General features: G+C 58.8%; 57 protein-coding genes (2 of these 57 running past the window's edge). 36 read left to right on the top strand and 21 right to left on the bottom strand.

The features are described 5' to 3' along the window. From ACJ8PL_RS07420 to rsxC, 4 genes are all read left to right on the top strand, one after another. On the top strand, positions 1-402 hold the 3' portion of the coding sequence (locus ACJ8PL_RS07420; RefSeq protein WP_016927891.1) for a DUF2569 domain-containing protein. It extends 39 nt beyond the left edge of the window; only the last 402 of its 441 coding nucleotides appear in the window; the start codon falls outside the window, past its left edge; the stop codon is at positions 400-402. A gap of 135 nt (positions 403-537) precedes the next feature. Further along, on the top strand, positions 538-1119 hold the full coding sequence (rsxA, locus tag ACJ8PL_RS07415; RefSeq protein WP_004938443.1) for an electron transport complex subunit RsxA: 582 nt from the start codon (positions 538-540) through the stop codon (positions 1117-1119). Next, positions 1119-1691 (top strand): electron transport complex subunit RsxB, encoded by a 573-nt coding sequence (gene rsxB / locus ACJ8PL_RS07410; protein ID WP_028128182.1) that lies wholly within the window; start codon positions 1119-1121, stop codon positions 1689-1691. The genes rsxA and rsxB overlap by 1 nt, the downstream gene beginning before the upstream one ends. Beyond that, complete coding sequence (gene rsxC, locus ACJ8PL_RS07405; protein ID WP_442531004.1) at positions 1684-3999, top strand: electron transport complex subunit RsxC; 2316 nt, start codon at positions 1684-1686, stop codon at positions 3997-3999. The genes rsxB and rsxC overlap by 8 nt, the downstream gene beginning before the upstream one ends. A gap of 33 nt (positions 4000-4032) precedes the next feature. Here rsxC and ACJ8PL_RS07400 read toward each other — a convergent pair whose 3' ends face one another. After that, positions 4033-4926 carry a helix-turn-helix domain-containing protein gene (locus ACJ8PL_RS07400; protein WP_016927894.1) on the bottom strand — a complete coding sequence of 298 codons (894 nt, stop codon included), beginning with the start codon at positions 4924-4926 and terminating at the stop codon, positions 4033-4035. A 365-nt stretch (positions 4927-5291) separates the two neighbouring features. Between ACJ8PL_RS07400 and rsxD the strand changes: the two genes are divergently transcribed. From rsxD to dtpA, 5 genes are all read left to right on the top strand, one after another. Continuing rightward, on the top strand, positions 5292-6377 hold the full coding sequence (rsxD, locus tag ACJ8PL_RS07395; RefSeq protein ID WP_442531002.1) for an electron transport complex subunit RsxD: 1086 nt from the start codon (positions 5292-5294) through the stop codon (positions 6375-6377). A gap of 9 nt (positions 6378-6386) precedes the next feature. Further along, positions 6387-7016 (top strand): electron transport complex subunit RsxG, encoded by a 630-nt coding sequence (gene rsxG / locus ACJ8PL_RS07390; RefSeq protein ID WP_004938412.1) that lies wholly within the window; start codon positions 6387-6389, stop codon positions 7014-7016. Beyond that, positions 7013-7711, top strand: coding sequence for an electron transport complex subunit E (locus tag ACJ8PL_RS07385; protein WP_004938409.1), 699 nt, complete (start codon positions 7013-7015; stop codon positions 7709-7711). The genes rsxG and ACJ8PL_RS07385 overlap by 4 nt, the downstream gene beginning before the upstream one ends. Beyond that, a complete protein-coding gene (gene nth / locus ACJ8PL_RS07380; protein WP_004938407.1) occupies positions 7711-8352 on the top strand; it encodes an endonuclease III in 642 nt (213 codons plus the stop codon). The genes ACJ8PL_RS07385 and nth overlap by 1 nt, the downstream gene beginning before the upstream one ends. Before the next feature lie 604 nt (positions 8353-8956). After that, positions 8957-10471, top strand: coding sequence for a dipeptide/tripeptide permease DtpA (gene dtpA / locus ACJ8PL_RS07375; protein ID WP_016927896.1), 1515 nt, complete (start codon positions 8957-8959; stop codon positions 10469-10471). Between the two features lie 75 nt (positions 10472-10546). Here dtpA and ACJ8PL_RS07370 read toward each other — a convergent pair whose 3' ends face one another. Next, positions 10547-12640: a prolyl oligopeptidase family serine peptidase gene (locus tag ACJ8PL_RS07370; RefSeq protein ID WP_442531000.1), complete on the bottom strand. Its 2094-nt coding sequence runs from the start codon at positions 12638-12640 to the stop codon at positions 10547-10549. Between the two features lie 194 nt (positions 12641-12834). Next, complete coding sequence (locus ACJ8PL_RS07365; protein WP_117286836.1) at positions 12835-13398, bottom strand: helix-turn-helix domain-containing protein; 564 nt, start codon at positions 13396-13398, stop codon at positions 12835-12837. A 115-nt stretch (positions 13399-13513) separates the two neighbouring features. On the opposite strand from ACJ8PL_RS07365, the gene ACJ8PL_RS07360 reads away from it, so the two are divergent. Both ACJ8PL_RS07360 and ACJ8PL_RS07355 read left to right on the top strand, forming a co-directional pair. After that, a complete protein-coding gene (locus ACJ8PL_RS07360) occupies positions 13514-14701 on the top strand; it encodes a benzoate/H(+) symporter BenE family transporter (protein WP_016927899.1) in 1188 nt (395 codons plus the stop codon). Positions 14702-14801: 100 nt separating this feature from the next. After that, entirely contained in the window at positions 14802-15305 is a 504-nt protein-coding gene (locus ACJ8PL_RS07355; RefSeq protein WP_004938395.1) for a cupin domain-containing protein, read from the top strand. Here the strand turns inward: ACJ8PL_RS07355 and ACJ8PL_RS07350 are convergent. Continuing rightward, entirely contained in the window at positions 15270-16115 is an 846-nt protein-coding gene (locus tag ACJ8PL_RS07350) for an aminoglycoside phosphotransferase family protein (protein WP_370446670.1), read from the bottom strand. The two genes, ACJ8PL_RS07355 and ACJ8PL_RS07350, sit on opposite strands and share 36 nt — an antisense overlap. A gap of 188 nt (positions 16116-16303) precedes the next feature. On the opposite strand from ACJ8PL_RS07350, the gene ACJ8PL_RS07345 reads away from it, so the two are divergent. Then, the gene (locus ACJ8PL_RS07345; RefSeq protein ID WP_028128181.1) at positions 16304-16684 is read left to right on the top strand and encodes a RidA family protein; all 381 of its coding nucleotides are present in this window, start codon (positions 16304-16306) and stop codon (positions 16682-16684) included. A gap of 7 nt (positions 16685-16691) precedes the next feature. Here the strand turns inward: ACJ8PL_RS07345 and ACJ8PL_RS07340 are convergent, their stop codons facing one another. Continuing rightward, a complete protein-coding gene (locus ACJ8PL_RS07340; protein ID WP_015377744.1) occupies positions 16692-17072 on the bottom strand; it encodes a nuclear transport factor 2 family protein in 381 nt (126 codons plus the stop codon). 276 nt (positions 17073-17348) lie between these two features. Between ACJ8PL_RS07340 and ACJ8PL_RS07335 the strand changes: the two genes are divergently transcribed. Then, positions 17349-17618, top strand: coding sequence for a hypothetical protein (locus ACJ8PL_RS07335; protein WP_004938382.1), 270 nt, complete (start codon positions 17349-17351; stop codon positions 17616-17618). On the opposite strand, the gene ACJ8PL_RS07330 is transcribed toward ACJ8PL_RS07335, so the two are convergent. Continuing rightward, positions 17615-18007, bottom strand: a complete 393-nt coding sequence (locus ACJ8PL_RS07330; RefSeq protein ID WP_004938379.1) for a nuclear transport factor 2 family protein — start codon at positions 18005-18007, stop codon at positions 17615-17617. The genes ACJ8PL_RS07335 and ACJ8PL_RS07330 overlap by 4 nt on opposite strands. Before the next feature lie 202 nt (positions 18008-18209). Between ACJ8PL_RS07330 and ACJ8PL_RS07325 the strand changes: the two genes are divergently transcribed. The 4 genes from ACJ8PL_RS07325 (at position 18210) to gstA (ending at position 21208) form a co-directional block, all read left to right on the top strand. After that, a complete protein-coding gene (locus ACJ8PL_RS07325; RefSeq protein WP_016927902.1) occupies positions 18210-18905 on the top strand; it encodes an HD domain-containing protein in 696 nt (231 codons plus the stop codon). Positions 18906-19000: 95 nt separating this feature from the next. Continuing rightward, positions 19001-19264 carry a DUF3811 domain-containing protein gene (locus ACJ8PL_RS07320; protein ID WP_004938373.1) on the top strand — a complete coding sequence of 88 codons (264 nt, stop codon included), beginning with the start codon at positions 19001-19003 and terminating at the stop codon, positions 19262-19264. A gap of 361 nt (positions 19265-19625) precedes the next feature. Beyond that, the gene (gene dapA / locus ACJ8PL_RS07315; RefSeq protein WP_049300527.1) at positions 19626-20510 is read left to right on the top strand and encodes a 4-hydroxy-tetrahydrodipicolinate synthase; all 885 of its coding nucleotides are present in this window, start codon (positions 19626-19628) and stop codon (positions 20508-20510) included. Positions 20511-20602: 92 nt separating this feature from the next. Beyond that, positions 20603-21208, top strand: coding sequence for a glutathione transferase GstA (gene gstA, locus ACJ8PL_RS07310; protein WP_016927904.1), 606 nt, complete (start codon positions 20603-20605; stop codon positions 21206-21208). Between the two features lie 39 nt (positions 21209-21247). Here the strand turns inward: gstA and pdxY are convergent, their stop codons facing one another. After that, on the bottom strand, positions 21248-22108 hold the full coding sequence (pdxY, locus tag ACJ8PL_RS07305) for a pyridoxal kinase PdxY (protein WP_442530998.1): 861 nt from the start codon (positions 22106-22108) through the stop codon (positions 21248-21250). A gap of 305 nt (positions 22109-22413) precedes the next feature. Here pdxY and ACJ8PL_RS07300 point away from each other — a divergent pair, with 305 nt between their 5' ends. Together ACJ8PL_RS07300 and ACJ8PL_RS07295 are read left to right on the top strand one after the other, a co-directional pair. Further along, positions 22414-24768 (top strand): hypothetical protein, encoded by a 2355-nt coding sequence (locus ACJ8PL_RS07300; protein ID WP_442530997.1) that lies wholly within the window; start codon positions 22414-22416, stop codon positions 24766-24768. A gap of 139 nt (positions 24769-24907) precedes the next feature. Beyond that, positions 24908-28012: a DUF4214 domain-containing protein gene (locus ACJ8PL_RS07295; protein ID WP_442530996.1), complete on the top strand. Its 3105-nt coding sequence runs from the start codon at positions 24908-24910 to the stop codon at positions 28010-28012. Between the two features lie 76 nt (positions 28013-28088). Here ACJ8PL_RS07295 and tyrS read toward each other — a convergent pair whose 3' ends face one another. From tyrS to anmK, 4 genes are all read right to left on the bottom strand, one after another. Continuing rightward, positions 28089-29363: a tyrosine--tRNA ligase gene (gene tyrS, locus ACJ8PL_RS07290; protein ID WP_049300531.1), complete on the bottom strand. Its 1275-nt coding sequence runs from the start codon at positions 29361-29363 to the stop codon at positions 28089-28091. A 138-nt stretch (positions 29364-29501) separates the two neighbouring features. After that, complete coding sequence (pdxH, locus tag ACJ8PL_RS07285; protein ID WP_028128179.1) at positions 29502-30155, bottom strand: pyridoxamine 5'-phosphate oxidase; 654 nt, start codon at positions 30153-30155, stop codon at positions 29502-29504. A gap of 89 nt (positions 30156-30244) precedes the next feature. Beyond that, positions 30245-30547: an MliC family protein gene (locus tag ACJ8PL_RS07280; RefSeq protein WP_016927910.1), complete on the bottom strand. Its 303-nt coding sequence runs from the start codon at positions 30545-30547 to the stop codon at positions 30245-30247. A gap of 44 nt (positions 30548-30591) precedes the next feature. Further along, positions 30592-31713: an anhydro-N-acetylmuramic acid kinase gene (gene anmK, locus ACJ8PL_RS07275; RefSeq protein ID WP_016927911.1), complete on the bottom strand. Its 1122-nt coding sequence runs from the start codon at positions 31711-31713 to the stop codon at positions 30592-30594. Positions 31714-32072: 359 nt separating this feature from the next. Here anmK and ACJ8PL_RS07270 point away from each other — a divergent pair, with 359 nt between their 5' ends. Continuing rightward, positions 32073-32537 carry a glycine zipper 2TM domain-containing protein gene (locus tag ACJ8PL_RS07270; protein WP_028128178.1) on the top strand — a complete coding sequence of 155 codons (465 nt, stop codon included), beginning with the start codon at positions 32073-32075 and terminating at the stop codon, positions 32535-32537. Between the two features lie 92 nt (positions 32538-32629). On the opposite strand, the gene slyA is transcribed toward ACJ8PL_RS07270, so the two are convergent. Continuing rightward, entirely contained in the window at positions 32630-33061 is a 432-nt protein-coding gene (gene slyA, locus ACJ8PL_RS07265; RefSeq protein WP_004931301.1) for a transcriptional regulator SlyA, read from the bottom strand. 180 nt (positions 33062-33241) lie between these two features. Here slyA and ACJ8PL_RS07260 point away from each other — a divergent pair, with 180 nt between their 5' ends. Genes ACJ8PL_RS07260 through ACJ8PL_RS07250 form a run of 3 tightly spaced genes read left to right on the top strand, consistent with a single transcriptional unit; the run spans position 33242 to position 36379 of the window. Then, a complete protein-coding gene (locus tag ACJ8PL_RS07260) occupies positions 33242-33478 on the top strand; it encodes a DUF1656 domain-containing protein (protein ID WP_004931303.1) in 237 nt (78 codons plus the stop codon). A gap of 3 nt (positions 33479-33481) precedes the next feature. Continuing rightward, positions 33482-34345 carry an efflux RND transporter periplasmic adaptor subunit gene (locus ACJ8PL_RS07255; protein WP_004931305.1) on the top strand — a complete coding sequence of 288 codons (864 nt, stop codon included), beginning with the start codon at positions 33482-33484 and terminating at the stop codon, positions 34343-34345. A 3-nt stretch (positions 34346-34348) separates the two neighbouring features. Continuing rightward, positions 34349-36379 (top strand): FUSC family protein, encoded by a 2031-nt coding sequence (locus ACJ8PL_RS07250; RefSeq protein ID WP_442530995.1) that lies wholly within the window; start codon positions 34349-34351, stop codon positions 36377-36379. Here the strand turns inward: ACJ8PL_RS07250 and sodC are convergent, their stop codons facing one another. Beyond that, positions 36380-36901: a superoxide dismutase family protein gene (sodC, locus tag ACJ8PL_RS07245; RefSeq protein WP_115435973.1), complete on the bottom strand. Its 522-nt coding sequence runs from the start codon at positions 36899-36901 to the stop codon at positions 36380-36382. A 241-nt stretch (positions 36902-37142) separates the two neighbouring features. On the opposite strand from sodC, the gene ACJ8PL_RS07240 reads away from it, so the two are divergent. After that, positions 37143-38987: a polyurethane esterase gene (locus ACJ8PL_RS07240; RefSeq protein WP_442530993.1), complete on the top strand. Its 1845-nt coding sequence runs from the start codon at positions 37143-37145 to the stop codon at positions 38985-38987. Positions 38988-39046: 59 nt separating this feature from the next. On the opposite strand, the gene ACJ8PL_RS07235 is transcribed toward ACJ8PL_RS07240, so the two are convergent. The 3 genes from ACJ8PL_RS07235 to ACJ8PL_RS07225 form a co-directional block, all read right to left on the bottom strand. Beyond that, positions 39047-39943 (bottom strand): aldo/keto reductase, encoded by an 897-nt coding sequence (locus tag ACJ8PL_RS07235; RefSeq protein WP_004931312.1) that lies wholly within the window; start codon positions 39941-39943, stop codon positions 39047-39049. A gap of 99 nt (positions 39944-40042) precedes the next feature. Then, the gene (locus ACJ8PL_RS07230; RefSeq protein ID WP_015377731.1) at positions 40043-40282 is read right to left on the bottom strand and encodes a DUF1289 domain-containing protein; all 240 of its coding nucleotides are present in this window, start codon (positions 40280-40282) and stop codon (positions 40043-40045) included. A gap of 23 nt (positions 40283-40305) precedes the next feature. Beyond that, positions 40306-41235 carry a LysR substrate-binding domain-containing protein gene (locus ACJ8PL_RS07225; RefSeq protein ID WP_187178368.1) on the bottom strand — a complete coding sequence of 310 codons (930 nt, stop codon included), beginning with the start codon at positions 41233-41235 and terminating at the stop codon, positions 40306-40308. 139 nt (positions 41236-41374) lie between these two features. On the opposite strand from ACJ8PL_RS07225, the gene ACJ8PL_RS07220 reads away from it, so the two are divergent. The 6 genes from ACJ8PL_RS07220 to rnt all read left to right on the top strand — a co-directional run bounded on the left by ACJ8PL_RS07220 (position 41375) and on the right by rnt (position 47223). Continuing rightward, positions 41375-42016, top strand: coding sequence for an NAD(P)-dependent oxidoreductase (locus tag ACJ8PL_RS07220; RefSeq protein ID WP_442530992.1), 642 nt, complete (start codon positions 41375-41377; stop codon positions 42014-42016). Between the two features lie 139 nt (positions 42017-42155). Beyond that, positions 42156-43793 carry a phosphoethanolamine transferase EptA gene (eptA, locus tag ACJ8PL_RS07215; protein ID WP_079451304.1) on the top strand — a complete coding sequence of 546 codons (1638 nt, stop codon included), beginning with the start codon at positions 42156-42158 and terminating at the stop codon, positions 43791-43793. A 103-nt stretch (positions 43794-43896) separates the two neighbouring features. Further along, on the top strand, positions 43897-44517 hold the full coding sequence (locus tag ACJ8PL_RS07210; protein WP_079449299.1) for a TetR/AcrR family transcriptional regulator: 621 nt from the start codon (positions 43897-43899) through the stop codon (positions 44515-44517). Between the two features lie 89 nt (positions 44518-44606). Continuing rightward, the gene (locus ACJ8PL_RS07205) at positions 44607-45710 is read left to right on the top strand and encodes an alkene reductase (protein WP_016927923.1); all 1104 of its coding nucleotides are present in this window, start codon (positions 44607-44609) and stop codon (positions 45708-45710) included. Between the two features lie 342 nt (positions 45711-46052). Further along, a complete protein-coding gene (gene gloA, locus ACJ8PL_RS07200; protein ID WP_004931325.1) occupies positions 46053-46460 on the top strand; it encodes a lactoylglutathione lyase in 408 nt (135 codons plus the stop codon). Positions 46461-46539: 79 nt separating this feature from the next. Then, the gene (gene rnt / locus ACJ8PL_RS07195; protein ID WP_016927925.1) at positions 46540-47223 is read left to right on the top strand and encodes a ribonuclease T; all 684 of its coding nucleotides are present in this window, start codon (positions 46540-46542) and stop codon (positions 47221-47223) included. Between the two features lie 68 nt (positions 47224-47291). Here rnt and ACJ8PL_RS07190 read toward each other — a convergent pair whose 3' ends face one another. Next, positions 47292-47639 carry a Grx4 family monothiol glutaredoxin gene (locus ACJ8PL_RS07190; protein WP_004931329.1) on the bottom strand — a complete coding sequence of 116 codons (348 nt, stop codon included), beginning with the start codon at positions 47637-47639 and terminating at the stop codon, positions 47292-47294. 416 nt (positions 47640-48055) lie between these two features. Here ACJ8PL_RS07190 and ACJ8PL_RS07185 point away from each other — a divergent pair, with 416 nt between their 5' ends. Continuing rightward, on the top strand, positions 48056-48874 hold the full coding sequence (locus ACJ8PL_RS07185) for a C40 family peptidase (protein ID WP_049300308.1): 819 nt from the start codon (positions 48056-48058) through the stop codon (positions 48872-48874). A gap of 199 nt (positions 48875-49073) precedes the next feature. Next, the gene (gene sodB / locus ACJ8PL_RS07180; protein WP_004931333.1) at positions 49074-49652 is read left to right on the top strand and encodes a superoxide dismutase [Fe]; all 579 of its coding nucleotides are present in this window, start codon (positions 49074-49076) and stop codon (positions 49650-49652) included. A gap of 64 nt (positions 49653-49716) precedes the next feature. On the opposite strand, the gene cydH is transcribed toward sodB, so the two are convergent. Further along, a complete protein-coding gene (cydH, locus tag ACJ8PL_RS07175) occupies positions 49717-49806 on the bottom strand; it encodes a cytochrome bd-I oxidase subunit CydH (RefSeq protein WP_004931335.1) in 90 nt (29 codons plus the stop codon). Positions 49807-50130: 324 nt separating this feature from the next. Between cydH and purR the strand changes: the two genes are divergently transcribed. Then, entirely contained in the window at positions 50131-51156 is a 1026-nt protein-coding gene (gene purR / locus ACJ8PL_RS07170) for an HTH-type transcriptional repressor PurR (RefSeq protein WP_004931336.1), read from the top strand. On the opposite strand, the gene punR is transcribed toward purR, so the two are convergent. Continuing rightward, entirely contained in the window at positions 51144-52100 is a 957-nt protein-coding gene (gene punR, locus ACJ8PL_RS07165; protein WP_089184537.1) for a DNA-binding transcriptional activator PunR, read from the bottom strand. The two genes, purR and punR, sit on opposite strands and share 13 nt — an antisense overlap. Before the next feature lie 123 nt (positions 52101-52223). Here punR and punC point away from each other — a divergent pair, with 123 nt between their 5' ends. Continuing rightward, positions 52224-53435: a purine nucleoside transporter PunC gene (punC, locus tag ACJ8PL_RS07160; RefSeq protein ID WP_274985405.1), complete on the top strand. Its 1212-nt coding sequence runs from the start codon at positions 52224-52226 to the stop codon at positions 53433-53435. A gap of 344 nt (positions 53436-53779) precedes the next feature. Beyond that, a complete protein-coding gene (gene cfa / locus ACJ8PL_RS07155; RefSeq protein WP_004931341.1) occupies positions 53780-54931 on the top strand; it encodes a cyclopropane fatty acyl phospholipid synthase in 1152 nt (383 codons plus the stop codon). 72 nt (positions 54932-55003) lie between these two features. Here cfa and ACJ8PL_RS07150 read toward each other — a convergent pair whose 3' ends face one another. Together ACJ8PL_RS07150 and ACJ8PL_RS07145 are read right to left on the bottom strand one after the other, a co-directional pair. Beyond that, entirely contained in the window at positions 55004-55297 is a 294-nt protein-coding gene (locus tag ACJ8PL_RS07150) for an I78 family peptidase inhibitor (RefSeq protein WP_016927929.1), read from the bottom strand. Between the two features lie 54 nt (positions 55298-55351). Next, complete coding sequence (locus tag ACJ8PL_RS07145; protein WP_016927930.1) at positions 55352-56002, bottom strand: riboflavin synthase; 651 nt, start codon at positions 56000-56002, stop codon at positions 55352-55354. A 239-nt stretch (positions 56003-56241) separates the two neighbouring features. Here ACJ8PL_RS07145 and ACJ8PL_RS07140 point away from each other — a divergent pair, with 239 nt between their 5' ends. Then, positions 56242-56284, top strand: partial view of an MATE family efflux transporter gene (locus ACJ8PL_RS07140; protein ID WP_028128174.1) — the start only. 1334 nt of this gene lie beyond the right edge of the window; 43 of the gene's 1377 nt are visible here — the first part of the coding sequence; it begins with the start codon at positions 56242-56244; its stop codon lies off the right edge, out of view.

The raw sequence follows: 56284 nt of genomic DNA, 5'->3' as shown, positions 1-56284 counted from the left end.
CTGGCCCCGCTGGCCTATCTGATCGTCACCCTGCTCAGCGCCAGCCTGATGCTGCTCCTGTACGCCATGGCGATCTTCATGCCCGAGTCGCGCGATTATCTGTTGACCAACGCCCAGGCGTTTACCCTGCAATGGTACTTTTCGGTGCTGACCACGCTTTTGATGTGGGGCTTCACCCTGTGGCTGGTGTTTCTGTTTTGCCAGCGCTCGCAGCGCTTCCCCAAACTGTTCTTGTTATGGCTGCTGATCACGGTGATCCTGGCGGTGAAAGCCTTCGCCTTTGCGCCGGTACCGGATGAAGTGGCGGTGCGCAGCCTCGGCTGGCCGCTGCTGATGGCGGCGCTGCTGGTGCCTTATATCAAGCGCTCGCAGCGGGTCAAAGGCACCTTTACCGAACGTTAATGGCGATTGCAGCACATTTTATCGGTTTTTTTGTGTAAATTTTCGCCAAAAAAGGCAATACCCCTGCGATTCATATGTTGTCGTCCGGCCGCCGATTCCCGATAATAGGCGGCTTTTATTTTTTTAGGCATCGCAATGACCGAATACCTGCTCCTGTTTGTCGGCACCGTACTGGTGAACAACTTCGTTCTGGTGAAGTTTCTTGGCCTGTGCCCGTTCCTCGGCGTTTCCAAGAAGCTGGAAAGCGCCATCGGCATGGGAATGGCCACCACCTTCGTCATGACGCTGGCCTCCGTCAGCGCCTGGGTGATCAACACCTTTATTCTGGTTCCGCTGGATCTGGTGTATCTGCGCACGCTCTCCTTCATTCTGGTGATCGCCGTCGTCGTTCAGTTCACCGAGATGGTGGTGCGCAAGACCAGCCCGGCGCTCTACCGCCTGCTGGGCATCTTCCTGCCGCTGATCACCACCAACTGTGCGGTGCTGGGCGTAGCGTTGCTTAACGTCAACCTCGGCTATAACTTCCTGCAGTCCGCCGTTTACGGCTTCAGCGCCGCCGCCGGTTTCTCGCTGGTGATGGTGCTGTTCGCCGCCATTCGCGAACGTCTGGCGGTCGCCGACGTGCCGGCGCCGTTCCGCGGCTCCTCGATCGCGTTGATCACCGCCGGGCTGATGTCGCTGGCCTTTATGGGCTTTACCGGGCTGGTGAAATTCTAATGACTGCGTTGTGGATAGCTATCGCGGCTTTGAGCGCGCTCGGGCTGCTGTTCGGACTGGTGCTGGGCTACGCCGCGCGCCGTTTTGAGGTGGAAGAGGATCCGGTCGCCGAGCAGGTCGACGCGATCCTGCCGCAGAGCCAGTGCGGGCAGTGCGGCTACCCCGGCTGCCGCCCCTATGCCGAGGCGGTGGCCAACGGCGAGATGATCAACAAATGCGCGCCGGGCGGCGAACAGGTGATGCTGAAACTGGCGGAGCTGCTCAACGTAGAGCCGCAGCCGCTGGGCAGCGAAGCCGCCGCCGAGCCGGAGCGTAAAGTGGCCTATATCGACGAGGCCAACTGCATCGGCTGCACCAAGTGCATTCAGGCCTGCCCGGTGGACGCCATCGTCGGCGCCACCCGCGCCATGCACACCGTCATCACCGACCTCTGTACCGGCTGCGATCTGTGCGTCGCCCCTTGCCCTACCGACTGTATTGAAATGAAACCGGTCGCTACCACCACCGCCAACTGGAAGTGGGACATGAAGACGATCCCGGTGCAAGTGATCCACGTGGAGCAACATGCTTAATCTGTTCGCCGCCTTTAAAAAAGACCGGATCTGGGATTTCGACGGCGGGATCCATCCACCGGAAATGAAAACGCAGTCCAGCGGTGCGCCGCTGCGTGTCGCGCCCCTGCCCAAGACCTTTATCATTCCGCTGCAGCAGCATTTGGGGCCGGAAGGCGAGCTGTGCGTCAGCGCCGGCGATCGGGTGTTGAAAGGCCAACCGCTGACCGTCGGCCGCGGCCGCACCGTGCCAGTGCATGCCCCGACCTCGGGCACCGTCAGCGCCATTACCCCGCACATCACCGCTCACCCGTCCGGGCTGACGGAGCTGTGCGTGATTATCGAGGCAGACGGGGAAGACCGCTGGTGCGAGCGCGATCCGGTGGCGGACTATCGCCAATCGCCCGCCACGGAACTGATTCAACGTATTCATCAGGCCGGCATCGCCGGCCTGGGCGGCGCCGGTTTCCCGACCGCCAGCAAGCTGCAAGGCGGCATGAGCGGCGTGGAAACGCTGATCCTCAACGCCGCCGAGTGCGAGCCTTACATCACCGCCGACGACCGCCTGATGCAGGAACATGCCGATCAGATCATTGAAGGCACGCAGATCCTGCAACACATTCTGCAGCCCAAGGTCACGCTGATCGGCATCGAAGACAACAAGCCGGAGGCAATCGCGGCGCTGAAACTGGCGTTGCGCGGCCAGTCCGGCATTGCGCTGCGCGTCATCCCGACCAAATACCCGTCCGGCGGCGCCAAGCAGCTGACCAAAATTTTGACCGGCAAGGAAGTGCCGCACGGCAAGCACTCCTCCGCTATCGGCGTATTGATGCAAAACGTCGGCACCGCCTTCGCCATCAAGCGAGCGATCGTCGACGGCGAACCGCTGATTGAGCGCGTAGTGACCCTGACCGGCGAGGCGATTGAGCGCCCCGGCAATCTGTGGGCTCGCATCGGCACGCCGGTGCAGCACCTGCTCGACGTCGTCGGTTTCCGCCCGCAGGCGCAGCAGATGGTGGTCATGGGCGGCCCGCTGATGGGCTTCACCCTGCCCGCGCTGAACGTGCCGATCGTCAAGATCAGCAACTGCATTCTGGCGCCGACGGTGGATGAAATGACGCCGCAGGAACCGGAGCAGTCCTGCATCCGCTGCGGCCTGTGCGTAGACGCTTGCCCTGCCGGGCTGCTGCCACAACAGCTGTACTGGTTCAGCCGTGGACAGGAGCACGACAAGGCGCGCAACCATAACCTGTTCGACTGCATCGAATGCGGCGCCTGCGCGTTCGTCTGCCCCAGCAATATCCCGCTGGTACAGTACTACCGGCAGGAAAAGGCCGAAATCAAGGCTATCGATCTGGAAGCGGCGCGCACCGCCGAGGCCAAGGCGCGTTATGAGGCCAAGCTGGCGCGTCTGGAGCGTGAAAAACTGGCGCGTGAAGAGCGACATAAAAAGGCCGCCGTCAAACTGACCGACGACGATCAGGGCGCAGTGCAGGCCGCGCTGGCGCGCGTGCGCAGCAAGAATGCCGAAGCGGCGGTTACGCCGGTCAACGGCCAGCAGCCGGACAACAGCGAGATGATCGCCGCCCGCGAAGCGCGTAAAGCGCAGGCGCGCGAACGTCGTGCCCAGCTGGCTGCCGAGGTGGAAACGGAAGCGCCACCGGCGACCGCCGGCGACGACGCGCGTAAAGCCGCCGTGGCCGCGGCGCTGGCCCGCGTGAAAGCGCGCAAAGAGGCGCCGGCCGCAGACAGCTCCGCCCCGGCGGCAACAGAGGACGATCCGCGCAAAGCGGCCGTTGCGGCCGCCCTGGCGCGCGTGAAGGCCAAAAAGGCAGAGCAGCAGGCGGATGCCCCTGCTCCAGCGGAACCGGCGCCGGCGGCAGCCGAAGAAGACCCGCGCAAGGCGGCGGTCGCGGCGGCACTGGCGCGCGTAAAAGCCAAGAAAGCCGCGCAACAGACGGATGCCCCTGCACCGGCGGAACCGGCGCCGGCTGCAACCGAAGAAGACCCACGCAAGGCGGCGGTTGCGGCGGCTATCGCCCGCGCCAAAGCCAAGAAAGCCGCGCAACAGGCGGATGCCTCTGCACCGGCGGAACCGGCGCCGGCTGCAGCCGAAGAAGACCCACGCAAGGCGGCGGTCGCGGCGGCTATCGCCCGCGCCAAAGCCAAGAAAGCCGCGCAACAGGCGGATGCCTCTGCACCGGCGGAACCGGCGCCGGCTGCAGCCGAAGAAGACCCACGCAAGGCGGCGGTCGCGGCGGCTATCGCCCGCGCCAAAGCCAAAAAAGCCGCCAAGGAATCGCTGGCGGCGGAAACGGAAGACAAATGATGACAGCGGCGCCTGGCTGACGCCGGGCGCCGTTTAATCGATAGAGATCAGGTAGGTGTAATCCACTTCAATCTGGCGCAGTTTGGATTCCGGATTCCACTCTTTGGTTTGAATGATCTCCATTTCCATACTGCCGCGCACTTCATCCTTCAACCCCGGCATCACATGCGACATCAGGTAGCCGAAAAACTGCAAACACTCTTTCGCCGACCCCTTATGGTTGATAGAGATAAACTCGCGGCTCGGCAAATGGAAGGTGTCTATCTGATGGTTGGAAAGAATATCCTTTCTGTGTTCAGGATCGACCGCCATCACCAGCGTGGATGATAGCTCGTCGCCCTCCCCGGCATGAGGGGAGTAGATGCTGTAAATCCGCCGACAGTCAACGTGCAGCCCCTTGAAGAAGTCGTTGAAAATCTCGTCCTTCATCGCCATGCAGGACGAGTACTCCAGCTCCTGTTCGGAGGCGAAATCCAGCCGGCGCGTGAAGCCGACCAACTGCATGTCGGGCAGCGTCAGCCGCTTCACTTCCGGGTAATAACCGGCGCCGTAGCTGGCTTCGAAGTTAAAGCGCGGCATCAGGTTTTTCACGTCCCAGTGCTCCATCGAGCGGTAGCGATTGGGGGTAGTGCCGAAGCGCTGCTTGAACATGCGGGTAAAAGTCTGCTGAGAGTCGAAGCCCAGCTCATCGGAGATGTCGATGATGGAGCGACGGGTGATACGCAGCGCCACCGCGGCGCGTGTCAGGATGCGCGAACGGATATAGGTGGCGAGTTGAATGCCGGTAATACGCTTGAATTTACGCTGCAGATGCCACTTGGAATAGCCCGAAATACGCGCGACTTCATCCAGGTTTGGCCGTTTCTCCAGATGTATCTCCACCCACTCAATTAGCTCTTCAATAAAAAAAATGTCTTCATTTGTCATTATTATGGATTCACTGACTCAATAATGTTCGCGATAGTAACCTACACGGATTATGTGAAAGTTGTTATTTTGTGCGGAAGTCTGGAGAAAAATGATATCTCATTCATACGCTTACCCCATTTCCCGCGGTCGATGGCGGCACAAGTTCCACTGACAATTCCTCACGTTAGCCCATTTCCCGGCCAAAAAAAAATCAAATCGCGCCGCCCCGATCGCCAGATGCGCGGAAAGCCGAATACCCCTATCATTAAGGCGTATTACCCTCGCATCGAATCAGGTAGAATGCTCGGCTATCATTTTTGCCGCGCCCGCAGTATGGCGCATCGAAACTGCCGCAGGCGCGGCGCAGAAGGTATCGTTACTCTATGAAGTTCAGGCCGGTATCACCCACAGCCGCCAAAGGCTTACACATCGCCAGCTCGCCTTTCACCCACAACCAGCAAAGCACCAGCCGCATTATGCTATGGGTCATGTTGGCGTGCATTCCCGGCATCGCGGCGCAGATTTGGTTTTTCGGCTACGGCGTGCTGATTCAGGTGGCGCTGGCGGCGATCGTCGCGCTGGCCGCGGAAGGCGCGATCCTCAAGCTGCGCAAGCTGCCGGTGCGCAGCCGGCTGGCGGATAACTCCGCCCTGCTGACCGCGCTGCTGCTCGGCATCAGCCTGCCGCCGCTGGCGCCGTGGTGGATGATCGTCATCGGCACCTTCTTCGCCATCGTTATCGCCAAACAGCTGTATGGCGGCCTCGGGCAGAACCCGTTCAACCCGGCGATGGTCGGTTACGTAGTGCTGTTGATCTCCTTCCCGGTGCAGATGACCAGTTGGCTGCCGCCGGATGAGCTGCGCGCCACCGCGCTTTCGCTCCACGACACGCTGCTGGCCATTTTCAGCGGCCATACCGCACAGGGCACGACGCTGCACGAACTGCAGATGGGCGTGGACGGCATCAGCCAGGCCACGCCGCTCGACGGCTTCAAAACCGGCCTGCGCAGCGGCCACAGCGTGGAACAGGTGTTGCAGCAGCCGCTGTTCGGCGGCGCGCTGGCCGGCATCGGCTGGCAGTGGGTCAACCTCGGCTTCCTGGCCGGCGGCCTGTTTATGCTGGCGCGTCGCCTGATCCATTGGCAAATCCCTTGCAGCATGTTGGCCGCCATCGCCTTCTGTTCCGGTCTGGCCTGGTGGATCGATCCGGCGCATCAGGCTTCGCCGCTGATCCACCTGTTCTCCGGCGCCAGCATGCTGGGCGCGTTCTTTATCGCCACCGATCCGGTCAGCGCCTCCACCACGCCGAAGGGCCGCTTAATCTACGGCGCGCTGATCGGCGTGCTGGTCTGGCTGATCCGCGTCTATGGCGGCTACCCTGACGGCGTGGCCTTCGCCGTGCTGCTCGCCAACATCACCGTCCCGTTAATCGACCACTACACGCAGCCGCGCGTGTACGGCCATCGCTAAGGAGCCGCCATGCTGAATTCCATGAGAAAGCACGGCACCACGCTGGCGGTGTTTGCGGCGGTCACCACCGGCCTGACCGCCGTGGTCTACGCCCTGACGAAAACCACCATCGCCCATCAGGCGGCGCTGCAGCAAAAAGCGCTGCTCGATCAGGTGGTGCCGCCGGAAAACTACGACAACATCATGCAGAACGAATGCCTGCTGGTCAGCGATCCGGCCTTGGGCGACGGCGCGCCGCACCGCTTGTACCTGGCGCGCAAAAACGGGCAGCCGACTGCCGCCGCGCTGGAAACCACCGCGCCGGACGGTTACTCCGGCGCCATCAAGCTGCTGGTCGGCGCCGATTTCAACGGCACGGTGCTCGGCACCCGGGTGATTGAACACCACGAAACGCCTGGGCTGGGTGACAAAATTGAACTGCGCATTTCCGACTGGATTTCTTTCTTCAGCGGCAAGAAAATCGAAGGCCCGGACGATAAGCGCTGGGCGGTGAAGAAAGACGGCGGCATGTTCGACCAATTCACCGGCGCGACCATCACCCCGCGGGCGGTGGTCAATGCGGTGCGCCGCACGGCGTTGTATATGGAAACGCTGCCGCCTAAACTTGAAAGCTTACCTGCGTGTGGAGCCGCCGAATGAGTGAAGCCAAAGAATTGATCGTCCAGGGGTTGTGGAAAAACAACTCCGCCCTGGTGCAGCTGCTGGGCATGTGTCCGTTGCTGGCGGTGACCTCCACCGTCACCAACGCACTCGGCCTGGGGCTGGCCACCACGCTGGTGCTGACGCTGACCAACGCCTCCATCTCCGCGGTGCGCCGCTGGGTGCCGAGCGAAGTGCGTATTCCAATCTACGTGATGATCATCGCCGCGGTGGTGAGCATCGTGCAGATGCTGATCAACGCCTATGCCTTCGGCCTGTATCAGTCGCTCGGCATCTTTATTCCATTGATCGTAACCAACTGCATCGTGGTCGGCCGCGCCGAAGCGGTGGCCGCCAAGAAGCCGGTCGGCCTCTCGGCGCTGGACGGCATGGCGATCGGCCTCGGCGCCACCGGCGTGATGGTGACGCTGGGCTCGATGCGCGAACTGTTGGGCAACGGCACGCTGTTCGACGGCGCCGACCAACTGCTGGGCGGCTGGGCCAAATCGCTGCGCATCGAAGTGGTGCATTTCGACAGCCCATTCCTGCTGGCCATGCTGCCGCCGGGCGCCTTTATCGGCCTGGGGCTGCTGCTGGCGGTCAAATATCTGATCGACGAAAAAATGAAGGCGCGCAAAGCTCGCGCCGTGGCGGCGGAACCGCTGCTGGAACAAGGACGTGCTGAGAAGGCCTGATGAACAAGCAGAAGCGACTGGAAATTTTGACCCGGCTGCGCGACAACAACCCGCACCCGACCACTGAGCTGGTGTACACCACGCCGTTTGAACTGCTGATTGCAGTGCTGCTGTCTGCACAGGCCACCGACGTGAGCGTCAACAAGGCGACCGCCAGGCTTTACCCGGTCGCCAACACCCCCGCCGCCATGCTGGCGCTGGGGGTTGATGGCGTCAAGGAGTACATCAAGACCATCGGCCTGTTCAACAGCAAGGCCGAAAACGTGATCAAAACCTGCCGTATGCTGCTGGAGCTGCACGGCGGCGAAGTGCCGGAAGATCGCGCCGCGCTGGAAGCGCTGCCGGGCGTCGGCCGCAAGACCGCCAACGTCGTGCTCAATACCGCCTTCGGCTGGGCGACCATCGCCGTGGACACCCACATCTTCCGGGTGTGCAACCGCACCCACTTCGCGCCGGGCAAGAACGTCGATCAGGTGGAAGAGAAGCTGCTGAAGGTGGTGCCCGCCGAATTCAAGGTCGATTGCCATCACTGGCTGATCCTGCACGGGCGCTACACCTGCATCGCGCGCAAACCGCGCTGTGGCTCCTGCATCATCGAAGACCTGTGCGAGTATAAAGAGAAGGTTTATCCAGAATCCTGAGTCTGACGGGGCGGCAAACCGCCCCCGTCGCCGCCACTCCCCCCCGCCAGCGCCTCTTTTTTATCGGAAATGTGATATCGCGCAGCAGTAACCCCGGCGTTATCACGGTTTTCAGTGAAAAACTCAGTGTCGCGTTATTTTCAAGCGAAAAATTAGTCAAAAATTGCGGTGAACGTCACGCTTTCAGGATCACAAGGCGTTCACAAATGCCAGTCCCGTTTTCCTAAATTTCTATAATTTTACAAAACGCTGCATATGCACAACATTCCAATGGATTAACAACCACACATACACTGATGCGCTAAAAAATAGCAATTCAGCAGAATATATCCCTGTTTAAAATGCGTATAGCTTTTAATCAAAACAAAAAATCGGCAAACCATTAAAACCCGAAAGTTAATACTGCATAACATTTGCAACATCGCAGCATAATCCTGCGAGCGTTAAATGTAACCGAATATGACAAACTGCTTGCCACGTTGACAAAGATAGTGAACATTAACCGCCGTCCCCATCCTATAACAACGCAAAAGGATGCCGTTCCGCATCAACTTTTGTACTTTCCCGTCCTCCAAAGACGGGCTGCGAAAAAACAGAGGTACCAGTGTCAACAGCAAACAACCAACACCCGGAGAGCGTTAGCCTTAACGCGTTCAAACAACCGAAAGCGTTCTACCTGATCTTCTCGATCGAACTGTGGGAGCGTTTCGGCTATTACGGCCTGCAGGGCATCATGGCGGTTTATCTGGTCAAGATGCTCGGCATGAGCGAAGCCGATTCCATCACCCTGTTCTCTTCCTTCAGTGCCCTGGTATACGGCTTCGTCGCCATCGGCGGCTGGCTGGGCGACAAGGTGCTGGGCGCCAAACGCGTAATCGTGCTCGGCGCGCTGGTGCTGGCCGCCGGTTACGCCATGGTGGCCTACTCCGGCCACGACATCTTCTGGGTCTACATGGGCATGGCGACCATCGCCGTGGGCAGCGGCCTGTTCAAGGCTAACCCGTCCTCCCTGCTGTCCACCTGCTATGAGAAAGATGATCCGCGCATCGACGGCGCTTTCACCATGTACTACATGTCGGTGAACATCGGTTCCTTCTTCTCCATGCTGGCCACCCCGTGGCTGGCGGCGAAATACGGCTGGAGCGTGGCGTTCTCCCTGAGCGTGGTCGGCATGCTGATCACCCTGGTCAACTTTATGATGTGCCACAAGTGGGTGAAGGAAAACGGCTCCAGACCTGACTTCAAGCCGCTGCATCTGCCGAAGCTGCTGATGGTGCTGGTCGGCATCGTGGCGTTGATCGCCGTGTCCAGCTGGCTGCTGCACAACCAGGTGATCGCGCGCTGGGCGTTGGCCCTCGTTTCCGCCGGCATCGTTCTGGTGTTCGCCAAGGAAACCTTCGCCCTGCACGGCGCTGCACGCCGCAAGATGATCGTCGCCTTCCTGCTGATGCTGGAAGCGGTGGTGTTCTTCGTGCTGTACAGCCAGATGCCAACCTCGCTGAACTTCTTCGCCATCCATAACGTGGAACACAGCATCTTCGGCGTCGCCTTCGAGCCGGAGCAGTATCAGGCGCTGAACCCGTTCTGGATCATGCTCGCCAGCCCGATTCTGGCCGCGCTGTATAACAAAATGGGCGATCGCCTGCCGATGCCGCACAAGTTCGCTTTCGGCATGATCCTCTGCTCCTGCGCCTTCCTGGTGCTGCCATGGGGCGCCAGCTTCGCCAACGAACAGGGCATCGTGTCGGTCAACTGGCTGATCCTGAGCTACGCGCTGCAGAGCATCGGCGAGCTGATGATTTCCGGCCTGGGCCTGGCGATGGTAGCGCAGCTGGTGCCACAGCGTCTGATGGGCTTCATCATGGGCTCCTGGTTCCTGACTACCGCCGCCGCCGCGCTGATCGCCGGTAAGGTTGCCGGTCTGACCGCCGTGCCAAGCGACATCAACGACGCGCACGCTTCGCTGGCCATCTACAGCCATGTGTTTATGCAGATCGGCATCGTCACCGCCGTCATCGCTATCCTGATGATGCTGACCGCGCCGAAGCTGTACCGCATGACGCTGGACACCACCGAAGACGCCAATCAGCAAGCGCAGGAAGCCACTGCGGCTCGCTGACCGCCAGCGGATTGAGCGTAAATAAAAACACCGGGGTTAACGCCCCGGTGTTTTTTTATGCCGCAAGAAAAAGGCTTACGCTGACTTGGGTTTGCCGCTCAGGTTGGCCCACATGAATTCGCTTACCAGCGCGCTGTGGAACGCCGCCTGTTGCTTGTCGGCGGCGGCGCTGTGCCCGCCTTCGGTATTTTCATAGAAATAGGCCTGCTGATACCCCATCGCCTGCATGCGCGCCGCCATTTTGCGGGCGTGGGCCGGGTTGACCCGATCGTCGCTGGTCGCGGTATAGAACAGCACCGGCGGGTAGGCCGTCTGCGCCTGAATGTTGTGGTATGGCGAGAAGGTCTTGATGTAGGCCCATTCCTCCGGCTTGCTCGGGTCACCGTATTCGGCGATCCACGACGCGCCGGCGGAAAGCTGGGTATAGCGCTGCATGTCCAGCAGTGGCACTTCGCAGACGATGCAGCCGAACAGCTGCGGATACAGCGTCAGCATATTGCCCACCAGCAGGCCGCCATTGCTGCCGCCGCGCGCGCCAAGATGCGGCGCCGAGGTCACCTTGCGTGCGATAAGATCTTCGGCCACGGCGGCGAAATCCTCGTAGGCGCGATGGCGGTTTTGCTTGAGCGCCGCCTGATGCCAGGCCGGACCGTATTCGCCGCCGCCGCGAATGTTGGCCACCACGTATACTCCACCGCGTTCCAGCCAGGCCGGCGCCTTGCCGCCGAGATAGCCCGGCAACAGCGGCACTTCAAACCCGCCGTAGCCATACAGCAGCGTCGGCGTGCTGCCGTCCGCTTTGAGATCTTTGGCGGCGATCTGGAAATACGGCACGCGGGTGCCGTCCTTGGAGCGCGCGAAATGCTGGCTGACCTGATAGCCGGCGGCGTCAAAGTCCTGCGGCGCCTGTTTCAACAGCGTCGCCTCACCGCCGTCGAGATTGCCCATATACAGCGAGGTCGGCTGCAGGAACCCGCTGACGGTCAGGAAATAGGCGTTGCTCTCTTCGTCGATGCCGCCGGCGGAAAGGGTGCTGATGGCGCCGGGGTTGCCCAGCGGACGACGCTGCCAGCTGCCGCCCTGCGGCGTCAGCACCTCCAGCCGGTTGACCACATTATCCATGATGCTGAGGATCAGGTGATCGCGGGTGCCGCTGTAGCCGCTCAGCGCCTGCTCCGCCGTCGGGGTAAACAGCAGCTGCAGTTCGCGCTTGCCCGCCAGATAGTCATCGAAGTTGGCCGCCAGCAGCGCGCCGGACGGATAACGCTTGCCGCCCACTTCCCAGTCGCTGCTCGGTTTGATCAGCAGCCATTCCCGATGCGTATCCAGCTCGGCGTCGGACGGGATGTCGATTTTTTTCTGCCGACCATCCTGAGCCAGCAAGAAATAGTCACGGCGATAGAAGTCCAGGCTGCGGCCGACGAAATCGCGCTCAAAGCCCGGCGTGCGGTCGTGATAGGCGAAGACCGCCATGTCTTCGGGCCGCGCTTCATACAGCGTTTCGGCGGCGCTCAGCGGCGTACCGCGCCGCCAGCGTTTGGCGATGCGCGCGTAGCCGGACTGGGTCATCGAGCCGGGGCCGAAATCGGTGGCGATGAACAGCGTGTCCCGATCGACCCAGGAAACCCGGCTTTTCGCCACCGGCACGTTGAAACCGTCTTTGACAAAGCGTTTGGCCACCAGATCGAATTCACGGATTTCGGTGGCGTCACCGCCGTCCGGCGACAGCTGCATCAGGCAATAACGGTATTCCGGCGCCAGCGGTTGCGAGCCTTGATAGACCCAATCCTTGCCTTCCGCCTTGCCCAACGCATCGATATCCAGCACCGTCTCCCAGGCCGGTTTGGCCTTGCGGTACTCGTCCAGCGTGGTGCGCCGCAGCAGGCCGCGCGGGTTGGCCTGATCCTGCCAGAAGTTGTAATAGTACTCGCCGCGTTTGCTCACCCACGGGATCTGGGTGTCTTTATTGAGGATATCCAGAACTTCGCGCTCAATGCGCTGAAAGTCTTCGCCCTGGCCGAAACGCGCCACGGTGCGCTGATTTTCCTGCTGCACCCATTGCAGCGCTTTTTTACCCTGCAGCTCTTCCAGCCACAGGAATTCATCGCCGGCGGCCGCGCCGCCCTCCGCCGCCATCGCCAGGCGGATACTGTTGGGTAATGAAGTCATCGCGAATACGGCTCCTGCGGTTTGTGCACTGAGTTTAATAAACTGACGTCGATTGGTGACCGGCAAAATCAAGCTCCTTTTGAGTCGGCTGCAACGCCGCCCCGTCATGGGCGACAACCTGTGAAATAAGAGTCATTTTCAACAAGGTAGGCGTTTGGCGGCGCGGAGTCAAAGCCCACGGCCGCCGCGTTGAGTCAGGATTGAGGATAGTGGATCAGATCGTGGATACGCACCGTTTGTGAACCGGCGTTGCGGTAGGCATGAGGCCGATCGGCCTGAAAGCGCATCGCCTCGCCGGCCGCCAGGCTGTGCCACTCGCCGTTTATCGCCAATTCCAACCGGCCGCTGATCACGATCACATGCTCGATCACGCCCGGCTCATGCGGCGACGATTCGCTGAGCGCGCCCGGCGCGAGATCGATGACGAACATGTCGAAACCCAGTTGGCGATCGTAGGGAAACAGCGGCACCACGCGCATATCGGCATTGTCCTGATCGTACACCGGCAGCTCGCCGTAGCGATGCAGCGTCGCCTGCTGCTGCGCGGGCGAGGCCTCAAGGAAGGCGGAAAACGCCACGTTGAAACCGGTGGCGATCTTCCACAGCGTCGCCACCGTCGGGCTGGACTCGCCGCGTTCAATCTGCCCGAGCATCGCCTTGCTGACGCCGGTGTATTCCGCCGCCTGCGTCAGGCTCCAACCGCGCTGTGCGCGCAACGTGCGCAGGGTGTGCGCCAAATGGCCGGCAAGTTCCTGCATCCTGTTCTCCTCTGCGTATCGTGCCCGATTATACCCGCTTGTGCGCTATAACGCACGATGCTATGCTGATTTCTCGCTGTGCGTTATAACGCACAACCACCGATTGGAGCTGCCCATGCGCCCTGCCGTCACCCTGCGTCATCTGACCCTGCCTGCCGTCATGGCCGGTTTTGTCGCCGTTCTGGTCGGTTATACCAGCTCTGCCGCCATCATTTTTCAGGCCGCCGCCGCCGCGGGCGCCACGCCGGCGCAGATCGGCGGCTGGCTGAGCGCACTGGGGATCGCAATGGGCGTCACCTCCCTCGGGCTGTCGCTTTACTATCGCACCCCGATCCTCACCGCCTGGTCGACGCCCGGCGCGGCGCTGCTGGTCACCAGCCTGCCCGGCACGCCGATCAACGAGGCGATCGGCGTGTTTATCTTCGCCTCCGGTCTGATCCTGCTCTGCGGCGTCACCGGGCTGTTTGCCCGCCTGATGGACTATATTCCACAGGCGATTTCTGCGGCGATGCTGGCGGGGATCCTGCTGCGTTTCGGGCTGGACGCCTTCGCTTCGCTGCAGCTCAATTTTCCCCTCAGCGCCGGCATGGGGCTGGCCTATCTGCTCAGCCGCCGTTACCTGCCGCGCTACGCCATCGTATTGACGCTGGCGATTGGGCTGGCGATCGCCGCGCTGCAGGGCGATATCCAGCTGGCGCAACAGACGCCGGCATTCGCCGTGCCGGAATTTATCGCGCCGCATTTCAGCTGGCCGACGCTGCTCGGCATCGGCGTGCCCTTCTTCGTGGTCACAATGGCTTCACAGAACGCCCCCGGGATCGCTACGCTGCAGGCGGCGGGCTACCGCGTCCCCACCTCACCGCTGATCGCCTGGACGGCGCTGACCGCGCTGCTGCTGGCGCCATTCGGCGGTTTCTCGGTGTGCATCGCGGCCATTACAGCCGCCATCTGCATGGGGCCGGATGTGCATCCCGATCCGCAGCGGCGCTATATGGGCGCAGTGGCCGCCGGCGGCTTCTATCTGCTGGCCGGTCTGTTCGGCGGCGCCATCGGCCTGCTATTCAGCGCGTTGCCGGTCGCCCTGATCCACACCATTGCCGGGCTGGCGTTGCTCGGCACCATTGGCGGCAGCCTGCAACGCGCGCTGCATGATGAAAAACAGCGCGACGCGGCGCTGATCGCCTTCCTCATCACCGCCTCCGGCGTCACGCTGCTCGGCATCGGTTCTGCCTTCTGGGGGATTGTCGGCGGCGCCATCGCCCATCTGCTGCTGTCGCTGCCGCGGCGAACCTCCGAGGCGTAACGGGCGGTCTACATTGACAAGCGACGCCGTGGCGCCTTCACTTTCTCTGTCGTCTGACTGTCAATTCACCTAATAAGTGACGCCGTCACCAAGGAAGCTTATGACTGAGAAAGCCGCGCTGTTAGCTCAGCGCCTGATACGCAATGTCGAACAGGTAGAGATGAAACATGACCGGCGGCCGCCGCTGTATGACAGCGTCGGCGCCCGTCTCGGCACCGGCACCGCCGCCGACAAACTGGGCGCCTCTTTCGATTGCGTGGCGCCGGGCATGCGTTCCTGCCCCTACCATTTTCACTACGCTCAGGAAGAAATGTTCATCATTCTGGAAGGCAGCGGTACGCTGCGGGTGGCTGGAGAAATGCTGCCGATCGTCAGCGGAGATGTCATTTTCATTCCGCCGGGCCCGGAATACCCGCACCAGATCATCAACACTTCCGATGCGCCGCTGAAGTACCTGTCCGTCAGCACGCGCGAACAGCCGGAGCTGGTGATGTACCCGGATTCCGGCAAATACCAGGCGATGGCGCGCAGCGCAGACGGCGAGCAGGTGCGCTACCTGCAGCGCCCTTCAACCTCGCTCGATTACTGGCAGGATGAACCCTGAATCGCCGTCCGGCAACGGGATATCCAACGCGCGCGCCGCCAGTTCGGCCACGCGGAAGTCGATATCCGCCGCCTGCCCGTCTTCCATGAACCAGGCGGCGGAGAGCCCCGACCAGGCCAGGATCCATTGCAACAAGCGCCGGCGCTCCAACCCGGCCAACCGGCACACCTGTTCCACGCGGCGCTGGAAAATGGCCGGATCGGTGGCGATACCATAGTTGGGATTGCAGAAGATATTGGCGTAATCGAAGCCCCGTTCGCCGTACAAACGCTTGGGGTCGATCGCCAGCCAGCCGCGTTCGCCGAAGTCGAGCACATTGTCATGGTGGATGTCGCCGTGCAGCACGCTTTCTTCTCGCGGGCTGCTCAGCAATTCCGCCGCCGTTGTGGCGCTGAGGCGCAGCATGCCGCCGTGCGCCTGCGCCGCCGGCCACAGCGAGCTGAACCACTCCTGCAGCGGGATCAATTCGGGCAGCGGTGCCTCTCGCGGCGCATGCAAGGCGGCGATCGCCCGACACAGGATCTGCGTGGCCTGCTCATCGTCGCCATCACGCACCAACTGCGCCAACGAACCTTCGCCCTGCGCGCGCTCCAGCAGAATGCCGTCGTCGTGCCACGCCAGCACCAGCGCGGCGCCTTCCCCGCGCCACCAGCACATGAGCTGGCCGCCGAAGCGCTCCTCCTGCTCGCGGGCGATCTTCAGCATGGCGGCCTCGCCCCGGTAACGCACCGGCATCAGCAGACTGCTGTGGGTTTCGAAGGCTTTGCCGTCCTGTTCCAGTTGCCAGCGTTGCAGGTAGGGAGTAAAAATCGGGTTCATCGTCTCATGCGTCCTTGTGGCCGAGCTGCGCCGCACTGTCACATTCGGGTGAAGACGACGTATAAAAAAGAGGGATGATACTCTCAAATATCATCGGTGCGCGGCGCCTGGCCGCCGTTTCTTCAGTATCCTAACCAAGTTTGCCGATTTTATTAACCGGTCTTGCGCGGGGTTTGACCATGACATCATTAAAACGCACGAATTATCCGCAGTTGCCGACGCCGGGCGGCCCCTATGTGCATGCGGTGCGCCACGGCGATCGCTTATACGTTTCCGGATTGACGGCTTTCGCCACCGACGCTCAGGGGTTGAGCGCGCCGGAGCAAACGCAGGAGATCCTCGAACAGCTGGCCACCATTGCCGCCAGCGAAGGCGTCAACCTCAAGGCATTGATTAAAATCAGCGTGTTCCTGACCGACATCGCCGATCTGGCGGGCGTGCGCCCGGTGCTGTTTGACTATTTCGATGGCGCGCTGCCGGCCTGTTCACTGATGGCGGTCAGCGCGTTGTTCTCACCCGCGGTGTGTGTGGAAATAGAGGCGGTGATGGCGTTGCAATAATGCGCGGCTAGAGCGCGCCCTCATCCGGCACGCAGGGGCCGATCTTGAACCAGGCTTTGGCGATCCGCCCCTGCTCCACTTCATAGATGGCGATGACATCCATTTTGCCGCGCCCCTGAGGGAAATTGCGCGTCACCACCTCCTGATCGACCACCATATTGCCTACCGCCATGCGCTTTATCCGTTCGCCATACAGACTCGGTTCCTGGAAACGCACCAGATGCCGTTCACGGATCGCCGCTTTGCCGCTGGCCAACAGCGTGTCTGGATGTTCGTAATACTGGGCGTCGTCCGCCCAGCAGGCCATAAAGGCCTCGATGTCGCGGGCGTTATAGGCGTCAAGCTGTTGTTGAACCACATCCTGCGGGCGTGCCGTTTTATCGTTCATCACATCCTCCTGCCGAAGTTAACCGCCGCATGCGTCGAACCCATCACGTTAACCGCCCCGTGCTGCAGCTTGATGACACGGCGAACTTTGAATAAAAAACCAAAAATAACGAATAAATAACCTATCACGCCCGATGAACAATTCAAGCGCCCGCGCATAAATTTTCTGCGCCGTGCCAGGGGCGGTGAAAACCGCATGGCGCCGCGCGTTAATCTTTGCGACGGTGAGGGAAATTCTGCTAATTTAGCGTGAACAGCCTGACGATAACGAAACGCTATGCAGCAAAAACCGGTGTTGGACGAAGCCAGACAGTTAAAACGACTCAACGCCGCCACGCGGCGCCAATCCCATATGTACAAATGGATCGCGCTGATTGCGGCGCTGGATGCGCTGTTGGTGTTTTGGTATGACCGGGATATGCGCAACGTCACCTTCTCGGGAGCGGTTGCGCTGGTGTGCGGCTATTTGTGGATCCGCGATCGCAACAAGGCCCGGGGTTACCGGCGCGAGTTCGACCGCAAATTCGGCAAGCGCAGCGGCGATTAAGGCTGCATCGCCTCCAGCACTTTAGCACTGTCGACGATCTGCACGAACTTCACGATTTTGCCGGCGCGCAGCGTATAAATATGCGCAAAAGAGGCGCTGAAGGATTTGCCGGTGGCCCGGTAGGTGCCGTGATAAAAACCCTGAGCGATCACGTTATCGCCGGCGTCGTAAAAGTGATCGACATCGGCGCGGTAACCTTGCCACTCGCTGCCCAGGCGCTGATGCACGTTCTTGATGATGTTCTCCGGGCCGATATAGGTACCGGCGTAAGGGAAACCGGCGGCTTCGGTCCACTCGGCATCGGGGGCCAGCGCCGCCAGCAGATTACGGCCGTTTTCTTCGGAGCTGCCTTCATAGGTTGCGCGCACTATTTCAAGAGGGGTTGGCATGTCTCTTCTCCAAATGGCTGATGAGGATATTCCGGCCATCCCCGCGGACACAGGCTCTCACCAAGCGGAGACGGCGGAATGCGGCTATTCTAGGTTGCTTGTTTCGCTGCAAAAACCGCAGTTATGACAATAGTGGGTTGCACTTTAGTAAACAATAGCCATTTTTCTGTCATTTTCCCGGCATCCGACACGGCTATGCTGATTGACCGATTTTCCCCAACAGGAGCTGAACGTGTCTTTACCCTCGCTGACGCAAGAGTTGTTACAACCGTTTTCCCCCTACCAGACGCTGGCGCAAACGCTGTTGCCGCTCACCCTCGAGTCGGACGACGGTTCGCATGACGTGGCGCACCTGCATCGGGTCTGGAAGAACTGCCGTCGGATCAGCAAGCTGGAAGGCGGCGACCGGCGCATTCTCTGCGCGGCGGTGCTGCTGCACGACGCCGTCGCGGTGGAAAAGAATTCGCCGCAGCGCCATCTGGCCTCGCGCATGGCGGCGGAGCAAGCCACGCTGACGCTGGCCCGGCTGGAATGGGCGCCGGCGGACATCGCGGCGGTGGCTCACGCCATTGAAGCGCACAGTTTTTCCGCCGGCATCCCGCCGCAAACGCTGGAGGCGAAGATCCTGCAGGATGCCGATCGCCTCGACGCTATCGGCCTTATCGGCGTGGCGCGCTGCTTCTATATCGGCGGCCGCATGCGCAGCGCGCTGTACGACGCCGCCGACCCGCGGGCTGAACATCGCCAATACGACGACAAGCGTTTCAGCCTGGATCACTTCGAAACCAAGCTGTTCAAACTGCAAGACGGCTTCCAGACCGCCGCCGGGCGGCAGATGGCCGAACAGCGCACCGAACGCATGCGGCGCTTTGTCGACGATCTGCTGGAAGAGGTGTAATGCCGGCCTATGGGGCATTTTCGTTATGCCCATAACATTTTCGGTCATATAACGCCGCTAAACTGTAAGTCAACTTCACCGAACGGGCGGCACAGATGAAAAAGTTGACGTTGAAAGAGATGACGGAAAGCGAACAGCGGGAAGTGAAAACCGAATTGGACAAGGCGCGTAAAAGCCATGGCAGGCCGCTGACCAATGCCGAACAGCACAAGGTCAAGGATGAAGTGGTGGCGCGCATCATGGCCGCCAGAGCGAAGCTCGCCAAGGCGGAGCGTGCAGAACGCAAAGCCAATCGCTACCGGCCGAGCGGCGACACTTTCAGTTGGTCCGCCACCATCGGCTCCCGCCCGCCGCGCTGAGCCAACTCAACCCTCCCCGCCGCGGCGGGGATTTTTATTTATTAGCCAAACTCATCCTCACCGGTGAATCATGAATAACAATGTTATCAATCTGTTGTAAATTGACAGTCTGATGAAGAATATTCATTATCACCCCACTTCCCCTTTTCGCGAGACTGCCATGGCCTACCCACGCAACGCTGATATTCTGATGACACCTGCGTTGCTCGTTGGCGGTTTGGCGGCGGTTACATCGAAGAAACAGACGCTCATTTGACCGGGGCGCGCTGTCCCGTCAGATGAGCTGACTGGATGGCACGCAACGCCCCGCCTTCAATTTTCTCATCTGGCTTCTCTATCGGTCACACAGAAGGAATATTTTATGGCCTCATTTTCGGGTATTTGGGTGGCGATGGTTACCCCTTTCAATCACGACGCCGTCGACCTGCCGGCGGTGCAACGCCTGGCGCGGCACCTGCTCGACGCCGGCGTCGATGGTCTGGTGGTCTGTGGCTCCACCGGTGAAGCCGCTGCGCTGAGCAAAGAAGAACAGCTGGCGGTGCTCGACGCCGTATTGGAGGTGGCGCCTGCACGCCAGGTGGTGATGGGCCTTTCCGGCAATAACATGGCCGCCACGCTGCAAATGCAGCAGGCCATTCAGCTGCGCGACATCGCAGGCGTGCTGATCCCGGCGCCTTATTACATCCGCCCTTCGCAATGCGGCCTGATCGACTATTTTACCCAGTTGGCCGACGCCTCCGCCGTGCCGGTGATCCTGTACAACATTCCGCAGCGCACCGGCATCGCCATGGAGCTGGCCACGCTGCGCCGGCTCGCTCGCCATCCGCGCATCACCGCCATCAAGGACTGCGGCGGCAACCCTGACGCCACCATGGCGCTGATCGCCGATGGCGAAATCGATGTGATGACCGGGGAAGATAATCTGATCCTCACCACGCTGTGCCTCGGCGGCACCGGCGCCATCTCCGCCGCCGCGCATGTTCACCCGGAACGTTTCGTCCAGCTGGTGCAGCAGGTCGCCGCCGGCGATCTGGCCGCGGCGCGCAGCAACTTCTATGAGCTGCTGCCGATGATCCACCAGATGTTCAGCTTCCCGAATCCGGCGCCGGTCAAGACGGTGCTGGCCCAGCAGGGTCTGATCGCCAACGAATTGCGTTCGCCGATGCAGGTGGCGCCGCCGGCGCTGCAGCAGCAGATCGCCGCGACGTTGGCGCAGCTGCAGCCCGCAGAGGCGATCGTCGGTTAAATTTGTTAGCTAAGCCGCTGTAATTTTGGCGCCACGGGACTACGATGAGAGGTTAAGCATGCCCGTCATTCGTCATCAACAAGGAGCTTCCGATGAAACTGTTCTATAAAGCCGGCGCCTGTTCGCTGTCCCCGCATATCGTGCTGCGTGAGGCAGGGCTGGATTTTACGGCGGAGAAGGTCGATCTGGCGCAGAAGAAAACCGAGAGCGGCGCCGATTACCTCGCCATCAACCCCAAGGGACAGGTCCCGGCGCTGCTGCTGGATGACGGCAGCCTGCTGACCGAAGGCGTGGCGATCGTGCAATATCTGGCGGACCGCGTGCCGGATCGCAACCTGATCCCGGCGGCGGGCACCCTGTCGCGCTACCACGCGATCGAATGGCTGAACTACATTGCCACCGAGCTGCACAAAGGATTCAGCCCGCTGTTCAACCCGAAAACGCCCGAGGAATACAAAACCATCGCGCGCGCCAAGCTGGAGCAGCAGTTCAGCTATCTGGATTCGGTACTGGCGAAGCAGCACTTCCTGTTGGGGAGCCGTTTCAGCGTGGCTGACGCCTACCTGTTCACCGTGCTGCGCTGGGCATTCGCCCTGCAGTTTGACGTGCGCAAGCACGCCCATCTGGCGGCCTGGTTCGATCGCGTTGCGGCGCGCCCGGCGGTGGATGCGGCGCTGAACGCCGAAGGATTGAAGTAAACATTCGGCCCCGGTGGCTATCGCCGGGGCCCGTTGCACTTACAGTTTTACCGCTTTGAACTCGCTGCGCGGCTGCACGATCCGATCCTGCGCCGCCACTACCTGCAGCTCGTATTCCCCCATCTCCTGAGTCGTCAGCATCACCTCATACACGGCGGCGGTCACGTGCTCCAGCGCTTTATCCAGCGCCTCACCCTTCAGCAGATCCACCAGCAGCAGACCGCTGGTCAAATCGCCGACGCCGACCGGTTGACGCGCGCCGAAGTCCACCAGCGGCCGGCTGATGTGCCAAGCCTCGACCGCCGTCACCAGCAGCATTTCGAAGCAGTCGGCGTGATAGCCGGCGCGGGCCAGGTGCTTGACCAGCACCAGCCGCGGCCCTTTGGCGATCAGCGCGCGGGCAGCCTGCACCGCATCGGCCACGTTGGCGACGGCCATCTGGCTCAGCATCTCCAACTCCAGCAGGTTCGGCGCCATCATGTCGCTGCACGGCAACGCCTGGCGACAGTGAAACTCGGCCACGCCCGGCGCCACGATGCAGCCTTTTTCCGGATGTCCCATCACCGGATCGCAGAAATACCAGGCATTCGGGTTCGCCTGCTTAACCTGACGCACGATCTCCAGAATATGGTCGCCCTGCTCCGGCGAACCGATATAACCGCTCAATACCGCATCACAGCGCTTCAGCTGATCGATATTGGCGATGCCCTGCGCGATCTCGGTCAGGTGATTGGCCGGCATGACGCAGCCGGTCCACTGGCCGTATTGCGTATGGTTGGAGAACTGTACCGTGTTCAGCGGCCAGACGTTGACGCCCATGCGGCGCATCGGAAATTCAGCCGCACTGTTGCCGGCGTGACCAAACACCACGTGCGACTGGATAGAAAGAATGTTTTTCATCGGAACAACTGACCTCGCCATGCCGTGTGCATCAGCCCGCGGCGAAATGATAATGGGTGCACAACGCGAAAACGTCATGCCGGCGCTGTTAAAAACAAGAAATGAGAGGAATTTTTATGCTTTCGACGGCGGCATATTGTAGCGAAAAGTCCGATCCAAAAAAAGCCGAGAACCGACCGACAAGGCAGTGACAGCGGGAAAAATCAGGCCATCCTCAGACTGGCCTAACATTGCATTTCGGCCCTTATGAACTGTAATTGTCTATTCATTCACTATCACTTCAGCGTATCCAGAGGATATATTTCATGAGCTTACTGAAACTTCAATGGGGAAAGAAGGCCGATGCCAATACCTTGACTTATTTAGCTAAACAGCTTGAGAAAAGCGCTGATAGCCAAAGTGAGTCAGGTGCCTTCGCCGACGCGACCGCTCTCGATACCTTTAGCCGTTCGCTCGCCAGCGGGACACCTTCCGTCGAGCAGTTTAAGCTGCTGGCCAGCGCCCGCCACTTCCTGTGGGCAGACAACAACGAAAAAATCTACGCTTCGCTGTATCACGAAAATCTGAGCCAGGATGTCTCCCTGGCCGTGCTACAGAACACCGGCCACGATCGATACCAAACCAGCATCGCGTCATTCTGCAAGGGGATGCTCCCACTCGACGGCGCTCGTGAGCCTCATTCGACGGATGTCGCCGCCTATCAACTCAAGATCGCTCAACCGCTGAATTACACGCCTATCGCCGAATTGTCGCTCTCCGCCGACGGCATATTGAGCGGCTCGGTGAACACCGGCAGTCAGCATCCGTTGAGTCCTGAGGAATTGGCCGCTCTGACGCACGTCTTTCTTAATGTGAATGCCTCGGCCGCCGTTGATTTCAGCCATTCGCCCCAGTTGAAAGAGGTGACCTTGCAAGGGAGTGCGCCAACCGATACCACCGCCCTGAACTCGCTAAAAAATAAGGGATTCGCTTTACGGCTTAATCTGGATGATAACCCTTACTTCAAAACGGTAGACAAGATTACATTTGGTACCGAACGGGATGTGGTGGTGATTTCCGATAAGTTCGATCTCGCCAATGCCAAAATGGAAATTCTTTTTGGCATCGGTGGTGCCAGTCTGTTTTGGAATGGCAATGGCGTGAATCATAGCGCCAATATTGTCAGCACGACGTTCACCGCACAGAACTATTTTGATGCGGATGGCGTTATTTCCGCCAACCTGATCTTAAAGGATATCTATCTGACCACAACGGCAAGCGGCAGTATTGAAGGAATAATCAAAACCAATGTTAACCAGTTCCAATTCTTTCCTCAGATCGATCTGGCAGGTTATCGCGGTACCGGAAACATTTATCTGGATGGCAAATTGATCGCGACAGAAGGCGCCAACGTATTCGATTATGGCGTAATCAATCAAACGGCCAGTATTTATAACGACCATTATACAGGCGTCACCCACTTACAGCAGGCGCCCCATGCTGTAAAAAGTGGTGACGGTTATTACTGGACGGGAAGTCAAGGGCTTACGCTTTCCGGTTTCGCCGATAATGTACATATCATCAATCTTCCCGTCTTCGACACGCTGCCTTTTCTCACCATCAACGGCGATGCCGGTGCGCAGAGCAAGCTTCACCTGGAACTGGCGCCGGTTACGCCTCCCTCGACGTTATTTGGCCCTTGGGGGGTAAGCATCGGAAATAGCGCCATCGAACGCCTGGACGCAGGAACGCTCAGTTTCGCCAGCCATTTCATTGGTGCACGGCCGCAAGAAGAGCTGCGGCTGTATGCCAATGGTTCGAAACTCGCCTCGGTGGCGCTGGAAGGCGCCGGCAACAATATTTCCAAGATCAACATCAGCGGCATAGGAAAGCTGGAAGTGACGGTAAAAGCTGACTTTAGCGACAGCTTGAAACATATTGTTATTGAACCCATTTTCGATCCCATGAATGAAGGGATCCCGCGCGTTGAAACCGAACTGAAGCTGGATAAGGCCGGCAGCGGCGGCGGCGAGTTTTATAAACTGCTATCCGCACTGAACGACCCGAGCGCCTATGGCGGTATTATCGGCGCACTGACCGGCGAACAGATCAACATCCAGTACACCAATACTCAGACCCTGACTATCAAAGGCAATACCACGCTGAATAACCTGGCGATGGCCAATCAATACGCGCACCACAACAAAATCAACTTTGAACAAAGCACGATCGACAGCATGGTCACGATTAACACTCTCACGCCGACCGACACGCTTACCGTTGGTGTTCGGGGTCAACAGTGGCTGTTCGACAGCGAAAAATCCGGCAATATCGTGCCTTATGGCAGCCTGACGCAAATGGCCGACATCAATACCCTGTTTGATTCATTAACCGTCGCAGACGACAGCACGGCGCAAGATATATTTGCTCAGGCGCTATCAAAAATAACCCATGGCGGCAGTGAAAATAATCTGCAAAGCGTAGGCGTGTTCAAGTTGGCAACCAATGCATACATTATCATTGATAATAATCACAATAAGCAATTTGACGCTGAGGACATTGTATTCTCCTTGGGAGATAAAGATATTTATGAGATTGCAGCAAACCTTCATTATCGGGCGCCGACTATTGATCTTGCCGGCACTTCCACCCCATCCGTCACAGAGCTAAGTTTGGTCTAACTCTCTGCGGGTGCGGTCGCCTCAAACGGCGGCCGCATTCGCGAAAAATACAGAATTTCCTTAGGCTCAACCGCATTGCAATCATGTGGATTTGGACTGTACTTGTTGATGCTTATTTTTTGTCAACACAGGGGTTAACATGAGTTTATTATCGTCACAACAGGATGTAGCCATCCTTTTTTATGCCACACTCGGTAAAAAAGCCGATAGCGCCGCATTAAACTTCTTTGCCCGCCAGCTGGAATCGGGGCAGTACAGCAGAGATCAACTGGCCGAAAAATTCATCCAGTCTCAAGATGGGCATCATCGCTATGACGGCCTGACAACGTCGCAAAAAATTCAATACATCTATAAAAATACGACAGGCGCCGATCCAGCACCCGATTTGCTGGCCACGCTGGTCGCGCAAGCCAATGCAGGAAAAACGCTGGGGCTGATTACCAAGGATCTTATCGCCGGCGTGAAGAGCTATATGGGTGATGCTGCGGCACCGGTCGCACAGCAACAGCATTTGTTTGATATTATTGATACAACCTTACACCCCGCTTTGTCCCCCTATCCCGCGAATGCTGAAGCGGCAGCCGATATTCAAGCCCTGTTTTACATCGTAGGCAGCCTCGCGGTGGCGGAAGGCGTCAATTATTGGAGCCAGGTGCTGGCGACAGGAAAAGCTGACGCCAGCTATATCGCCGGCCGTTTCGTCGATACGCGTAGCGCGTTGACCACGTTAAGTAATGAAGACTTCGTCAAAACCGTCTATAAAAATACTTTCGGCGTTGATGCTGGCGCAAGCGAGCTCGCCAATTATGTCACCGGGTTGAATAATCACACCGAAACGCGAGGCGACGTCATCATGCGTCTGATCGCCGATATTCGCAACGACACAGCACATGCCGCCGCCAAACAGGCTTTTCTTAATGCTACCCATGTCTACGCTGCGGGTGAGATGGCTGCGGCCAACTATCAGGAAAGCGTGGCGCTGCTCTTTCTGCAACTGGGGAAAAAGGCCACGCTGGAATCAACCGGACTGGACAGTTACAGCAAATTCCTCGCCGCGGGGAACTCCGAGCTCGATCTGCTGACCATTCTGGCTAAATCCTCCCCCTTCAAAGATGCCGCAGACTTCGCCAGGATTTATCACGAACTGTATTACGGCCCGGCGCTGAGCGAACTGCAAAAACAGGCAATTTTGCTCAAAGCCGGCAATAATCCGCTGCAGGCGACGCTGAATATTTTGCATGCGTTCCGCAGCGGGGAAGCGCCGCTGGAGGGCGGAGTCAGCCCAAGTCACGAGCAACTCGTCAATCTCGAATACAAAATTGGCAGCGAGCTGGGATACCAGATCCGCGGCAACGTCACGATGTCGAATGCCGACGGCGCCCTCAACGGCAGCCTGAATACCGGTAAGCAACACGCGTTAAGCCATGCGGAAATCAGCCAGCTGCGCGAGATCACCCTTAACGCCGAGATCGGCTCCGCGGTCGATCTCAGCTTTGCCAAATCGTTGCAAAAAGTCACGCTGCAGGGCGACTTCGCCACCAGTGAAGCAATGCTTCAATCGCTGAGAAACCTGAATGTCACCCTTTTTCTTAGCGAGGGCAACCTGCTGAACGCCCCCGAAGGGATTAACTTTTCCAACGTGAAGAACAGCACCGTCGTCGCCGACCGGCTCGATATGACGACGGCAGCCGCGCAAATCAATCTGGCCGCCGGGAAGCATCAGCTTGTCTGGCAAGGCAATGCCACCGCCGACAGCGGCAATAGGGTCAGCCGTGATTTCAAAGCGACGGCGCTTAATAGCGATCCCGAGACATCTTACTATAGTGTCTCAGCCAATTTTTTCACCAAGGTCGTCCACCTGACGGCCAGCGTCGGCGGCGGCTATGACGCTGAAATTACAAATAACGTTAATCAGTTCCTATATTTCAACTATGTAGATTTGACCCACTATCGCGGTACCGGAGAGATTTATCTTAACGGGCAGCGGGTCGCTACCGAAGGCAACAAGGTATTTGACTTTGGGGTGTTCACGCAAGAAGCCACCGTCTCCCACCCGATTTACGGTAACATCAACTCGCTAAAACAAGGCGAAATGGCGCAACCCAATGCTTCGCAAAACGCTACGGGGTCGGCTGGAGGGGTAATTACGGCCTACTCCGGAGATTTAACGCTGCTCAACGTCAGCAGCGGACAGTTTACCCTCGGCGGCGACTTGACCGCGAAAAGCCGTATCCACATCAGCGATACGGCACATAGCGACGACAGTTTTAAATTGTTCTTTACCGATACGGTTAGCCATACGGTAACCAACCTCAATATGGGTACTTTCAGCTTTACATCGAACCATAAAGAAACGCTCGAAATCCGTATGGGCAGCAATCTCGACATTGTGCAAAATCGCACGTTGACCCTGAGCGGCGGGGACAACTCGATTAGCACGTTGATGCTGAGCGGCTATATGTACACAGGCGATAAGCCGCTGGTGCTTAATCTGACCGTTGCCGCAGATTTTAGTGATAACCTGAAAACCATCATAGGCAGCGAATTTACCGATGAACGCCGTTACTACTCCGACATGAAGCTGTTCCTCGTCGCAGAAAAAGGCGGCACCGGCGGCGGCGCTTTCTACAACACGCTAAACACGCTGGCCAATAAAGACGATTTCGCCCATGTCATTGCCGAACTTGCCGGCGACCAGTTAACGGTCGACCGCACCGGATTGACCGTCTATAAAGCCGACGTTAAGGGCAACACGACGTTGGATAGCGCCGGTACGTTACATTTTACCGATAGCAAAATAGACAATATGGTCACGCTCAATACCGGCTATGCCAACAGCGTCATCTCCGTGGGAGAAACCGACAACCCGTGGGTTTTCTCCAAGACAGGAGACAAGACCGCAACCTTGTACGGCAGCGCCACCACCCAAGCTGAGTTACAAAATGCGTTCAGTGGCCTGAATGCGACGGACAATGCCCAAGCGCTGTTCTCACAGGTACTGGCGAAAATAACGAACGGCGCCAGCACCAATAACCTGGCGGAAGTCGGATTGCTAAAGTTGGACAAATCGCTCTATGTCATCGTGGATAGCAATCATAATCACAGCTTTGACGCCGATGATGTAGTGTTCTCGATCGGCAATCAGGATCCCTATCTGGCTGCCGTCTCTCTGCACTACCACTCGCCCGCCGTCACCGTGAACGGTGTTGCGGCCGAAAACTCGCTGCCGGAGGCGTTTGCCTAATCGTCATCCGCGCCATGCGATAAAAAAAGCCCGGAGAGCTCCCCGGGCTTTTCATGTCATATAGACTGGCTGACGCTTACTGCCAATCCACCAGGCAGTAATGCTTTTTGCCGCGACGCAACAGCGTGTAACGGCCGAACAGACGGTCTGAATCGCTGAAGCGGTATTCGGCATCGGACTGCTTCTCGCCGTTGATGGTCACCGCGTTGGAGCCGATCATGGTGCGCGCCTGGCCGCGTGACGGCACCAGTTCGGCATTCACCAGCGCCTGCTGCAGATCGGCGTCGCGCTCAAGTTTGATGGTCGGCATGCCGTCCTGCGCCAGTTGGGCGAAGTCCGCTTCGGTCATGTCGTGCAGCGCACCGGAGAACAGACTCTGGGTGATGCGCTTGGCGGCCGCCAGGCCTTCCGCACCGTGCACCATGCCGGTCACTTCTTCCGCCAGCACGTACTGGGCGCGTGGCGCCTTACCGCTGTTCTTGTCTTCTTCTTCCAGCGCGTTGATGTCTTCCAGGCTCATGAAGGTGAAGAACTTCAGGAAGCGGTAGACGTCGGCGTCGGCGGTGTTGATCCAGAACTGGTAGAACTTGTACGGGCTGGTTTTTTCCGGCGCCAGCCAGACCGCGCCGCCCTCGGTTTTACCGAACTTGGTGCCGTCGGCTTTGGTGATCAACGGCACGGTCAGACCGAACACCTGCTTCTGGTGCTGACGGCGCGTCAGATCGATACCCGAGGTGATGTTGCCCCACTGATCGGAACCGCCGATCTGCAGTTCCACCTGGTGGCGGTTATACAGCTCGGAGAAATCGTAGCCCTGCAGCAGGTTATACGAGAACTCAGTGAAGGAGATGCCGGAGTCGTCGCGATTCAGACGCTGCTTGACCGCTTCCTTGTTGATCATCTGGTTGACGGAGAAGTGCTTGCCGATGTCACGCAGGAAGGTCAGCACGTTCATGCCGCCGAACCAGTCGTAGTTGTTGGCCGCGATAGCGCTGTTGTCGCCGCAGTCGAAATCGAGGAACGGGGAAACCTGTTTGCGGATCTTCTCGACCCACTCGTTCACCGTATCGGTGGTGTTCAGCTTGCGCTCCGCCGCTTTGAAGCTCGGATCGCCGATGAGGCCAGTGGCGCCGCCCACCAACGCTACCGGCTTGTGGCCGGCCAGTTGGAAGCGCTTCAGGCACAACAGAGGAACCAGATGGCCCAAATGCAAGCTGTCAGCGGTCGGATCGAAACCGCAATACAGTGCAATTGGCCCTTGCGCCAGTCGCTCCGCTAACGCTTCCTCATCCGTAACCTGGGCAACGAGGCCCCGCTCTTGCAGTTGTTTAATCAAGTTGCTGCTTGCCATCAATGACTCCATGTATAAACGAATGCACCTTTGCCGGTACACGGCCTTTCGCCCAGTGGCGAAATAAAAATTCAGGGTAGCGCATAGAATAAAGCGCCGGCGGCATCAGCACCAGCGCTTAGAGAGGATTTTCCGCCTTCAGGGTGCCAGTCGGTCAATTTTCCAGTCATTCCCGTCCCGCTGATACAGGAAACGGTCATGCAGGCGATGGGCGCCGCCTTGCCAGAACTCGACAGAGTCAAATTTCACGCGGAATCCGCCCCAGAAACTCGGCAACGGCACCTCGCCCTGCTGGAACTTCTGCTTCAGCTCGAGGAATTTGCTTTCCAGCACGCCGCGCGCGGAAATGCGCGACGATTGTTGCGAGACCCAGGCGCCGATCTGGCTGTCCTTCGGCCGGCTGTTGAAATACTTCAGCACCTCGAGCGTCGACAGACGCTCCGCCTGGCCGAGGAAAATCACCTGGCGATCGAGCATGTGCCAGGGGAACAGCAGGCTGATATGCGGGTTGTGCGCCAGCTGTTGCGCCTTGCGGCTGCCGAGGTTGGTGTAGAACACCAGCCCCTGCTCATCGAAATGCTTCAGCAGCACGATGCGTTGATAAGGCTGGCCGTGTTCGTCGACGGTCGCGACGCACATGGCGGTGGGATCCGCCAGGCGCGCGTCGCAGGCCTGTTTCAACCAACGCTCGAACAGTTCGAGCGGGCTGGCGGTCAGATCGTTGCGGCGCAGGCCGCCCCGGGTGTATTCACGGCGCAGGTCCGCAACATCAAACTCATTCTTTTCAATCATCTGGGTTATCGACCAACTGAAAAAATCCGTCGTTACATTCTGCGCCTGCGGCGTCAGGAACTCAATCGCTCCGACGCCGCCGTCAACCCTCACTCCGTCAACACGCAGTCGCTCATGACTACCTTGCCGTTGCGCTCAAGATAGGCGTTACGGTCTTTCGACCAAAAAGTGTATTTACCGTCGCTGTATTTGGCGCCGGTCAGCGCCAGCACCTGCTTTAGATGCAGCTGCTCGCCATCCATCAGCAGGCTGACTTCACTCGCCTTGCCGTCGAGCGCCACCGTCAGCGGCGTAGTGCCACACTGATAGTGCATCGTCTGGCTGCTCTGCGGCAGGATGTAACTGCAGCCGGAAAGCGCCAGCGCGCCGGCGACGAAAAAGACTTTTTTCATGCTGTTGCTCCTTAGAAAAATCCTCACAGGCTATCCTAACAGAGCTAACGGCCCCCCAATGGCAAAACCGGATAAATCCCACCCAGCACCGTTTCACGGCTGGCGCCGGTTACCGAAGGCAGATTGCCGGCCTGGCCGGACAGCGTACGGAAGGCCAGCCAGGCAAAGGCCAACGCCTCCATGTCGTCACCGCTGACGCCGAAATCGTCGGTCAGCCCAACTTCCGTGCCCGGCAGCAGCGCCGACAAACGCGCCATCAGCAGCGTGTTGCGCGCCCCGCCGCCGCACACCAACAGACGCTCGCACCCGCCGGCCAGCTGCACCTGTTCGCTGATGCTGACGGCGGTCAGTTCCGTGAGCGTGGCCTGTACGTCGACCGGCGCAATCGCCGGCAATCCGGCCAGCTGCCGTTCCAGCCAAGCGATATTGAAATACTCGCGGCCGGTGCTTTTCGGCGCCGGCTGCGCGAAGTACGGATCCGCCAGCATCTGCTGCAACAATGGCAAGCAGACCCGCCCCTGCATCGCCCAGCCTCCGTCCTGATCATAAGGCTGCGCGCGGTGGCGCCACACCCAGGCGTCCATCAGCATGTTGCCCGGCCCGGTATCGAAACCGCGCACCGCCGTACCGGGCAACAGCAGAGAAAGGTTGGCGATGCCGCCGACGTTTAGCACCATGCGCCGCTCGACGGGATGCCCAAGCAGCGCCTGATGAAATGCCGGCACCAGCGGGGCGCCCTGCCCACCGTACGCCATGTCACGCCGGCGGAAATCGCCGACGGTGGTGATATTGGTCAGCGCGGCGATGCGGTTGTTATCGCCGAGCTGCATCGAGAAACGCGCGTCGCCTTCCGGCTCGTGCCACACCGTCTGGCCGTGGCAACCGATGGCGGTGACCTGCTCCGCGTCGATGCCGGTTTGCTTCAGCAGGCCGAGCACCGCCTCGCCGAACAGCGAGCCCAACTGCGCGTCCAGCCGGCCGACGGCGGCCAACGTAGTTTGCTGCCCCTGGCACATCCCCAGGATCTCTTTTTTCAACGCCATCGGCATCGGATGGCTATAGCTGGCCTGCTGCGCCACCATGCGATCGTCGATCGCGGCCAATACCACATCGATTCCGTCCAGACTGGTGCCGGACATGACGCCTATATAGCGGCCTGACTTCATAGCAACATCCTCTAACCCGCGCGGTAAGCAAAATTTATCCTGACAAATAAACCAGAATTGCCGGATTAACGCCATGAATTATGATGCTTTTTTTACGCACCGTGAGCCAGATGCCCCCTGGCGCCGCTGTGGCACGGGCTATGTGTTAAACCGTGCCATAACAGGCGACGGAATGTCGCCAAGGCTGTCATAAAGGTAAACCGCGGTTTATTATTGGTTGAACAGAGAAAAGTTAAGCTGCATGCAGCGATGAAGCATGGCGGTGTGTCAACTTTCAGCCATACTTTGTCTATCATTTTCACTGAATCTTGCCTGGTGAGCATTGCCAGGTTATGGACTACTACCATCAGGAGTTTTATATGATCAAGCGTCTTCTCGTCGTTGCCGTCGCCGCCGTTACGCTGGCCGGCTGTGCCAATGAATCCATGTCCGGCGATGTCTACTCGTCCTCGCAGGCCAAGCAGGTACAGACCGTCACCTACGGGACGCTGGTTTCCGTGCGTCCGGTTAAAATTCAGGGCGGCGAAGGCTCCAACGCCATGGGGATGATCGGCGGCGCGGTGATTGGCGGGCTGTTGGGCAACACCGTTGGCGGCGGCACCGGTCGTACGCTGGCTACCGCGGCGGGCGCTATTGCCGGCGGCGCGGCGGGTAACAGCATCGGTGAAGTGGCCGGTCGGACCTCCGGCTACGAGCTGGAAATCAAGACCGACCAGAAAGAGAACATCGTGGTGGTACAGAAAGCGGGCGACACCAAGTTCAGCCCTGGCCAGCGTGTGCGCATGGCGCGCATGGGCGACACCATCACCGTTTCCCCGCTGTAAGTCAGTCGGCGACAAACGGCAAACCGGAGGCAATCGCCTCCGGTTTTATTTCTGATGCTGTGAAACTGTAATCGTAGAAAATAAGAATATTATTATTTGTTCTGCAGTTCGGTGATATTTTGTTCTAACTTGCCAATCAGCCCTACCAACAGATGCACTTCGTCGGCGGTAATGCCGCTTAAAATCTCACTGCGTGTAGACGTGATCACGCTGTCCACTTCCCTGATGATCGGATCGGCCGCCTCGGTCAGCTTGATGCGCTTCGCGCGGCGATCGTTGGCACAGGTGTGACGCGTGATCAGCCCCTTCTCCTCCAATTGGTCCAGCGTGCGAACCAGTGACGGTTGCTCGATACCGATCGCCTTGGCCAACTGGATTTGCGACTGCTCCGGCGGCAAACGATTGATATTGTGCAAAGTGACCCAGTGCGTTTGGGTCAGCTCCAACGGCTTGAGCCGATGATCGATGAGCGCGCGCCAAACACGAACTAATCGTGCTAAATCTGAACCTAATGTTGACTCCACTTCCCCCTCCTTATAATTAGCATGCTAACATTACCTCCCAGAGTTTAGACTATTTTGGGTAACTCACATTAAAAACACAAATGTATATAATGTATATTGTGGAAATAGCCACTATTTTTAGCCGTTATTGTTTAATCGTTATGCAAATATTCAACATATTCACCCTTAGGGATTGTTAATGTGAATACATCATGGTTACACACCTCATCCCCCTTACCCGATTTGGTCCTGGGGGCATCGCTTTATTTTCCGCCTATATTTAAAGCTTTTTTACTAGGACTGGTCTTATGGCTGCTGATTCATCAACTGCTGAGAGACTGGATGTATTCCGGTGAAATCTGGCATCCCATGTTGATGGACCTGTCCATTTTCGTTCTGACCGTCAGCGGTTCCTTATGGATTTTAGCGAGTTGGTAACCCATGCAGCATAAAACATTAAAATACTTCTCTACGGTGATCGTCTGCGCCATTGCCGTCTGCGCCGGTTGGTGGCTCTGGAATTATTATATGCAATCCCCATGGACCCGTGATGGAAAAGTGCGCGCCGAACTCGTCAATATCACCCCTGAAGTCTCTGGAAGATTAGAGAAAATAAGCGCGAATGACAATCAGTTCGTACCTGCGGGAAGTCTGATTTTTACCCTCGACCCGGTGCCCTACCAGATTGCGCTGGACAATGCCGAGGCCGCGGTGGCAAAAGCGCAATCCGATCTGGCCAAAGCGGACCACGAGGCTGCCCGCCGCCGCGGTTTACCGCGTAACGTTATTTCCGCTGAAGACTTGGACGAGTCCAATTTAGCCGCTCAGGCAATGAAGGCCGCCTATAAAGCCGCGCTGGCCAACCTGGAACAGGCCAAATGGAATTTGAGCAAAACCAAAATTTATGCGCCAACCGACGGTTATATCACCAACCTGCAGGCACGCGTCGGAAACTACGCCAACGCCGGCACGCCCCTGGTGGCGTTGGTGGATGTGCATTCGTTTTATGTGCTCGGATATTTCGAAGAAACCAAGCTGAAGCATATAAAAGAAGGCAATAAAGCGGACATCGTTTTATATAACGGCAACACGCCGCTGCAGGGGGAAGTAGAGAGCATCGGACGCGCCATTTACGATCAGAGCGTCGACAGCAGCAACGATCTATTAATGGACGTTAAGCCTAATGTGCCTTGGGTGCGTTTGGCCCAGCGCGTCCCGGTGCGGATAAAATTGCTCAACGTGCCCGCTGATTTGACGCTGGTCGCCGGCACCACCTGCACCATCTCGATTCATCAGCGGAACTAAAGTGTGAATCTGCCTTTTCTGGAGTGGAGCCGGACCCCCTGGGGTAAGGCGACCGGCGGACAATGGCGCTATGCCCTGCGCAACTCGCTGGCGATGTGTCTGGCGCTGTGGGTGGCGTTCGTGCTCGAACTCGACGAACCCTATTGGGCACTCACCTCCGCCGCGGTGGTGAGCTTCCCCACCATCGGCGGCGTGATCAGCAAAAGCATCGGCCGCATCTTCGGCAGCCTGGTGGGCGCCGCCGCGTCGGTGGCGATCGCCGGCCACTGCCTGAACGATCCCTGGCTGTTTACGCTGTTCATCGCCGCCTGGATCGGGCTGTGCACCTACGTCTCGAATCATTACCAAAACAACGTCTCTTACGCCTTCGCGCTGGCGGGCTATACCGCCGCCATCATCGCCTTCGGCACGGTCAACGTCACCGACACCCAGCAGATCTTCGACATCGCTCAGGCGCGCGTTTGCGAAGTGATCACCGGCATTCTGTGCGGCGGGTTGATGATGATGATCCTGCCCAGCACCTCCGACGGCGAAGCCCTGCTGACCTCGCTGCGGCGCATGCAGCTGCGCCTGCTGGAGCACGCCGCCATGCTGTGGCAGCCGGAGGTCACCGCGCAGATGCGCACCTCGCACGAAGGGGTCATCGGCCAGATCCTGACCATGAACCTGCTGCGCATTCAGGCATTCTGGAGCCACTACCGGCTGCGGCGGCAAAATAACCTGCTCAACTATCTGCTGCATCAACAGCTGCGCATTACCAGCGTCATCTCCAGCCTGCGCCGCATGCTGCTGAACTGGCCGGATCGCCCCGCCAATCTGATGCCGGTGCTGACGCAACTGCTGGACGAACTGCGCGATCCCGCCACCGATAAATATCGCTTGGCGCGCCTGCTCCAGCAGATCGCGCCGCACGATCCCGCGGACTATCGCCATCGCGCCTTCTGGCTGCGGTTGCGCGATTTCTGTTGGCTCTACCTGCGCTGCAACCGCTGGCTGCGGCGGTTGGAAAGCGCCACGGCGGTCAGCGATCTTCAGCCGCCGCGCGTCACCCCACTGGCGCGCCATACCGACAGCTACGAAGCCGCCTATAACGGCCTGCGCACCTTTTTATGCATCGTGATCGGCTGCGCCTACTGGATCAACACGCAATGGGACGCCGGCAGCGCGGCGCTGACGCTCACCGCCATCAGCTGCGTGCTCTACTCTTCCACGCCTTCGCCGATCAACAGCGTCAGCACCTTGCTCAAGGCGGTGCTGCTGCTCTCGGTCGCCTGCTTCGTGGTGAAATTCGGTTTGATGATCCAGATTGACGATTTCTGGGTGTTTTGCGCCTTCCTGTTCCCGATCCTGGTGACCATGCAGATGCTCAAGCTGCAGAACCCGCCTTATGCCGCGCTTTGGGGGCAGCTGATCGTCTTTATGGGCTCGTTTCTGACCGTCAGCAATCCGCCGAGCTATGACTACCAGTCCTTTATCAATGACAACATCGCTAAAATCGTCGGTGTATTGCTGGCCGGGTTGGCGTTTCAGATCCTGCGCCCCAGCTCGGACAAACGCAAAAGCCGCCGCATTATCCGCGCGCTGCGGCGCGATTTTATCGATCAGTTGAGCAAACGGCCGCAGCAGAGCGAAAGTCAGTTCGAATCGCTGATCTACCATCGCATCAGCCAACTCAATCAAAGTCAGGATCAGGAAGCGCGCACCTGGCTGCTGCGTTGGGGCGTGGTGCTGCTCAACTGCAGCCATATCGTCTGGCAGCTGCGCGACTGGCAGACCCGTTCCGATCCACTGTCGGCGGTGCGCAACGTCTGTATCCACTGCCTGCGCGGCATCATGACGGAGAAAGGCGTGCAGCACAGTTCGCTGGACGCCACGCTGCAGGAACTGCTGCGCATGGGCAACGCGTTGGCGCATCACCCGGAACAGGCGGCGCGCGATCTGGCCGGCCTGATCTGGCGGCTTTACTGCTCACTGCAGCAGCTGCAACAGGCGATGGGCCAGCCCGCCGCCGCACCGGCCGTTAGCGGCGGGTGATCACTTGATCACGCCGCAGGCGAAGCGTTCGCCGCCGCCACCGAGCGGCTGTGGATGATCCGAATGGTTATCGCCGCCGGCGTGCACCATCAGCGCCTTGCCCTCAATTTCGCTGATTTTTTTCAGCCGCGGCGCCAACACCGGGTAATTCGCCATGCCGTCGGCGGCCACATAGATGGCCGGCAAATCACCCAGGTGCCCGTCGGCGTACGGCCCGAGGTGTTTCCCGGTCTTTTGCGGGTCGAAATGTCCGCCGGCCGCCAGCGCCGCCACCGCTTTGCCGTCCTTCATGCCCGGCTCGCAGCTGCCTTTTTCATGCACGTGGAAACCGTGTACTCCGGCCGGCAACGCTTTCAGGCTCGGCGTGAACAGTAAGCCGTACGGCGTTTCGCTGATGACCACGTTGCCGATGTCCTGACCGATACCCTGCCCGGTCACCAGATGCATCTCGACGTCGGTTGCCGCCGCCTGAGCCGCGCCACACGCCATCAGGCCGAGCGCCGCATACCAATAACGTTTCATCAATCAGTCTCCTTAATGACTATATCGAGCTATCAGTATAGGAGAGCCTGCGCCAGCACTGTTAACCAACGCACAATCTCGCCAATTTGATTCGCAGACCTAATATTTGGCACTAATAATAATTCTACCGATGTTGGTCCTCCGACCAGCTGTCGTTCGGCTAACGTTGTTTCCCTGTTTCCACCGCCGGCGCATGAGAGTTCGCTTCCAGGCCAGGCGGCATACTTCATAAGGAACTGATATGGGCATCTTTAGCTATAAGGATCTGGACGAAAACGCGTCGAAGGCGCTGTTTTCCGACGCCTTGGCCATCTCTACCTACGCTTACCACAATATCGATAACGGCTTCGATGAAGGCTATCACCAGACCGGTTTCGGGCTGGGTCTGCCGCTGACGCTGGTCACTGCGCTCATCGGCAGCACCCAGTCGCAGGGCGGCCTGCCGGGCCTCCCCTGGAATCCCGACTCCGAACAGGCCGCGCAGGAGGCGGTAAACAATGCCGGCTGGTCGGTGATCAGCGCCGCGCAGCTCGGTTACGCCGGCAAAACCGATGCGCGCGGCACCTACTACGGCGAGACCGCCGGTTACACCACCGCACAGGCCGAGGTGCTGGGCAAATATGACAGCGAAGGCAATCTCACCGCCATTGGCATCTCATTTCGCGGCACCAGCGGCCCGCGCGAGTCGTTGATCGGCGATACCATCGGCGATGTGATTAACGATCTGCTGGCCGGGTTCGGGCCGAAAGGCTACGCCGACGGCTACACGCTGAAGGCCTTCGGCAACTTGCTGGGCGACGTGGCGAAATTCGCGCAGGCCCACGGGCTGAGCGGCGAGGACGTGGTGGTCAGCGGCCACAGCCTCGGCGGGCTGGCGGTCAACAGCATGGCGGCGCAGAGCGACGCCAGCTGGAGCGGCTTCTACGCGCAGTCCAACTATGTCGCCTTCGCCTCGCCGACCCAGTACGAAACCGGCGGCAAGGTGCTCAACATCGGCTACGAGAACGACCCGGTGTTCCGCGCGCTCGACGGCACCACGCTGACCGGGGCGTCGTTGGGCGTTCACGATGAGCCCCATACCTCCGCCACCAACAATATCGTCAACTTCAACGATCACTACGCCTCAGACACCTGGAACCTGCTGCCGTTTTCCATTCTCAACATTCCGACCTGGCTGTCGCACCTGCCGTTCTTCTATCAGGACGGCCTGATGCGGGTGCTGAACTCCGAGTTTTATTCGCTGACCGACAAAGACTCGACCATCATCGTCTCCAACCTGTCGAACGTGACGCGCGGCAATACCTGGGTGGAAGACCTGAACCGTAACGCGGAAACGCACAGCGGGCCGACGTTTATCATCGGCAGCGACGGCAATGATTTGATCAAGGGCGGCAAAGGCAACGACTATCTCGAGGGCCGCGACGGCGACGATATCTTCCGCGACGCCGGCGGCTATAACCTGATCGCCGGCGGCAAAGGCCACAATATCTTCGATACCCAGCAGGCGTTGAAAAATACCGAGGTCGCCTACGACGGCAACACGCTTTACCTGCGCGACGCCAAGGGCGGCATTACGCTGGCGGACGACATCAGCACCCTGCGCAGCAAAGAAACCTCTTGGCTTATCTTCAACAAAGAAGTGAATCATCAGGTAACCGCCGCCGGATTGAAATCGGACTCAGGCCTCAAAGCCTATGCCGCCGCCGCCACCGGCGGTGACGGCGATGACGTCCTGCAGGCTCGCAGCCACGACGCCTGGCTGTTCGGCAACGCCGGCAACGACACGTTGATCGGCCACGCCGGCGGCAACCTGACCTTCGTCGGCGGCAGCGGCGATGACATTCTGAAGGGCGTCGGCAACGGCAACACCTTCCTGTTCAGCGGCGATTTCGGCCGCGATCAGCTGTATGGCTTCAACGCCAGCGATAAACTGGTGTTTATCGGCACCGAAGGCGCCAGCGGCAATATCCGCGATTACGCCACGCAGCAAAACGACGATCTGGTGCTGGCCTTCGGCCACAGCCAGGTCACGCTGATCGGCGTCTCGCTCGATCACTTCAGCACCGATCAGGTGGTGTTGGCCTAAGCATCGGCATAAAAAAAGCCGGGCGCTTGCGCCGCCCGGCTTTCCTCTTTCTGCCCGCCTTAAGGCACGTCATACCCCAGCGCCGCCTTGCGAATGCGGAACCACTGCTGGCGGCTCAGCACCAGTTTCTGCGCCTTGAGCGCCGAACGCACCCGCTCAATCTTGCCGGAGCCGATGATTGGCAACGGTGACGACGGCAGGCGCATCACCCAGGCGTACACCACCTGCTCGATGGTCTCCGCGCCGATCTCTTGCGCCACCCGCTGCAGCTCGTCGCGCAGCGGCTGAAACTCGGCGTCGTTGAACAGGCGCCCGCCGCCCAGGCAGGACCAGGCCATCGGCTTGATACGCAGTTGCTGGCACTGGTCAAGCGTGCCGTCGAGAATGGCCGGTTGGTGAATCGGCGAGATCTCCACCTGGTTGGTCGCCAGCGTGAACGGCAGACGCGACTGCAGCAGTTGGAACTGCGCGGGCGTAAAGTTGGAGACGCCGAAATGGCGCACCTTGCCGCTTTTGTGCAACGCAACGAAGGCTTCGGCTACGTCGTCAGCGTCCATCAACGGATCCGGGCGGTGGATCAGCAGCAGATCGAGGTAATCGGTATGCAGATGGCGCAGCGACTGTTCCGCGCTCTGCACGATATGATCGCGGTCGGTGATGTAGTGGCCGATCGGGTTGCCGGGCTTAGCGGTGGTGGCGATGCCGCACTTGGTCACCAATTCCAGCGACTGACGCAACGCCGGCTTCAGGCGCAGCGCGTCGCCGAACGCCTGTTCGCAGGCATAGCCGCCGTAGATATCGGCGTGATCGGCGGTGGTGACGCCCAGTTCGACATGCTGTTCGATGAACGTCAGCAGCTGCTGCGGCGACATGCCCCACTCCATCAACCGCCAGTAACCGCAAATCATGCGGGAAAATTCAGGCCCCTGCGGCGCGAGACGAATACGTTCTACCATTGCGAAAACCTCATGACATTAGTTGTCAGCCAGCATACACAAGCCGGTGAGGCACAGGGAAGCGGTAAGCCACACGAACGTGCGGCAGATCAGGAAAGGTTAAAACAGCGACGGTTGCTCCGGCAGTGGCTCGTCGGGCGCTTTATTGGCGCGCTGCAGCCGCAGGAAGCGTTGACGGCACAGGCGCAGCACCTCGCGCTTTTGCGCATCGCTCATGTTCATCCAGCCGAAACGCTCCTCGCGGCTGCGCAGGCAGCCACGGCAGAATCCACGATCGTCGGCCTGGCAAATGCCGCGACACGGGCTGGGGATGTCGAAAAACTCAAGCTGCTGCGCCACGAGGCTCCTCCTGCGTTCTCTTGCTAATTGAAGACGCCATCGCCGCCGCTGGCAAGTCCCTTTTCGCCATTGCGGCGAAAATAGTCGCGCAAATAGCGCAGCGCCTGGCGGCTTTTTTCCGGCACATTGCGTTCGAGCGTCAGCGCGTGCAGCCGGAGTGCCGCCGGCCGCCACTCCGGCAACAGCAGCAACAGCTCGCCGCGCTGCAGTTCGTCGCCAATTTCATACAGCGGCTGAGCGGAAATGCCCAGCCCGGCGCGGGTAAAGGCGCGCATCACGTTCATGCTCTCGCTGACGATCTGTCCTTCCGCCAGCCGCAGCTTGACCTGCTGGCCGGACTGGTGCAGCAAATCCAGATGTGCCCCGCTGTAGCCGCTGGAAATCCAACGGTGCTGTACCAAATCCTGCGGTTTTTCCGGCACCCCATGCTGGCTGAGGTAGCGCGGTGCGGCGCACAGCACCATCGGCCACGCCGTCAGCGGATGCGCAATCATATTGGCGTCCGCCAGCTGCCGGTTGGCCCGCAGCGCAATGTCGACCCGTTGTTCTATCATATCGACGATGCGATCGTCCGCCAGCACGCGCAGCGTGAGCTTGGGATGCGCCTGCAACAGCGGCGACAGCGCCTCCGCCAACGAGCGGCCGCCGATGCCGACCGGGGTGGCGATGCGCAGCTCACCCACCAGCGTATCCCGCAGCTCAGCCAACCGCTGCTCCGCCTGCAGCGCCTGTTGCAGCATCGCCTCGCAGCCGGGATAGAACGCCGCTCCCGCCTCGGTCAGCGCCAGACGGCGGGTGGAACGATGCAGCAACGGCACCCCAAGCGCCTTCTCCAGCGAGCGCATGTGCTGGCTGACCGCCGACGGCGTCATGCCCAGACGCCGCGCCGCACCAGCCAGCGAGCCCTCCGCCACCACGGTGGCGAATACCGCCATTCGATTGAGTTTATCCACGATTATGAAGTTTTACTTAATCAAGAAAGCATGAATATGGCACTAATCACGGCTATTGTTAAGGACTAGAGTAGAAACCACGCGGCAGGCACCTCGGCCTGCCTCACGATACTGAACCTATCCCCGAAGGAGCATACAGATGAAAGTAGCCATTATTGGAGCAACCGGTTTTGTTGGCCGCCGCGTGGTGGATGAAGCGCTGGCTCGCGGTATTCAGGTGACGGCAATCGCGCGCCAGAAAAAAGATTTGCCGGAGCACGCCAATCTGACCGTCGCACTGGGCGACGTCGCCGACACCGCCTGGCTGACGGGACAATTGCACGACCAGGACGCGGTGATCAGCGCCTACAACCCAGGCTGGGGCGAAGACAACCTGTATGAGAAAACCACCCGCGGCGCCCAGCAGATCCTCACCGCGGTCGAACAGGCCGGCGTCAAACGCCTGTTGGTGGTCGGCGGAGCCGGCAGCCTGGAAGTGGCGCCGGGCGTTGAACTGGTGGATACGCCGCAGTTCCCGGAAAATATCCGCCCCGGCGCGCAGGCGGTGCGCGATCTGCGCAACAAACTGCGTAACGAGTCGGCACTCGACTGGACCTATCTTTCGCCGGCCGCCCTGCTGGAGCCGGGCAAACGCACTGGCCAGTTCCGCCTAGGCACCACGCAACTGCTGATGAACGGCGAAGCGCCGGCCAGCATTTCGGTGGAAGATCTGGCAGTCGCTATCGTTGATGAGATTGAAAAACCTCAGTTTATTCGTGCGCAATTCACCGCCGCCTACTAAACTGCCCTGCCGCCAGGCCGCTCGGCCTGGCGGTTTTCACGTATTCTCCGTCGCCAGTATTCTGAATTTCTAAGGTTTTCTTAAGTTTCATCCGGTAGATTTCACGACATTATCTACTTTCAGGATCCCGACATTGGCAATGTGGTTACGTCAACGCTTACAGTGCAACAGCCTCGGTTTTACCCTCGCCGCCGCCCTGTTCTTCACTCTGTTTCAAAACGCGTTATTCCTGCATCGCGCCTGGTCGTATATCACCTTCGATAGCGTCCACAGCGTGATTTTCGCGGCCAGTATGCCGGTGGTGATCTTTTGTGCGCTGAATATTATCTTCAGCGTGTTGACCGTGCCCTACCTGCGTAAGCCGTTGATCATCTTTTTCTTGCTCGGCAGCGCCGCAGCCAACTATTTCATGTTCAGCTATGGTGTGGTGATCGATGGCAACATGATGCAAAACGCCTTCGAAACCAACCCCCAGGAGGCGACCGCGCTGCTGACGCCGCGCATGGGATTGTGGCTGGCGCTGCTCGGCATTCTGCCGGCGGTGGCGGTCTGCTTCACCCAAATTCGCCAGACTCGCCCCTGGTGGTACATGGTCGGGCTGCGCGCCGCCAACGTCATGCTGTCGTTGGTGGTGATCCTGATCGTCGCCGCGCTGTTCTACAAAGACTACGCTTCGCTGATCCGCAACAATAAAAGCGTGGTGAAGATGTTGACGCCTTCCAACTTCGTGGCCGGCACCATCAAGTTTACCGAACAGCGTTACTTCACCCGCAATCTGCCGCTGGTCAAGATCGGCGAAGATGCGCGTAAAGGGCCGCTGATCGCCAGGCAGACCAAGAAAACGCTGGTGATCCTGGTCGTGGGCGAAACCGCCCGCGCCGAAAACTTCTCCCTCGGCGGTTACGGGCGCGAAACCAACCCGCACCTGAAGCAGGACGACGTGGTCTACTTCAAGAACGCCAGTTCCTGCGGCACCGAAACGGCGATCTCCGTGCCCTGCATGTTCTCTAACATGCCACGCAAGGAGTATGACGCGACTCAGGCGACGCACCAGGAAGGCATGCTCGACGTGCTGGCGCATGCCGGCGTCAATGTGCTGTGGCGCGATAACGACGGCGGCTGCAAAGGCGCCTGCGACCGGGTGCCGCACATCGACATGACCAAGCTGAAACTGCCGCAGGACTGTGACGGCGAGGTTTGCATGGACAACGTGCTGCTGTACAAGCTGAACGACTACATCAATAGCCTGAAAGACGATGGTGTGATCGTGCTGCACCAGATGGGCAGCCACGGCCCGGCTTACTATCGCCGCAGCACGCCAGAGTTCCAGGCGTTTTCACCGACCTGCAACAGTAATCAGATCCAGGATTGCAGCCATGAACAGTTGGTGAATACCTACGACAACTCAATCCTGTATACCGACGCGATGCTCGATGCCACCATCAAGCTGCTGCGGCAGTATGACGATCGGTTCAATACCGCGCTGGTCTATTTATCCGATCACGGCGAATCTCTGGGGGAGAACGGCATGTATCTGCACGGCACGCCTTATGTCTTCGCGCCAAGCCAACAAACGCACGTGCCTTTCCTGATGTGGATGTCGGCCGACTATCAGCGCAATTTCGACATCGATCGCCAGTGTCTGAATACGTTGGCGGAAAAGGACGAGGTTTCACAGGACAACCTGTTCCACACCCTGTTGGGCATGCTGAACGTACAGACCCGCGAATATCAATCCCAGTTGGATATCCTGCAGCGTTGCCGCAACGCGGCGTAGCGCTTAACTTCCGCGTGCCGCTGGGGCACAATGTCTTGCAGACAAACCGGCGTTTTGTGCGCCGGTTTTTTTATTCCCATTGACCTAGACCAATCGGTCTATTATGCTCGGCGCCATGATGACCAAATCAACGCATTGCAACGTGGATACACGTGAACATCTGCTCGCCACCGGCGAAACCCTCAGCCTGCGCCTGGGCTTTACCGGCATGGGGCTGAGTGAACTGCTGGCCACCGCGGGCGTGCCGAAAGGCTCGTTCTACCACTATTTTCGCTCGAAGGAAGCCTTCGGCGAAGCGATGCTGCAGCGCTATTTCGCGCATTATGATGCAGAAATGCAGGCGCTGTTTGCCGACAGACGCGGCGATGCCCGCCACCAGCTGCTCGGCTATTACGCCCAGGCTATCAGCTACCACTGCCGCAGCGAATGCCACAACGCCTGCCTGGCGGTGAAACTTTCCGCCGAGGTGAGCGATCTGTCGGAACCGATGCGCCATGCGCTGGAAACGGGCACCGCTCGCGTGATCGGCCATCTGCAGGAGGCCATCGAGCGCGGTATCGCCGAGGGCTCGCTGTCGGTGGCCATGAGCCCGGCGGCGACTGCAGAAACGCTGTATTCACTGTGGCTCGGTGCCTCGCTGCGCGCCAAGATCCGTCATTCGCTGGCGCCGTTAACCAGTGCGCTGGAAAGCATCGAGTTGCTGCTGCGCCCGCCGCAACGGTAACGACAACCGTCTTTTTTCGTGAAAAATGCAGTTCGTGTTTTTTTATCGCCCATCACTAGACGACCGGTCTATTAAATACAGGATGCACTATGAAGACTGAAAAATTGCTCTCTCCGCTGAAGGTTGGCGCCGTCACCCTGCCCAACCGCGTGTTTATGGCTCCGCTGACGCGTCTGCGCAGCATCGAACCGGGCGATATTCCTACGCCACTGATGGCGGAATACTATGCGCAGCGCGCCGGCGCCGGCCTGATCGTGACCGAAGCGACGCAGATCTCCTTCCAGGCGAAAGGCTACGCCGGCGCGCCGGGCCTGCATACCCCGGAACAGATCGCCGCGTGGAAACACATCACGCAGGCGGTACACGACAAAAACGGCCACATCGCCGTACAGCTGTGGCATGTAGGCCGCATCTCCCACGCCAGCCTGCAGCCGGGCGGACAAGCGCCGGTCGCGCCTTCGGCAATCAACGCCGAAACCCGCACCACCGTGCGAGATGAAACCGGCGCCTGGGTGCGCGTACCGACCTCCACACCGCGCGCGCTGGAAACCAGCGAGATCCCGGGCATCATCAACGATTTCCGCCAAGCAACCGCTAACGCGCGCGAAGCCGGCTTCGACTTCATCGAGCTGCATGCTGCCCACGGCTATCTGCTGCACCAGTTCATGTCACCGGCTTCCAACCAACGCACCGATCAATACGGCGGCAGCATCGAGAATCGCACCCGCCTGACGTTGGAAGTGGTCGACGCCACCATCGCCGAATGGGGTTCCGAACACATCGGTATCCGCATCTCGCCGCTGGGGCCGTTCAACGGGCTGGACAACGGCGAAGATCAGGAAGAAGCGGCGCTGTATCTGGTGGAAGAGCTGAATAAGCGCAACATCGCTTACCTGCACATCTCCGAACCGGACTGGGCCGGCGGCAAACCGTATTCCGACGCCTTCCGCGACTCGGTGCGCGCCCACTTTAAAGGGGTGATCGTCGGCGCCGGCGCCTACACCGCTGAAAAAGCCGAAGCGTTGATCGAAAAAGGTTTTATCGACGCGGTGGCCTTCGGCCGCAGCTACATCGCCAACCCGGATCTGGTAGAGCGTTTCCGTCAGCACGCCCCGCTGAACGAACCTAAGCCGGAAACCTTCTACGGCGGCGGCGCCGAAGGCTATACCGACTATCCGTTTCTGGCGAAGTAACCCGTCCTGACTCCAACGGCCACGCAATCGCATGGCCGTTTTTTATGCGTCGCGCGCAAACGCAAAAAGGCCCGCACGAGGCGGGCCGGTGTTCCCTGGTGTTGATCTTTATTGCCGTTCGATTTTTACACGATCGCCGCTGGAATAGATAATTGATTGTGCAGATCAATTACTCTGTATCGATCGGTACGCTCGATCAATATTTAGACACCTGCGACGCGAGACCATTAAGTGACATTGTCACCAACTCGTTACGTTGAATTCCCTTGCGGGACAAGGCTATACTCGCTTGTGCTTCAATCCACCCGCCGTCTGCCACGGCACAGTCAATTCAGAGGAATTATGCGCTTACTCCATACCATGATCCGCGTCGGTGACCTGCAACGCGCCATCGACTTCTACACCAAGGTATTAGGCATGCGCCTGCTGCGCACCAGCGAAAACCCGGAGTACAAATACTCCCTGGCTTTCGTCGGCTATACGGAAGAGAGCGAAGGCGCGGTTATCGAACTGACCTATAACTGGGGCACCGACAGCTACGACATGGGCACCGCCTTCGGCCACCTGGCGCTGGGCGTGGACGACGTTGCCGCCACCTGCGACAGCATCCGTCGCGCAGGCGGCAAAGTCACCCGCGAAGCCGGCCCGGTGAAAGGCGGCACCACGGTCATCGCCTTCGTCGAAGATCCGGACGGCTACAAAATTGAGCTGATCGAAAACAAACACGCCGGTCAGGGCCTCGGCCACTAAGCCTCCCCTTCAGGGCGCGCTGGCGCCCTGCTGATTCTCCGCGCGATAGCGCCTGCAACCGGGCGCAAAATTTGCCATAATGCGCGCTGCATTCGATGAAGATAAGAAACTGATGGCCGAAAAAAGTGATCTTAACGCCCTGAGTGGTCGTTTTCGTGGGTTTTATCCCGTAGTAATAGATGTTGAAACCGCCGGCTTCAACGCCAATACCGATGCGTTGCTGGAGATCGCCGCCGTCACGCTGAAAATGGATGAAGATGGCTGGCTGCAGCGGGACGAGACCCTGCACTTCCACGTGGAGCCTTTCGAGGGCGCCAACCTGCAGCCGGAAGCGCTGGCGTTTAACGGCATCGATCCGCACAACCCGTTGCGCGGCGCGGTCAGCGAATACGACGCGCTGCACGCCATTTTCAAAGCGGTGCGCAAAGGGCTCAAGGATCGCGGGTGCAACCGGGCCATTATCGTGGCGCACAACGCCAACTTCGATCACAGCTTCCTGATGGCCGCGGCCGAACGTGCCGGCCTGAAGCGCAACCCGTTCCATCCGTTCGCCACCTTCGACACCGCCGCGCTGAGCGGCCTGGTGCTGGGCCAAACGGTGTTGGCGAAAGCCTGTATCGCGGCCGGTATGCCGTTCGACAGCAGCCAGGCGCACTCTGCGCTGTACGACACCGAGCAAACCGCCCTGCTGTTTTGCGAGCTGGTTAACCGCTGGAAACGTCTCGGCGGCTGGCCGCTGCCCGCCGGCGATCTCGCCGAATAAAATCAACAAAAAAGGCGGCCCAGTTTGCACTGGCGCCGCCCGTTACGCGATAATCGCAAGCCCGTCGATTAAGACTGCTGGTCTTCTTGCGCTTTATACTTTTCTGCCGTTTCTTTGATCAGCTGCTGCAGTTCGCCGCGCTGATACATCTCGATGATGATATCGCAACCGCCAACCAGCTCACCATCTACCCACAGCTGCGGGAACGTCGGCCAGTTGGCGTATTTTGGCAGCTCGGCGCGAATGTCCGGGTTCTGCAAAATGTCCACGTAGGCGAAACGCTCGCCGCAGGCGGACAGCGCTTGCACAGCCTGCGCGGAAAAGCCGCAGCTCGGCAGCTTTGGCGAACCTTTCATGTACAGCAGAATCGGGTTTTCAGCGATCTGGTGCTGAATTTTTTCAAGTGTCGTCGTCATTTATTGCTTCCTCAAGCCACATTTCATGGCTACAACATGCATCACGCGGGCTATTGTAGCGGCTGGAACAGTCGCAAGAAAACGCCATCTTTTGCAAGGATATTCGCCCGCCGCCGATCGCGTTTCACCGGCCACGTCATTCCGGTCAAAACATACGTTGAGAATAACATTTTTAATCCGACCATTTCACTAATATATTGCGCCGCGATGACGGCGCGGCTTAATTATATCCGCCACCGTCGCCTGGCGCTTTTTTATACATCAACAGGCTGATTTTAAACCAAAAAAAATGTCATTAACGTTTTCTCACAATATGGATTATTATTTATGAGTTCTTCGCTGTTTTATATGGCGAAGTTCGGGAATACTGTAACTCTTTCGATATCCGTTTCGGGGCCAAGGTTGGTGACGTCGACATGCGTTTAATTCTTACGCTCTTTGCGCTGCTGTTTACGCAGCTCTTCTTCAATTTGGCGCACGCTGCGCCACAGGCGCGCGTTGCCGCCGAGCAGCGTAAAAGCCATGCTAATGAAGCGCGGCCCGATGACCGCAGAAAAAAGAAAGCGGATAAAGCCGCCAAAAAAGCCAAAGTGACGGCCCCCGAGAAAAAAACCAGGACCGCCAAGGTCAAAAGCGAGAAAAGCGCGAAAAAGATCGTCAGCGCCAAACCCAAGGCCAAAGCGCAGAAAATCGCCAAAATTAAAGTCACCCCGCCGAAAAAGGGCTATAAAAAAGGCTATGGCCGCCACCGCGACGCCGGTATGGCTACCGCCAAGCTGGCGCGTGATGAAAAACCGTTGAAACTCAGCCCGGCGCACAAAAAGCGTTACCAGCACGCCAAGCAGACCGCGATGGCCAAGCTGATGGATCAGATGGGCAAACCTTACCGCTGGGGCGGCAGCTCGCCGCGCACCGGCTTCGACTGCAGCGGACTTATCTATTACGCCTATAAAGACGTGGTGAAAATCAAGATGCCGCGCACCGCCAACGAAATGTATCACCTGCGAGACGCGGCGCCGATCAAGAAAAGCGAACTGGAAAGCGGCGATTTGGTGTTCTTCCGCATCAACAACCGCGGCGTGGCGGATCATGTCGGCGTTTATCTCGGCAATGGCAAATTCATCCAGTCGCCGCGCACCGGCGAAGAGATCCGCATCAGCCAGCTCGACAACGACTATTGGCAGAACCACTACATCGGCGCACGCCGCGTAGTGACGCCGAAAACCATCCGTTAATTCCCTGTTCTGCGCGGTTGCGGCCCCGGTCGCAACCGCCTGCTCAAGCTATCGCCCATCGCACTCTCCCACGCGCATTTCTCGCTTTTCCTCCTGTTTTTTATGATGAAAATTGTTAAGATTGAATGACCACAATAAAAAACGGCCCATCTGGCTCCCGCCTCGGCGGGAAAAAAGTGGCGCTGTAAAGGAGGAAGCAATGTCGTTTGAATTACCTGCATTACCGTATGAGAAAAACGCGCTCGAGCCGCACATCTCCGCCGAGACCCTGGAATACCACTACGGCAAACACCACAATACCTACGTAGTTAACCTGAACAACCTGGTGAAAGGCAGCGAGTTCGAGGGCAAATCGCTCGAGGAGATCATCAAGACCTCCAACGGCGGCGTGTTCAACAACGCCGCACAGGTGTGGAACCACACCTTCTACTGGCACTGCCTGTCGCCACAGGGCGGCGGTGAACCGCAGGGCGAACTGGCGGCCGCGATCGTCAAATCCTTCGGCTCTTTCGCTGCGTTCAAAGAACAGTTCACCGATGCCGCCGTGAAAAACTTCGGCGCCGGCTGGACCTGGCTGGTGAAAAAACCGGACGGCGCGCTGGCGATCGTCAACACCTCCAACGCGGCAACTCCGCTGACCGGTGAAGATAAACCGCTGCTGACCGTTGACGTGTGGGAACACGCGTATTACATCGATTACCGCAATGCGCGTCCAAAATACCTGGAAAACTTCTGGGCGTTGGTCAACTGGACATTTGCGGCGGAAAACCTGGCGTAAGCGCAGGCCTTGCCTAAGTGATGAGGCGCAGCTTGGCTGCGCCTTTTTTAAAACTGGCGGGAAATCAGTTCAACGCGGCGACAAAGCTGAAAGCGATGATCATCGCCAACGCGCCGACGGTAGTGAACAGAGACATCTTCAGATCGGTATCCATGACAACTCCTTTAAAATGGGCTTTCCTAAGGATAAAAGGCGCACAATTAGTACGTCAAATCATTTTCCCACAGTTCGCCGATAAAATCTTGTTATCATTTCCCGGTTTATAATCTCGATTACCTCTTCCACTTTTGTTCAATATGCGACAAAATTCGCAGTTCACAACTGCGTACCGGCATCCATGCCCCTCCTGATTAAGCGCTGAAGACTTCAACACACTAAAAACTCAGTTTTCGCTTCTCTGGAGAAGGATCTACGTAGGCAAACGATTAACATCACACTTACATGCTGTAAACATGTGAGTTCAGGAGTCATTCCTTACATGGCAACGATTAAAGATGTGGCCAAACGCGCGGGCGTTTCCACCACCACCGTTTCGCACGTCATCAATAAGACTCGTTTCGTCGCCGAAGAGACCAAAGCGGCCGTGTGGGCCGCCATCAAAGAGCTGCACTACTCGCCGAGCGCCGTGGCGCGCAGCCTGAAAGTCAATCACACCAAGTCGATCGGCCTGCTGGCCACCTCGAGCGAAGCGCCCTATTTTGCCGAAGTGATCGAGGCGGTGGAAAACAGCTGCTACAGCAAAGGTTACACCCTGATCCTGTGCAACTCGCACAACAATCTGGACAAGCAGCGCGCCTACCTGGCGATGCTGGCGCAAAAGCGCGTCGACGGCCTGCTGGTCATGTGTTCCGAATACCCGGATCAACTGCTGGGCATGCTGGAGGACTACCGTAATATCCCGATGGTGGTGATGGACTGGGGCGCCGCGCGCGGCGACTTCACCGACACCATCATCGATAACGCGTTCGAAGGCGGCTATCTGGCCGGCCGTTACCTGATCGAGCGCGGCCACCGCGATATCGGCGCCATCCCGGGCCAGCTGTCGCGCAACACCGGTGGCGGCCGTCATCAGGGCTTTATGAAGGCGCTGCAGGAAGCGCATATCGACATTCGCGAAGAGTGGATCGTCCAGGGTGACTTCGAGCCGGAGTCCGGCTACAAGGCGATGCACCAAATCCTATCGCAAAAACAGCGGCCGACCGCGGTATTTTGCGGCGGCGACATCATGGCGATGGGCGCCATCTGCGCCGCTGACGAGCTGGGGCTGCGAGTGCCGCAGGATATTTCCGTGATCGGCTATGACAACGTGCGCAACGCCCGCTACTTCACCCCGGCGCTGACCACCATTCACCAGCCGAAAGAACGCCTGGGAGAAATGGCCTTCACCATGCTGCTGGATCGCATCATCAGCAAGCGCGAAGAATCGCAGGTGATCGAAGTGCATCCGAAGCTGGTCGAACGCCGTTCGGTCGCCGATGGTCCGTTCATCGACTACCGTCGCTGATCATCTTCCCTGCCGGAGGCCTGCGCGGCTTCCGGTGCGGCCTCACTCAGCCACTCCTGATTCAGCGTCTCGCCATCGCCCAAATACGCCAGCAGCCAGCTCATCGCCGGTGACGGTTTATCCTGTTGCCAGGTCAGGCAACAGGGGCTGGCGGGAAACGGCTGCTGCAACTGCAACGCCTTCAGCTCACCGCGCTGCACCAGCGGCAGCGCCAGATGCGCCGGCATCATGCCGACGCACAATCCGGCGCACAAACAGTCGAGCGCCGAGGTCCAGTCCGGCACCACCAGCCGCCGCTGGTTATCCAGCGTCCAGGTGACGCGCTTGGGCAGATTGCGCGAGGTGTCTTCCAGACAAAGCGCAGGGTATGGCCTCAACCGATCGTCATTCAATGGCCCTGCCAGCTGCGCCAACGGATGCTGTGGGCTGACTACGCACAGCCAGTTCATATCCCCCATGTCGCGGAAAGCGAAGCCGCCGCCGACAGGCACCGCGCGCGTGGCGCCGATCGCCATGTCCACCCTGCCGTCCACCAACGCATCCCACACGCCGTTGAACACCTCGGGTTGCAGCATCAGTTCAACGTCGGGGAAATGGCGGTAGAAATCCAGCACCAGCTGGCGGCTGCGCTGCGGTTTGACGATGATGTCGACTGCGATATTCAGCTGGCCGCGCCAGCCGTTGGCCACCTGTTGACAGTGGCGGCGGGTGTCGAGCATTTTTTTGATAACAACTCGCGCATCCTTGATAAACAGCGCGCCGGCCGGCGTCAACTCCACATCACGGTGACGCCGCTCAAACAGCGGCACCGCCAGCCATTGTTCCAGTTGCCGCACGGTATAGCTCACCGCCGACGGTACCCGGTGCAGCTCCTGCGCCGCCGCGCTGAAACTACCGGTGCGCGCCACCGCGTCAACAACTTCAAGAGAATATTCAGACCACATCGCTTTGCCTTCAATTTTTTTAACAGCACTTTGCAAATATTACCGTTTCACAAGCAGAGATCCAGCCGGATACACTGGCCGGCGCTAAAAACCTGCGACACTAAAATATTAACGAGAAATACCATGCGAAATTCCTTTGGTTTTATGTTCTACCTCGCCGGCCTGAGCATGCTGGGTTATCTGGCGACCGATATGTACCTGCCCGCCTTCGGCGCCATGCGGGAGGAACTGCAAATTTCCGCCGGCGCGGTCAGCGCCAGCCTGAGCATCTTTCTGGCCGGCTTCGCCTTCGCGCAGTTGCTGTGGGGGCCGCTCTCCGACCGACTGGGCCGCAAACCGGTATTATTGATTGGCCTGTCGCTGTTCGCGCTCGGCTGCCTGGGCATGCTGTGGGTGGAAAATGCCGTGCAGCTCTGGATACTGCGCTTTATTCAGGCCGTCGGCGTCTGTTCCGCCGCCGCCATCTGGCAAGCGCTGGTGGTCGACCGCTATCGCGAAGGCCAGGCCAACCGCGTATTCGCCACCATCATGCCGCTGGTGGCGTTGTCGCCGGCGTTGGCGCCGCTGCTTGGCGCCTGGCTGCTGAACCACGCCAGCTGGCGCGCGATCTTCGCCGTGCTGTTGGCCATCACCGCCCTGCTGCTGCTGCCGACGTTGCTGCTCAAAGATCACGCCAAAACGCAACCCGCCGCCGATGCGCCAAAAAGCGGCGTCAGTTTTTGGCAATTATTGAAATCCCCGGTGTTCAGCGGCAACGTCGCTATGTACGCCGCCTGCTCGGCCGGCTTCTTTGCCTGGCTGACCGGCTCGCCGTTCATCCTCGGTGATATGGGCTACGGCCCGAGCGACATCGGTCTGAGCTATGTGCCGCAGACGCTGGCTTTCCTATTGGGGGGCTATGGCTGCCGCGCCGCGCTCAAGCGCATCAATGGCAAAACCCTGCTGCCGTGGCTGCTGGTAGCTTATGCTGTCAGCATGGTGGCCCTGTATCTGGTGGCGACCCTGACCAATCCGACGCTCACCACGCTGCTGATCCCGTTCTGCGTCATGGCGCTGGTCAACGGCGCCGGCTACCCGATCATGGTGGCGAATGCGCTGATGCCATTCCCGGAAAGCAGCGGTAAAGCCGCCGCGCTGCAAAATACGCTGCAATTGGGGCTGTGTTTTGTGGCAAGCATGCTGGTGTCGGCGTTTATTGCCCAGCCGCTGTTGGCAACGGTGACGGTGATGGTATCTACGGTAGTCCTGGCCGCGCTGGGTTATTTCCTGCAGCGGGGAAAAGCGGCCGATGCGCAGCAAAAGGCACAGCGGGAACATGCTAACTCAGCGTCATAATTACCAAGATTAATAATCACTTAAAGAATATGCGTGCCGAGTGCGATTTACAGTTGAGTCAACGCCTCGGCACGCCTATACTCAAAAACAACCTTGTAAAGTAACACCTTATAATCTCTATATCTCAATCAGCTATTGTGTACGCGCCTTGCGTCACACTCTTTTTTTAAAGAGGCGTTTATCCTGCGCCGTTTGCGTCGGGCCGTTTCTTTAAATTTCCTCTGTTCATAGTCGGATATCAGACGCCGCGGGCTTATTTCCCGTTGGTATACGTATGCACCCGCAGAAATTGTCTAAGCTGTTTCCTAACGGGTCATCAGTCAGAAGAAGGTGATGGAGAAGCTATGAGTTCATCGTGTATAGAAGATCTGAGCATCCAGGATAACCAGTGGTACCGTATCGCGCACGAAATGCTCGGTCTGGCCGGTATCGAAATCAACGGATCGCGCCCTTTCGATATTCAGGTTAAAAATCCCGAATTCTTTAAACGCGTTTTGCAGCAAGGGTCACTGGGCCTGGGCGAAAGCTATATGGACGGTTGGTGGGAGTGCGAGCGGCTGGATATGTTCTTTCAGCGCGTGGTCAGCGCCGGGCTGGAGAAGAAACTCCCCCACCACCTGAAAGATACCCTGCGTATCGCCGCCGCGCGCCTGACCAATCTGCAATCGAAAAAGCGCGCCTGGATCGTCGGCAAAGAGCATTACGATCTTGGCAACGATCTGTTTACCCTGATGCTCGATCCTTACATGCAATATTCCTGCGGCTACTGGAAAGACGCCACCACGCTGGAGGAAGCGCAGGAAGCCAAGCTGCGGATGATCTGCGAGAAACTGCAGCTGCAGCCGGGCATGCGTTTGCTGGACATCGGCTGCGGCTGGGGCGGCCTTTCCGCCTATGCGGCGAAAAATTACGGCGTGTCGGTGGTCGGCGTGACCATTTCCGCCGAACAGCAGAAGCTGGCTCAGGCGCGCTGCGCCGGGCTGGATGTGCAGATCCTGTTGCAGGATTATCGCGATCTGCATCAGCAGTTCGATCGCATCGTGTCCGTTGGCATGTTCGAGCATGTCGGGCCGAAAAACTACCGCACCTATTTCGACGTGGTGGAGCGCAATCTGGCGCCGCACGGCCTGTTCCTGCTGCACACCATCGGCTCCAACAAGACCGACATGAACGTCGATCCCTGGATCAACAAATATATCTTCCCGAACGGCTGCCTGCCCTCCGTGAGACATATCGCCGAGGCCAGCGAAGGCCATTTCGTGATGGAAGACTGGCACAACATCGGCGCCGACTACGATCGCACGCTGATGGCCTGGTTCGAGCGCTTCAAACAGGCGTGGCCGCAGCTCGCCGAGCGCTATTCCGAGCGCTTCGAACGGATGTTCAGCTATTATCTGAACGCCTGCGCCGGCGCGTTCCGGGCGCGCGATCTGCAGCTATGGCAGGTGGTGTTCAGCCCGAAAGGCGTGGAAGGCGGCATCCGCGTCGCACGCTGAACGCTCCCCCTAATAAAAAAAGCCCCGGCAACCTCATCGCCGGGGCTTTTTTGTTCTTTCTAACCAGGCGGCTTAGCCGCAGTAAACGCGGATGATTTTATCGTCGCTGTCGCCAAGGAAGTTCAGGCGGCGCAGGTTGAAATCCATGGTGACGGCAGAGTTGTACGGAATCGCTCGCACCTTGGCGTCGATCCGCACGCCTTCCAACGAGGTCATCGGTTTGCCGACGAAGTTTTGATACTGCGATGCGCCACAGGTATCGTCCGCATCGGCCATTTGTGCGCCAGCGCCCTGCTCAGGCGAACTGCTGCAGGCGCTCAGCGCCAGCAACGCGGTTAACAACAACGTTTTCCCATAAAACTTCACGCGTTTCTCCTCTCTGCTTATGATTCGATGCCGACGGTCACGCCAGAATCGCTGTCAGTCTTTGTGCGCCGGCGCCATCGCCGCGGCCAACGTCGCTTCCCGATTGGCCAGCACGCGCTCGACGGTGTCCACCACCGCCTGCGTTTGCGGATCGATCTCGATGTTCACCTTGTCGCCGAGGCGTTTCTTACCCAGCGTGGTGCGATCCAGCGTTTCCGGGATCAGGTGCACGCAGAAACGGTTATTCACCACTTCACCGATGGTCAGGCTAATGCCGTCGATGCCGATGAAACCTTTGTGCAGCACATATTTCATCAATTCCGCATTCGGCATGCGCAGCCACACCTGGCGGTTATTTTCCGAGGTATAAATTTTGGCCACTTCCGCCGTGCAGATAATATGGCCGGACATCAAATGACCGCCAATTTCATCATTGAATTTCGCCGCGCGCTCGATATTGACGATGTCGCCCAGCGCCAGATCGCCGAGGTTGGTCAGGCGCAGCGTTTCCTTGATCAAATCAAAGCTGACGCGGTTGCCTTCCACCGCGGTGACGGTCAGGCAGCAGCCGTTATGCGCCACCGACGCGCCCAGCTCCAGCCCCGGCAGCAGCTCGGCAGGCATTTCGATCACGTGGGTGCGGAAATTGGGTTTCTCATCAATGGCGACCAACGGCGCGGTGCCTTGTACGATACCGGTGAACATATGTGCCTCTTCTTGCTAAATAGGTTAAAACGCTACCGGCAGTTTGCCCCAGTTGGCGCTGAAAACCAAATCCGCGACGGCAAAAAACGAATGGCTGCGCATTTAATAACTCTTTATCTGCGGCGTTTGCTTAACGGCGCCGAGCAGGTACAATCTTTTTGACAAAATTCCGCTATTTTAATTGTTGTCCTCTCGCGGCAGCCCTCCCTCCCACATATATAAATAGAAAAGGTGTATGCGTGCAGAAGTACTTAATTGAAGCGCGTAGTTTATTGGCTCTCG

The sequence above is a fragment of the Serratia sp. CY83965 genome (assembly GCF_052166375.1).
Taxonomy (GTDB): domain Bacteria; phylum Pseudomonadota; class Gammaproteobacteria; order Enterobacterales; family Enterobacteriaceae; genus Serratia; species Serratia marcescens.
This window is presented reverse-complemented; position numbering and strand designations above follow the sequence as displayed.

Bases quoted from the DNA above. Each gene is read 5' to 3' on its own strand.
- rsxA (WP_004938443.1), top strand. From the start codon at position 538: ATGACCGAATACCTGCTCCTGTTTGTCGGCACCGTACTGGTGAACAAC.
- rsxB (WP_028128182.1), top strand. From the start codon at position 1,119: ATGACTGCGTTGTGGATAGCTATCGCGGCTTTGAGCGCGCTCGGGCTG.
- rsxC (WP_442531004.1), top strand. From the start codon at position 1,684: ATGCTTAATCTGTTCGCCGCCTTTAAAAAAGACCGGATCTGGGATTTC.
- ACJ8PL_RS07400 (WP_016927894.1), bottom strand. From the start codon at position 4,926: ATGACAAATGAAGACATTTTTTTTATTGAAGAGCTAATTGAGTGGGTG.
- rsxD (WP_442531002.1), top strand. From the start codon at position 5,292: ATGAAGTTCAGGCCGGTATCACCCACAGCCGCCAAAGGCTTACACATC.
- rsxG (WP_004938412.1), top strand. From the start codon at position 6,387: ATGCTGAATTCCATGAGAAAGCACGGCACCACGCTGGCGGTGTTTGCG.
- ACJ8PL_RS07385 (WP_004938409.1), top strand. From the start codon at position 7,013: ATGAGTGAAGCCAAAGAATTGATCGTCCAGGGGTTGTGGAAAAACAAC.
- nth (WP_004938407.1), top strand. From the start codon at position 7,711: ATGAACAAGCAGAAGCGACTGGAAATTTTGACCCGGCTGCGCGACAAC.
- ACJ8PL_RS07370 (WP_442531000.1), bottom strand. From the start codon at position 12,640: ATGACTTCATTACCCAACAGTATCCGCCTGGCGATGGCGGCGGAGGGC.
- ACJ8PL_RS07365 (WP_117286836.1), bottom strand. From the start codon at position 13,398: ATGCAGGAACTTGCCGGCCATTTGGCGCACACCCTGCGCACGTTGCGC.
- ACJ8PL_RS07360 (WP_016927899.1), top strand. From the start codon at position 13,514: ATGCGCCCTGCCGTCACCCTGCGTCATCTGACCCTGCCTGCCGTCATG.
- ACJ8PL_RS07355 (WP_004938395.1), top strand. From the start codon at position 14,802: ATGACTGAGAAAGCCGCGCTGTTAGCTCAGCGCCTGATACGCAATGTC.
- ACJ8PL_RS07345 (WP_028128181.1), top strand. From the start codon at position 16,304: ATGACATCATTAAAACGCACGAATTATCCGCAGTTGCCGACGCCGGGC.
- ACJ8PL_RS07340 (WP_015377744.1), bottom strand. From the start codon at position 17,072: ATGAACGATAAAACGGCACGCCCGCAGGATGTGGTTCAACAACAGCTT.
- ACJ8PL_RS07335 (WP_004938382.1), top strand. From the start codon at position 17,349: ATGCAGCAAAAACCGGTGTTGGACGAAGCCAGACAGTTAAAACGACTC.
- ACJ8PL_RS07330 (WP_004938379.1), bottom strand. From the start codon at position 18,007: ATGCCAACCCCTCTTGAAATAGTGCGCGCAACCTATGAAGGCAGCTCC.
- ACJ8PL_RS07320 (WP_004938373.1), top strand. From the start codon at position 19,001: ATGAAAAAGTTGACGTTGAAAGAGATGACGGAAAGCGAACAGCGGGAA.
- dapA (WP_049300527.1), top strand. From the start codon at position 19,626: ATGGCCTCATTTTCGGGTATTTGGGTGGCGATGGTTACCCCTTTCAAT.
- gstA (WP_016927904.1), top strand. From the start codon at position 20,603: ATGAAACTGTTCTATAAAGCCGGCGCCTGTTCGCTGTCCCCGCATATC.
- pdxY (WP_442530998.1), bottom strand. From the start codon at position 22,108: ATGAAAAACATTCTTTCTATCCAGTCGCACGTGGTGTTTGGTCACGCC.
- ACJ8PL_RS07300 (WP_442530997.1), top strand. From the start codon at position 22,414: ATGAGCTTACTGAAACTTCAATGGGGAAAGAAGGCCGATGCCAATACC.
- ACJ8PL_RS07295 (WP_442530996.1), top strand. From the start codon at position 24,908: ATGAGTTTATTATCGTCACAACAGGATGTAGCCATCCTTTTTTATGCC.
- tyrS (WP_049300531.1), bottom strand. From the start codon at position 29,363: ATGGCAAGCAGCAACTTGATTAAACAACTGCAAGAGCGGGGCCTCGTT.
- pdxH (WP_028128179.1), bottom strand. From the start codon at position 30,155: ATGATTGAAAAGAATGAGTTTGATGTTGCGGACCTGCGCCGTGAATAC.
- ACJ8PL_RS07280 (WP_016927910.1), bottom strand. From the start codon at position 30,547: ATGAAAAAAGTCTTTTTCGTCGCCGGCGCGCTGGCGCTTTCCGGCTGC.
- anmK (WP_016927911.1), bottom strand. From the start codon at position 31,713: ATGAAGTCAGGCCGCTATATAGGCGTCATGTCCGGCACCAGTCTGGAC.
- ACJ8PL_RS07270 (WP_028128178.1), top strand. From the start codon at position 32,073: ATGATCAAGCGTCTTCTCGTCGTTGCCGTCGCCGCCGTTACGCTGGCC.
- ACJ8PL_RS07255 (WP_004931305.1), top strand. From the start codon at position 33,482: ATGCAGCATAAAACATTAAAATACTTCTCTACGGTGATCGTCTGCGCC.
- sodC (WP_115435973.1), bottom strand. From the start codon at position 36,901: ATGAAACGTTATTGGTATGCGGCGCTCGGCCTGATGGCGTGTGGCGCG.
- ACJ8PL_RS07240 (WP_442530993.1), top strand. From the start codon at position 37,143: ATGGGCATCTTTAGCTATAAGGATCTGGACGAAAACGCGTCGAAGGCG.
- ACJ8PL_RS07235 (WP_004931312.1), bottom strand. From the start codon at position 39,943: ATGGTAGAACGTATTCGTCTCGCGCCGCAGGGGCCTGAATTTTCCCGC.
- ACJ8PL_RS07220 (WP_442530992.1), top strand. From the start codon at position 41,375: ATGAAAGTAGCCATTATTGGAGCAACCGGTTTTGTTGGCCGCCGCGTG.
- eptA (WP_079451304.1), top strand. From the start codon at position 42,156: ATGTGGTTACGTCAACGCTTACAGTGCAACAGCCTCGGTTTTACCCTC.
- ACJ8PL_RS07210 (WP_079449299.1), top strand. From the start codon at position 43,897: ATGCTCGGCGCCATGATGACCAAATCAACGCATTGCAACGTGGATACA.
- ACJ8PL_RS07205 (WP_016927923.1), top strand. From the start codon at position 44,607: ATGAAGACTGAAAAATTGCTCTCTCCGCTGAAGGTTGGCGCCGTCACC.
- gloA (WP_004931325.1), top strand. From the start codon at position 46,053: ATGCGCTTACTCCATACCATGATCCGCGTCGGTGACCTGCAACGCGCC.
- rnt (WP_016927925.1), top strand. From the start codon at position 46,540: ATGCGCGCTGCATTCGATGAAGATAAGAAACTGATGGCCGAAAAAAGT.
- ACJ8PL_RS07190 (WP_004931329.1), bottom strand. From the start codon at position 47,639: ATGACGACGACACTTGAAAAAATTCAGCACCAGATCGCTGAAAACCCG.
- ACJ8PL_RS07185 (WP_049300308.1), top strand. From the start codon at position 48,056: ATGCGTTTAATTCTTACGCTCTTTGCGCTGCTGTTTACGCAGCTCTTC.
- sodB (WP_004931333.1), top strand. From the start codon at position 49,074: ATGTCGTTTGAATTACCTGCATTACCGTATGAGAAAAACGCGCTCGAG.
- cydH (WP_004931335.1), bottom strand. From the start codon at position 49,806: ATGGATACCGATCTGAAGATGTCTCTGTTCACTACCGTCGGCGCGTTG.
- purR (WP_004931336.1), top strand. From the start codon at position 50,131: ATGGCAACGATTAAAGATGTGGCCAAACGCGCGGGCGTTTCCACCACC.
- punR (WP_089184537.1), bottom strand. From the start codon at position 52,100: ATGTGGTCTGAATATTCTCTTGAAGTTGTTGACGCGGTGGCGCGCACC.
- punC (WP_274985405.1), top strand. From the start codon at position 52,224: ATGCGAAATTCCTTTGGTTTTATGTTCTACCTCGCCGGCCTGAGCATG.
- cfa (WP_004931341.1), top strand. From the start codon at position 53,780: ATGAGTTCATCGTGTATAGAAGATCTGAGCATCCAGGATAACCAGTGG.
- ACJ8PL_RS07145 (WP_016927930.1), bottom strand. From the start codon at position 56,002: ATGTTCACCGGTATCGTACAAGGCACCGCGCCGTTGGTCGCCATTGAT.